We start from the raw sequence: 57671 nt of genomic DNA, 5'->3' as shown, positions 1-57671 counted from the left end.
GTGCACGGTGAATTTGAACGTAATGACATGGTAGAATTCTTCGGTGAAAAACTTCAAGGGTTCTTAGTGACTAAGTTTGGTTGGGTACAATCATACGGTTCACGTGCTGTTAAGCCACCAATCATCTATGGCGATGTTAAATGGACTGAACCATTAACGGTTAAAGAAACATTATATGCACAAAGTTTAACTGACAAACCTGTCAAAGGTATGTTGACTGGTCCAGTTACAATCTTAAACTGGTCATTCGAACGTGTAGATTTACTTCGTGAAGAAGTACAAGATCAAATCGCACTTGCTATCAATGAAGAAGTGCTTGCATTAGAAGAAGCTGGTATCCAAATCATCCAAGTCGATGAGCCAGCATTACGTGAAGGTTTACCATTACGTTCAGAATATCATGCAGATTACTTAGATAAAGCTGTACGTTCATTTAAACTTTCAACTTCTTCTGTAGCTGATGAAACACAAATTCATACGCATATGTGTTATTCTCAATTTGGACAAATCATTCATGCAATCTATGACTTAGATGCAGATGTAATCTCAATCGAGACTTCTCGAAGCCATGGCGATTTAATCCAAGACTTTGAAGACATTACTTATGACTTAGGTATTGGACTTGGCGTATATGATATTCATAGTCCACGTATCCCAACTGAAGAAGAAATCACGACAGCCATTGATCGTGCTTTACAAGAAATTGATCGTTCTTTATTCTGGGTTAATCCTGACTGTGGTCTAAAAACACGTAAAGAAGATGAAGTTGTCGAAGCATTAACTGTATTAGTTAATTCAGTTGATAAATTACGTAAAACAACAAATTCAGCAACAGTATAATAAAATTCATTGTAGGTGATCGTTATGAGTTATCCATTATGGAAACAGTTAGAACAACTAAAGACATTAACGTGGGTCGATTTGACCCACACCTTTGATGAAACCATCCCATGTTTCAGCGAATTTGAACGTGCTAAAGTATCTACACTCTTTAATGTACAGGACGATGGTTTTTACGTGCAGAACTGGGACATCGTTACGCAATACGGTACACATATTGATGCACCAATACATTTTGTCGAAAACACGAGATATTTGCATGAAATTGAACTCACTGAATTAGCCTTACCCTTGATTGTCTTAGATTTTTCAGATGAAGTTGCTAAAAATTCAGATTTCATTTTGACTCAAAATCACATCACACAATGGGAAGCTGAAAATGGTAAAATTGAACCTGGCACATTCGTTGCATTACGCAGTGATTGGTCGAAACATTGGCCAGATATTGAGCGTTTTGAAAATAGAGATAGCGAAGGTAATCTACACTTACCTGGTTGGGGTTTAGATGCTTTACAGTTTCTATTCGAAACACGTCATATCAAAGCGATAGGTCATGAAACCTTTGATACTGACGCTTCAGTAGATGTAGCCAAAAATGGTGATATCATCGGAGAGCGTTATGTTTTAGGACGAGACACCTATCAAGTTGAACTTTTAACAAACTTAGATCAATTACCAACACGTGGGTCTATTATTTATACCATTAGTCCCAAACCCAACAAAGCACCAGGTTTTCCTGTACGTGCTTTTGCAATTAAACCTTAATTCAAACTATTTTTAAAATTAAAACCTAGCCATTATAAATGCTAGTTATAAAAAATTGAGCCCTTTTTGTAACTAGTCATTTCCCTTTCATTAATATATAGTAACCCCAAATCAATTCTATTACTTGGAATGATTTGGGGTTAACTTGTATCATAAAAGATATAGAGTTGAATTTAAAATTTACCATTATATTGCAAGCTTTTATCATTCGCTAATATTGTAATATAACAAAATTCATTCCAAATAATTAATAAAACTATACAATAATGTTATAATTTTTATAAATTTCATATAAAAATATCATATGTATGAAATTTTTGTATTTTATATATTCAAGGACGAGGTGACATTTTTGCAACTCAATCAATCAAACACCCCTTTTGATTCTACTCAATTGGGTCTCATAAATCAGCTACTACCCATACTCTCATCTGAGCAGAAACATTGGCTTAGTGGCTATCTTATCAACACATCTGCAGAAGATTATACTGCTAAAGATGACGCTACAGCATCTTTAACTTCTACAACATCAACAGTTGAAGATGCAACCGAAGACACTCAAACAGTGACTGAACCTTTAGATATTCATATTCTATTTGGTACAGAAACAGGTAATGCCGAAGAGGTGTCTGAGCAATTTGAAACAACACTAAAATCTCATGACTTTAATGTCCATTTATGGGATATGGACGATTTTCCAAAAGATCAATTAACCACTGTAGATTATCTGTTTATTATCTGTTCTACTCAAGGTGTAGGTGAGCCACCAATTAACGCTATTGACTTCCATGAATATTTACATGGCGATTCGGCTCCCCACTTAGACTCATTAAACTTTTCAGTATTAGCTCTTGGAGACCAAGACTTCCCTGACTTTTGCCAAGCTGGTAAAGATTTTGATAATATACTTGAAAAATTAGGTGCAAATCGTATTGCAGATCGCGTGGATTGTGATTTTGACTTTGAAGAAACTTCCGAACAATGGATGTCAGATATGGTCGAACTGTTGTCTGCACGCTCACCTGGTAAATCACAAGAATCCGCTACAGAGGAAGAAGTAACACTAGAGACACCTGGGGAAGGCTATTCTAAATCCCATCCTTTTGAAGCTAAAGTCATTGAGAATACTATTTTAACTGCACCAGAGGCAACCAGAGAGGTAAGACATCTATCGTTATCTCTAACAGGTTATGGTGAAACCTATGAACCGGGTGATAGTTTAGTAATTATTCCTGAAAATGCCTCATCCTTAGTCAACAAACTGATACATGCTTTAGGATGGGAATCTGATACACCAGTCCAAATAGGAAAAGACGCTGAAACTGTAACCGTAAAAGACGCATTTACACACCATTTGGAGATTTCTAAACTAAGTCCATCACTCATTAAACAAGCCGCAGATGTATTTAAAAACCCTATGCTAAGAGCAAATGCGCAAAAAGATGCTTGGATAACTAACTATATATATGGCAGAGATTTAATTGATTTAATTACAGATTTTTCACCATATAGTATTGAGCCTCAAGCGTTGATTGATATTTTAAGAAAGTTACCACCAAGAGAATATTCTATTGCGAGTAGTAATAAAGTGAATACAGATAGCGTTCATCTTACAGTACGTGTCGTACGCTATGACGCCTATCATCGCGAACGTCTAGGTGTTTGTTCTGGCCAACTTGCTGAACGTACACCAATTGGAGATAGCTTACCTGTATATTTAAAGAAAAATCCAAACTTTAAATTCTCATATGATAACAGCACTGCAACAATTATGATTGGTGCCGGTACTGGTATCGCTCCTTACCGGGCTTATTTACAAGAACGTGAGTACTTAGGATTAGCAGGTAAACAGTGGTTAATCTTTGGTAACCAGAATTATAGTACAGACTACCTCTATCAAACAGATTTAGAGCGTTGGTTAAACGATGGTGTATTAAGTAAATTAGATTTAGCTTTTTCTAGAGATACAGAAAATAAAATTTACGTACAACATCGTATTGAAGAAAATGGTGCCGAATTTTATCGTTGGCTTGAAGAAGGTGCAACAATCTACCTCTGTGGTGATAAAGATGATATGGCCAAAGGCGTACATCAATCACTTGTTAATGTATTAATACAACATGGTGGTTATGATGAAACAGCAGCAGAACATTATTTAACAGAACTGATCAAAGCACAGCGCTACCAACGCGACGTATATTAATAAATATTAAAAGCAGTGTAAAATAACTTTCACACTGCTTTTTAATATGATTTCAATGGTTGTACTCATATCAAATATTTAATTGTGTTATCGAAACTTAACTACGCTTTCCTACATATTCAAATATACCAGCTGCGCCCATACCGACACCAATACACATTGTTACCATGCCATATTGTGTATCTGGACGTTTCTTCATTTCTGATAACAGTCTCCCCACTAACATTGCTCCAGTTGCACCTAACGGATGACCTAAAGCAATTGCCCCACCATTTACATTTGTCTTTTCAATATCTAATCCTACCTCTCGGATAGAAGCCAATGTTTGTGACGCAAATGCCTCATTCAACTCTACTAAATCAATGTCTCCCACTTCAAGGTTCGCTAACTTCAACACTTCCGGAATCGCATACGCTGGTCCAATACCCATCAATTTAGGATCGACACCAACTGCCTTAAATCCTACAAAGCGCGCAATAGGTTCGACACCCAATTCTTTTACTTTGTCACCTGACATTACAACGACAAATCCAGTTCCATCTGTCAATGGTGCAGATGACCCTGCCGTCACTGTGCCGTCCGCTTTAAATACAGTTGGTAATTGAGCTAATGATTCAGCATTTGTGTCTGGTCTAATCAATTCATCTGCTTTCAATATAGACTTTGAAACAACAGGTCCTGTAGCATCATACGTCACTTTATTTACTTCTATTGGAATAATTTCGTCTTCAAATTTCCCTTCATCTTGTGCTTGTTTAGCACGTTGATGACTTTGAACGGCATATGCATCTTGATCTTCTCGAGATACTTGATAAGTATCTGCTACTGTTTCTGCAGTTAATCCCATTGGATGAGATACGCCAGAATCCTGTTCTTGCAAAATAGGATTATTAGTAGGTTCGTTACCTCCCATTGGTACTGCGCTCATCAATTCGACACCACCCGCAACGATGACATCTGCTTGTTCAGCAATAATTTGATTAGCTGCATGCGCCACTGTTTGTAAACCTGAAGAACAATATCGATTGACTGTTTGTCCAGGCACCTCTTGAGGTAGTCCCGCTAACAGTGCAATGGTTCTGGCAATATTTTGTCCTTGTAATCCTTCTGGGAATGAATTACCTACAATCACATCTTCTACCATACTTGGTTCAAATTGACCTCCGACACGTTCTAACACACCTTTTAATACTTTTGCTGCCACTTCATCTGGTCTTTCATGTGCCATTGCGCCACCTAACTTTGCTTTGCCTGCTGCCGAACGTCCATATGCTACTATATATGCATCTCGCATTTAAGATCATCCTTTCTGTTATCTATAAAATTACGTTCCGATTAATTGCGTAATGGCTTCCCTTTTTTCAACATATGTGAAATACGATCATATGTTTTTTTGTTTTTTAATAATGTTAAGAAACGCTCTTTTTCCAATTTTTGTAGATAACGTTGGTTAATATACGTGTTTCTCGGAACATCTCCTCCAGCTAATACTTCTGCAACTTTAAGCGTAATTTCATAGTCATAATCACTGATAAAATGACCTAAACGTTGCGCATCTAGCTGTGCTTCTGCTAATGCCTTAAAGTCTCTGCCTAATGCAATATACTGACCTTTTGTCTTAGGTATATAATTTGTTTCCGCTTCATATTGCGCACGTTTCAAAGCAACATTAACGCGATTTTCTGTATTAAATATGACTGTATCTGTTTCTCTTAAATAACCATATCTAATTGCTTCATATGCATTCGTTGAAACTTTAGCCAAACCAACATTCATTAAGACTTTTGTAATAGCTTGTTGTTTGTCATCATGCTTATGATTTCCACGTAAGACTCTATCCGACAATTCTGCCAAACCTCCACCTGCTGGCAACAAACCTACACCTGTTTCTACTAACCCGATATATGACTCGCTTGCCGCTACCACAATCGGTGAATGGAGGACTAATTCACAACCACCACCTAAGGCTCTACCTTGAACAGCTGTGACAACAGGTTTTAACGCATGTTTTAATCGACTAAAACTATAGTGTAAATTATCGACACCTTTACCAATTTCACTGTCTACAGTACCCGTTTCATGTGCTTTCATCATTAATTTAAGATTCGCTCCAACACTAAAGTTTGCGCCATCTGCATAAATTACCATGCTTGAATAATCTTCACTCTCAAGCAAATCTACCGCAGCAACCAAATCATTCACAAAATCATCTGATACAACATTATTCGCACTCTGTAACTTTAGTAATAATTGGTTACTGTGTACCACAGATAATTTAGAGTCAGAGTGATCCCAAACCACTGTATCGACATATTCTGTTATAGACGTCGTACGTTGAATTGACTCCCCTTCAGCATAAAATGACTCATTACGTTGCTCAATCCAGTCTGGTAATTTACCTAACTCTTGTTTCATTCTAGATTTCACACGGTCAAATCCAATCATGTCCCACAATTGGAATGGTCCTTTTTTCCAATTAAATCCCCATACGATAGCGCGATCAATATCTTTATAATCTGTTGCAGCTTTCGGAACATTTAATGCAGAATAATAAAAATTATTTCTCAATGTTTCCCATAAAAACACGCCTGCATCATCTTGTGCATTGAATATAACATCCAAATTATGAGCTAATTCTTTATTAAACTCTCTTAAAATAGATTGTTGTGGTGGTGTAGGTTCAACATAAGTTCCACTTTCATAATCAAACACAAGTCTACGTTTACCTTCTTTTTTATAAAATCCTTGCTTAGTCTTATTACCTAGTGCACCATTTTCAAAAAGTGTTTCTGCAATTTTAGTATCATGGAAATAGGGTTGCTCTTCAGGCACCTTTTGCATACCACCAATCACTGCCTTAGCTATATCTAATCCCACCAAATCTGACAGACCATATGTCCCCATCTTAGGACGACCAATACTCTTGCCAGTCAATGCATCAACTTCCGTAATCGTCAAACCACTGGATTCTGCTCTATACATAATATCGTTCATCGTTTGTGTACCGACACGGTTTGCAACAAATCCTGGTACATCATTCGCAACTACTACCCCTTTACCTAACACATCTTCAGCAAATGCCTGTACTTGATCAATATATTGTTGTGCAGTATTCGCATTAGGTATAATCTCTACCAACTTCATAATACGTGGCGGATTGAAGAAATGCATTCCAAAGAAACGTTGCTTATCTTGTTCATCAAATGCTTGTGCGATAGCTTCAATTGGAATTCCAGAAGTATTCGTTGCAAAAAGCGCATCTGGACGAGCAACTGCTTTTACTTTTGTCCAGACTTGGTGCTTAATGTCCACTTCTTCTTTTACTGCTTCAATATAAATATCTCCATCTTCACCTTCAGTCAAATCATCATCAAAATTACCATATGATAAATTGGAAGCAAAATCTAAATCAAATAATAATGGACGTTTGGGATTTGTAATAAATTCATATGCCTTTTTAGAAATTTTATTAGGATCTTGTTCATCGATTACGATGTCCAATAATTTCACTTTTAATCCTGCATTTACAAGTAGTGCAGCGATTTGGCTTCCCATCGTTCCTGCACCTAATACGACTGCTTTTCTTATCGTCATACTAAACCCTCCAAATATATTAATTTTACATGTCAGTTATTGAACGCTATTTATATAAATGCCGAATCACCTGTAAGTGCACGTCCGATGACTAACGCATTGACTTCATGAGTACCCTCGTAAGTGTATATCGCTTCTGCATCGGCGAAGAAACGTGCAATATCATACTCACCAGCTAAGATACCATTACCGCCATGAACACCTCTGCCCATTGCCACTGTTTCTCGCAATCTCAATGAATTCATCATCTTAGCAGCAGAAGTGGCGACTTCGTCATATTCACCATTGGCTTGCATGCGCGCAAGTTGTGCACATGTTGCCATTGCTTGGGCTAAATTACCTTGCATCATCGCTAACTTTTCTTGAATCAATTGAAATTTACTAATTTCTTTACCAAACTGTTTACGCTTTGTTACATAATCTGTAGTTGCCTTCAACGCACCAGCCATTGCCCCTGTTGCCATGTATGCTACACCAGCACGTGTGGAATATAACACCTTTGCAATATCTTTAAATCCATTGATATTTTGCAAGCGATTTTCTTCTTTAACCACAACATTTTTAAAACGTATGCGCGCATTTGGAACGATACGTAACGCAATTTTATGTTCAAGTAATTCAATTTCAACACCATCTTGATTAGGTTCTATAATGAACCCTTTAGGTTTACCTGTATCAACATCGACAGCATATACCGGCATCACATCAGCTACATTAGCGCCTCCAATCCATTTTTTCTCACCATTAATAACCCATTCATCTCCTTGACATTTAGCAGTCGTTTCTAGTCCTCCCGCGACGTCTGAACCGTGCTCAGGTTCAGTGAGGGCAAAACAAGTGCGCAATTCATGAGATTGTAATTTAGGTAAGTAATAAGCTTGTTGCTCTTTGCTTCCACCAAACCAAAATGAATTATGACCTAAACCTTGATGTACACCTAACAATGTTGCTAATGACACATCAAATCTAGCGATTGTATACGACATAAAGAACTGGAATAATTGACTAGGGGTACGTGCCCCTTCACGTCCTTCAAATAATAGTGGATTATTAAAATAGTTTAATTTGCCTAATTCTTCAAAGTAACTTTCTGGTTCTGTCGCATTTAACCAATGCTCGTTTACTGAGTCACGATACTTTTCTTCTAACATGTCATTAAGTTGCTTTAATAATTTAACTTCCCCTTCAGTTAAATCTTTCGCCACGCTTAAAATATCTTCTGGATACAATGCTTTAATCACTTCTTCTTTTGTTGTCATAATGATGACCCCCATCCTTCACTTTTATATAATGATAACGCTTACATTAATGCACAAAATTTTTTATCCTATGTTGTTTGCATATATTTTGATGTTATACGTTTAATGAGATTGCGCTTTTTGATTCATTAATTTTTGTAGTTCCAATTTATCTGGTTTCGATGTTGAATTCAGTGGCATATGCGTCACTTTGAGATACATTCTCGGTACTTTATACCCAGCTAATTTTTCTCTCATATGTTCATTTAATTTCATTTCAAAATCTGGATCATCTTCAGTCAGTACAACTGCAGCCGCTACAGATTCTCCATATTTGGGACTATCAAAGCTTAACACGACGCCTTGTGCGACTAATGGATGTGTCGACAGAACAGCTTCAACTTCTGAAGGTAAGACATTTTCTCCACCTGTAATAATCATTTCTTTACGACGATCTACAATAAAGACATCGCCATCTTCATCTACTCTAGCTAAATCACCTGTTAAAAAGTAGCCATCAACAAATGATTTCTCTGTTTCTTCAGGCTTATTCCAATATCCAGGTGTCACATTTTTACCTCTTACTGCCAACTCACCAATTTCACCAACTAATACATTTTCATGATTATCATCCAATACACGTATATCCACAAACATAATTGGTTTGCCTATACTACCAGGTTTTTCCACACTATTTTCAGGTGTATTGACCATAACAAGTGGTGCTTCTGTTAAACCATAACCATTAATAATATGATGTCCCATACTCGTAAATTTCTGTTGCACACCTGCAAGAGGTGCTGAGCCACCTTGCAATAAAAATTCTATGTCTTTAAAACTTTCAAGTTTGAAATTATCTGCTACAAGCATCGCGTAATACATCGTTGGTATTAAAATTAAATAATTCGGTTCGAATTCCACCATCAAACGATTTAAATCTTCTCCATTAAAATAACGTTGGAGTACTGCCGTGCCACCTGCCATTAATAACGGTAGAATTAAATCATTAAAGCCTAACACATGAAACATTGGCGTTGAGATAATAGTCTTATATGTCGCATTAATCTTATACGTCAGAACTGTGCTGATTAAATTGTTAACCAACGAATCATATGAAAACATAACACCTTTTGGCAAACCAGTCGTTCCACTTGTATACATTAAAATGGCTAGTGTATCACCTTCAACCTCTACGGATTCAAATGGTTTATGATTGGTAGGATCGACGATTTGATCATATTCTGTAGAATCTACATCCATATATAGCAAATCATCTGCCATGCCTTGTAAACTTGATAAGTGCTTTGCTGCATAAAATATATGCTTTACGTTTGAATCGGTAATAACATTTTCAATTTCTTTTGGCTTAAGTCTCCAGTTAATTGGTAAATAAACGGCACCTAATTTAGTAGTAGCAAATAGTAAATCTAACAGTGAAACATCATTCGGTGCGAAAATACCGACTACATCTCCTTGACCTATGCCTTCATTTTTTAAATGACCTGCTAGATTTTCTGCCCTCTTATTCAAATCTTGATAAGACCACGATGTGCCTTTAAATGGATCTATAATCGCCGGTTTGACTTCATCATATGCTGCTCTTGTTTTAATCCAGTCGTAATTCATATTCTTCTCCCCCTTTTAAATACGCTTTCCCGACCTTATAATTTGAGCTAAACCTCCCCACTTGTCATGATAAATTGCCGGATTCGTCACCTTTATATCCTCTGCAATGATTGGTTTGAAATCCATGTGTGCTAAAACGTCACGTTCTACGTCTAGACCTGCTGCAACTTCAATTAATTTCAATCCATGTTCTGTGAGTTCAAATACACCTCTTTCAGTTACAAAGTACACCATTTGCCCAAGTTCTTGCGCATACTTTGCATTAAAATCTATATTGCCCACTTTCTTAACAAATTTATTGGCATGACCTTCTTTATGGATTTCAATTTTTCCATGTCCAAAATCAAGTTGACCCCCGGCAACCATTGTTCCTGAAAAGACAATACGCTTTACTGTTTGGCTAATATCAATAAAACCACCGCAACCATTCATTTTATCTCCAAACTTTGATACATTAACATTTCCGATTTCATCCACCTCTGCAAAACTTAAATAAGCGACGTCCAAACCACCGTTATAAATAAAATCCCAAGTTTGATCATGCCTCATTTGTGCACTTAGGTTATAATTCATCCCAAAGTTTTGACCACTGCTTACTATACCGCCAAATATGCCAGTATCAATATTCAATTGCACCAGTTTACCTGACTGTTCCTCTATCAATAAATTAGATAATTCATTATTTATGCCAAATCCTATACTCACTACATCATCTAGCCTTAAAAACTGAGCAGCACGACGTAATATCACTTTGCGAGCATTCAATTGTAAAAATGGTTCTCGAATTTGTGGTACACGATATCGTCCAGCAAGGGCAGGATCATAATAATTTTGCATTACTTGTCTATGATATTTAGGATTTTCATTAATAACGATGTAATCCACTAATTTTCCAGGAATAAAGACATCCCGCGGATTAAACCTACCATTCTGTATCACTTCTTTAACCTGTACAATGACTTTACCACCGTTATTATGCGCCTTTAACGCTACACTATAACCTTCTCCTAGATGAGCTTCATGCGTCATATAAATATTTCCGTCTTGATCTGCATAAGTACCTCTTAACAAAGCGATATCAATATTTGGAAAGTCATATTTCAAATATGGTTTTTGTTCAACTTCTACTAAGCTTACCAAGTCTTCTGTAGTACGTTGATTAACCTTACCTCCACGATATCTAGGATCGACATTCGTATTCAAACCAATTCGTGTTAAATAGCCAGGTGAAGCAGATGTATGATTACGGTAATGTGTTGTAAGTACACCTTGTGGTAAATAATATGCCTCAATTTCATTTTCCTTCATCGCACGAATTGTTGCTGGCGATGCCGTTATAATACTTGTAATTAACCTTTTCACCATATTTCTTGTTACAAATGAATCTAAATCAACTCCATCTCCCCGATAGTCGCTGATATCATTGGCTAACATAAATGTTAAATTCTTAGGTGTCCGAACTTCATCATAATAATCAACCAATACCTTTAACAATTCTACCGGTAAATTAGCTGATGACAATGCTGCCATAGCAATTGTATTATCGTCCTTTATAATGTCTGTTACTTCAGATAATGGAATAATCTTCATACCAATAAGCTCCTATCCTTCATTAAATGCAACACAACAATTTGACGCTAAACTTCACAATCATCTCCCTTTTGAATAATGTAAGCCCTTTCATGTAATATACCATTAATTTTGAGAAATATGCAAAAATTTAAAATTTTATAACTATTTTAGAAATGATACATTTATGTGACGATACGTAAATTTGTGTGTAAATAGAAACCACAAATACCTAGGTTCTCGCCTCAGAATACATTTGTTACTTTTGTGTTTTTTAACAGTTGTTCATTATATATTTATCCATTCGAACAAATAAGAGATTCCTTTTATAAAGAAATCTCTTTTAATATAACAACCAAAGCACAAATAAAATATGCTATCATATTAATTGTCTAAACATTATATATTTTTTACATATTATAATAATATATTCGTTACTTTAAAAAGATTCAAACACTTTTAAATATGATTACAAAATGGAAAATTCATCTCATCCAATAATTAGGGAGGTTTAATTTTGGAGAATCACAAATTATCATACGCCCAAACAGAAATTATTCAAGTACAAGAATACTATAAAGACGCTAGTATTAATAACTTGGCTGGACTTCTTTATATTAAAGATAAGGTTACAATATCCAAAATTGAACAAGCATTAAATTATTTAATAAAAATACATGCAAGTTATAGAATTAAAATCAAAAAAGAAAAGTCAGAATATAAGCAATATATTAGCAATCATAAAGATAAAAAGTTTGATTTTATTGATTTCAACAATGATCCAGAAGCATATCATCATTGGATTAATGTGGAAATTAAAAGAAATATATTTGATAATGATAGTGATTTATATAAATTTACAATTTTACGACTTCCTGAAGGCAATATGGCTGTACTTACGTTACAACATCATATCATCTCAGATGGTTGGAGCCTGACAATAGTTGGAAATGTATTAAGTGAATATTTAATAAATGAAAATAAGCAAGAAACTTTAGCATATACTTATTTAGATTATGTTAAAGAGGAATTAAAATATACGAATTCAAAAAGATACGAAAGAGATAAACAATTTTGGTTGAAAAAATTAGAAAATTTCGAAAGTAACCAATTATTTAAAAAGCACTCTACGCATTGTGCACAGGGAGATAGAAAAGGTTATAGCCTTTCCGATATAGATACACATAAAATAAAGGTATTTTGTGATAAAAATAAGATAAGTATAAACAACCTGTTTACTACTGCTATGATTATTTTAAAATATAAAAAAACTTATGCAGAAAAAATTTCAATTGGTTCAATAATGCATAATAGAACTAAACAAATTGAAAAGAGTATAACCGGTGTTTTTTCAAAAGCATTACCATTGATAGTAGATGTTTCTAGTAATAATTCTATCAGTGAATTATTAAGTAAGACAAAAATCGAAAGTTTTAATTTGTTAAAACATCGAAAATATCCCTATAGTCAAATTGAAGATGATAACAAGAATAAATATGGGATGTTAGATTGTACGATTTCTTTCCAAAATAAGCAATACAATTCCAAAGTCATAGAAAATGGTTATTCAGACGTATGGCTAGATAATGGATTATGTGATACACCATTAGCTATCAGTATAAGTAATAGAAATAGAAACAGTGTTTTAGATATTGACTATGATTATCAAATTGCTATTGTTAATGAAAAAGAAGTTAAATACTTACATAAAGCCATAGTGAAACTTGTAAAAGATATAATAGAACATCCAAATAAGGAAATTAAAGATATAAATTTAATTACTGACACCAAAAAATAAATTACTCGTTAGTTATGATTTAAACCTAATTAAGTAAATGCAATTTGAATATGTTATGAATATTAGAAATGCAATAGGATTAGTATTAATAATGGTGCTTATAATTAATATACTTCACTATAAATCCCCCTTACTACATCAAATAGTAAGGGGGATAGTGTATATGTTCACGGCTTTTTCTGTTAACTACATTATGACATTCATCATTAGAAACCTGTGGCAATAAATACAGCAACAATTGCTCCTATAACTATGCTTTCCATCAGATATAAAGATAGAATAAGTCATCGTCCTTTAGAATATTCAAGTCAATATAGCAGCTAATACGATACGTAATTTTGTAAAATCACTATTATAAAAATTCATTAAATATTAACTCTGTTTCCACTGGCGCTACAAGAATGTTAAGTAACGTGGTTACCGATGTATTTAAATGACATATCTCTAATGTAAAACACTTCATAATTTACATTTCATCTTTAATGTATGAAGTAGTATCTTTATCCTACTTTTACTTATCCTCATTTTGTTTGTTCTTATTTATAACTTTAAAAACTTTTTCAAGAATATAGTTCGTTATCATAAATATAACTATAGATATTATTAAAACAATAATGAGATTATACTTTTCGTAAAAACCACTGAACGATAATATCATAGAAATAATAAAGTATGAAAAAAAGCTTATTATAGTTTTCAATTTACAGCCTCCTTTTATCTGTTATTGTATGGTCATCGAACCTCTGAATCCTCAATAAACCACAACTGTTAGAAATTAATTAACTTTGATTCAAATTTACATTATTCAATCTTTATGATTTGCATAAATTTTTGTGAAAATCAAAAGTACAATACATAGAAAAATTAGAAATAATGTCATCCAAGTCCTCCTTTTAAATTATTTCAATCCTACTTTTTTATATGTATAAACCATAATAATGACAACAAGACTACCTGCAGTTAGAATTAATGAATACGTACTCGTCTCAACTGGTTTAAAATAATCCGTTGAAATCAAATGCTCTGACGACAAATAGATCAATATATAGGCGATAATGCCACCTAGCAATCTAGTGAGTGATAGTATGGCTAACTTTGTATACGTGCTTGCATAGACCAATGCTATTACTATCAGTAATAAAAAAGGTATATAACCCCACATTGTACTTGTATAGTAGTCGATTACGATTGCTAAGTATTCAATAGGTAAGAATGCTAAAATATACACATGCTCTTTCAATTTACTTTTATTTTTAGGTGCTAATTTCTCTATTATAGGACCAATAAAAATACTAAAAACTATGAAAGGTAAGACAATATAATAATTACCTTTTGATTCCAAATCGTTAGTAAGACAAAATACAAGAACTAAAGCCCATATGATATACCACAGTATAAATAAAGCTGTTCTTAATTTATTAATCTGCATATATACTCCCTGAATTTATATTTAAACCAAAAACTATGTTAACGCAATATTATTTTTATTGGTAGTCTATATTATTTTTATTTTTTATGCTTAATTATAATCTATACACATATTATTTCATATATACATCAATCTCATAACTTGTGAGATCATATTATTCAATTAACCCTCCCTTTTCAATCATTCAAATGTCTGTTCAAATAAATATTTCTTGACCTTGGCAACTGAAGTAGATAAACAATTGGATACAAAAATTCACGAAAACAAAGTAATAAATTCTCGTCTAATTGCATGTAGGCTTTAAATTTAATTTAAATTACCCAATTCATCATTTCTAGGATTAACCTAATAAAGTAGCGATTTAACAACTATAAATAAGCATTAAAAAAAGACGGCTACTAACCGTCTTTTTCTGTCTATGTATAAATAATATAGTTTTTATTACTACGTTACGTAAATACCATAATTACCATACCAATACCTGCCATAGCGTTGTTCAACATATGTACCATCATGCTATCTTTTAAGTTTTTACGTCTGTTATATACCATATAAAAAACCATTCCCAAAGTCATATACATCAAAAAGCTGATCCAGTTAGTTGAACCGTGGAGTGATGAAAATATAACAGATGAAACAATCAATGGTAATAAAAATGCAGATTTTCTAAATATAGTTTCTTTAAATATCCCTCTAAAAAGTAATTCTTCTAAATATGGTGCTACAAAAATAATCACAATTAAGAAAAAGATTAATCCTATAACTGATGAAACGCTTAAATTACTCAGTTGTTCCATTCGATTTAGCAATATTTTATCATTTTCAGATGTGTTGTCGTTATAAACAGATTGCATAATAAGACTAAAAACACCAATAGTAATACGCAAAGCAATAAACCACAAAATATTAATTAAAATATCTTTCAATTTAAATTGATGTTGCTGGGTTTCATAACTTCTTTTTTGATAATACCATCGGAATAGCCACATCATGAATATCGTCCAAATAATACCAATGATTGTTATCCCGATGATGATCCACAAATTCACATGATTAACGACAGAGTATATAATCGAGCTAGCAAAAATTGTCGGTGACGACACAAGAAACATTAAACCTATAAATATGACGATATTAACGATTCTATTACCTTTTGGTTTAACACTATTTGAGTGATTCATGTTCCACATCCTTTTCAACAAGTTTTATTATACACATTAGATAATAGCATAGTATCTTTGACTACTATATTAGTATATGAACTTTCAAAATGATAATTGAATTGTAATTTTCTCATTTCAACTACTTCCCTAGTTAATACATTTCCTATTCCCATTACCTATGTTGTTATAGTATATATCATAAATCGTGTACTGACATAATCATCATCGAACACATTAACCTATTACATATAGTGTTCAGAGGTTTTCCTATACTAACTATGAACTTCTAATAATCGAATAACTACGTTACTTGTGTGTAGTCGTCACTTTACCATTCTTATATTTCACATGTGCACCTTTTTGAATTGCATCGTAATCCTTTTTAGGTACGACAATTAAATGCTCTTTATCTCGTTTATCTTGAATCGTAATCGTATATAGCTTATCTTTTGCAGTCATATTATTTTGTAATATATGATGTTGCTGCTTGATGTTGAGATTATGATGTTGCATTACAATCCAAAAAAACAAAGTATTGTTGAAATACATTGATGCCAATTGTTGATCATTGTATGGTGCAGTAGGCGTAATAAAGGAATGATTAGGTCTTGATAAAGGTTTCGTACTACTTGCTTTAGTATTCGCTTTTTGTGAGGTCGCATTTCTTGAACTATTGATATTAGCAGACATATTACTTTGAGCAGCTCGTGATGCTACACTTGCGCGTGCACTTGAAGATGTACTTGTAGCACTACTCGTTGAAGAACTGCTTGAACTACTTGTACTACTTGTACTGCTAGTGCTACTACCAATAGCTTCTGTTATAGGTGAAAAAAATAAAACTAATATCGCAAGCGCACAAAACCAGACACTCACCTTATTAATCATCTTTACTTACCGCTCCTTTATCCTTTACCTCACCCTCGATTTCATTATTATCATACGTCATATAAGGTAAACGATATACGTGATATTTCTTACCATCTTTAATAACATAAGGTTTTTTCTTACTATCTTTCAAAATATGTTCATAAACATTTTTACTTTCAGTTGTATATGTATGCGTCTTTCCATTTTTACCTTTATAACCTATTTCCGCTCTTGGATAATCTTCATCCCCATTCGATAATTGCTCAAAATAGATTAATTCTTGCTTATGTTTATCTGATGCTTCCTGCTTTGGCTGTTTTTCTTTACCATCTTCACATCCTACAATTAAGACACTCATTATTAAAATGCCAATCAAACTTACAATACTTTTTATTTTCATATTTAATACCTCCTAAAATACATTTTAACAAATATAAAATAGCTTGTTATTAATTTTTATAATTTTTATGTTAATTATTTTTAAATCAGCGCTTTACTAATAGTGGTATTTTACATCTAAAATGTTTATTTTCTATCATTCGTGGAAAATGTAGTTATATATTCAATTCTAAAATTATTAAAATTTCGTTCGATTATTGTTTTGTACATATATATGACTAAATTATTAATAGTTTGATTTGAAATTCCAATGCAAAAGGTTGTTTTATACGCATTATATTAACCTGCTCAGTAATTTAGATACATCCGTTCCTACGCTTTGTATTCCACTCTGTTAGATATTCACTGTTTTAACAACGTTTTTCAAAGATTATAAATAGGCGGTGGTATGATGAAAATAGAACAATGTATAGAAGACTTTATGAATAGTATTGTTAAGAAAGATGCCGAACTTTTTTGTAGCTTATTGTGCCCTAAATCACTCTCTCGCATTAGAAAGAGAATGTATACTAATAAAAAATATAAAAGTATCAATCGCTTTGTAAAAGAACAATATTTAGATAAATTAACGCGTATTGTGACACCATTCTATCAATATGATTATTTTAAAAATGGAGATAAATATATTGTTAGTTATCAATTTCCCCAAAGTAATACTTATTTAAAAACTGTATTTATTATTTATGAGAATCATCCTACATTATTAATCAATTTAGATATTAATAAAGTCCAAGTAAAGGTGCATTATAATAACTAATGATAATCATTTACACGTTAATTTGTAGCAATGCATACTATAGATCATTTCGACATATAAAAAAGAGGTAATCGTAATCAACCATTATAATCCTTCAAGTACTAAATGGTTTTATTACTTTACCTCTTTATTTTTATATTTAAATAGCGATTACAACATTTTTAAACTACGCTTTCGTATGTTTAGGAATAATCAATTGCGTCATAATAACGCCTGTTGCCATAATACATAATGTAATTAGGAATGTTCCCATAGCAGCCATTTCTATTGAAGTATGTGTTTGTAGTATGGCATATACTGTAGTACTCAACGCAATACCAAATGCACCACCGAGTGTAGCACACATTTTATACAAACCTGTTGCTAGCCCTACCTTTTCATCTGGGACAGTCAATAAGGCTATTGTTAGACCTGGCGTTGCACATAGCCCATTACCAATTGCACAAATAACAAATCCAATTGTCGCAGCTACGATATACCACTGAGGTGGTAAAATGGTTAAACTAATCAATATGAGACCCATTGAAGGAAATAGTGGGCCCACTAATAACATTGGCTTACCACCATAACGTACTGATAAACGCTCTCCTATACGAACCATAAAGATTGCCATTAACACATATGGCACAGTAACCAATCCTGCTTGAAAGGCATTTAAGCCAATTGCCGTCTGAACATACATATTAAATACGGTCATCATACCAATACCTGAATTCATGATAACGTTACTCAAAGAAGAACCTACAAATGCACGATGTTTAAATAATGAAAAATCAATAAACGGCATTGCTTTCTTACGTTCAAATAATAGAAATACTACGCCTGAAATTATAAATATTATAAGGCAGCTTACTGAAAACACACTTAACCAGCCACGTTCGAAACCTTGCGTCATAAACAAAGTAATACTGCCTATCATAACAGCAAACAAACACATTCCGATATAATCAAAGGGTTGACGATCAATGATTTCCTTCTCGACTTCTTTAGTTCCTAACAATAATACAAATGCAATTAATGCAATTACGATTGAAATGACAAAGTTAACTTGCCAAGTCATATAAGTTGCTACAAAACCGCCGACCATCGATGCAAAGCCAACGCCTCCGACACTTGCAATCATTAAGTAACTAAAGGCTTTACGCAATGCTTGCCCCTTAAACTGGTCGTTTAATACACCAACCGTTGCTGGCAACAGTATCGCTGCTGATAGTCCCTGCAAAACCCTACCAATAATAAGAAATGCAGTAACGCTAGAAATGATAATTAATACTGAGCCAATCACACTTAAAATGATGCCGATATAAGTCATTTTCAACTTACCAATTTTATCTGCGACATCTCCTGCGCCTACCATAAATATACCCGTGGCAAAGGATGCGAGACTAACCGATAAATTCACTACGGCAGTCGTCGTGTGATATGTTGCTTGTACTTCCGTAGATATATTAATAAACGATTGCGCAAATAGCCAATACGTTAAAACACTAAATACAATAGCTAAAATCAACTTATTTCCAGATTTTTGCTTTTTAACCATGATGTGTTTGACCTCCTAATCTATATTGGTGCATAAATTCAAAATACAATACCTATCATCGAGTACTTTATGATTAGACTTCCCCACACATCAAGTCAATACATGACATACTTTTTTATCGAAAACACAATTTTATGTAATACATCATTGCGTTTATTATTTACTACTCGAATATCATAATTTGAGAAAAATACACACAAGTTAGATATTACCATATAATTATCGTATTGCGTGCTATTCATGACCTTATTCAATAAAACATAGTTAAATTGTCACTTTTAAATATTTTTCACTTCCATCGCACAATTGGCTACATAAAAAATAGCAGGTAACAAATGGCTGAAATTACACTAAGACTTAAAAAGTTGGAACGATACATTCTAACTTCAAGCCACTTCATGTAAGCGCCTGTTACCTGCTTTTAACCATAATAAATTAGCTAAATACTATTCATTTACTTCTGAAAACAAGCCACTATCATTAGGTTTATTTTCTAAATAGCTAATTTTATTATCACTATCTAATTTAGCAATATCTATACCTTCTTGTGTATAGACACCTGTTTCATATCTTTTACCACAAACCGCCCATCGTGTTTGGTAGCTACCGTCTTCATTTTCAATCCAACCGTCATACATATGTTTCAAATCTGAATTAATCTCAAACACTTTACGTACAAATTGCTTCCAAGCTTCAATACCATGATAAGCTTGACCATTCAACACAAAGGTAATATCTTCACTAAACAGTGCGACTAATCCATCAAAGCTTTCCTCACTCAAACGAGATTCATCAAATAGTTTAAAATAAGCATCCAATGTATGCATAACACTCACCTACAATTCTTATAATAATTTCAACTAACATTCTTTTATTTCCTGGGAATTAACATGCATCATTTCACTGATTTTGTACATTATCCTCACAACAAATATTTAAAATAGCAGTGAGATTAATGCGATTATTGGTAAGCCACCTTGTTTCAATATGATACTCTTATCACTAGATAAACCACCATAAATTGCTACGATAATAATATATATTAATATCACAGCAACCATTTCTTTTGGATGACTCGCAAATAAGACAGCATATAAGAGAACAAGGCCGATCACACCATTGTAAACTCCTTGATTCTTAAGCAGCACATTGACGTTTGAATCTTTCAATTTTTCTCGTGAAATATTGAAAACCCTACTTGTACTAGCAGATGTCGTAGCAAAGGTCTCTAAATACATGATATAAAAGCATTCTAAAGCTACTAATACTGTTAAAATGACTGAAACAATATTCATTAAGGTCATCTCCATTTAATAGATTTTGTCATTAGATTATTTAAAATGCTAATTACCTACAATTATTAGCATTTTAAATAAGTTGATTCCTACATTTTACTGTACTTAACTATGGACTACCAGAATTTCTTCTTGAATGATATAAAGTTTTACCACCTATCACCTATACTTACACGATTAACTTATTTTGTGGATTTTTGTTCTTTCGTCATTGCCTTTGCGACTGCATGATCTAAATGATCTTCGGAACTTGATAATGTATCGATAATATGATCTTTATCTGCAACACTGCGACTTTGGCTCAATTTATAGGCTGCATAAAGTTCAGTTACTTTTATTCTGAATCCGACTATTCCTTTCACCTGGCTCTTGGATTTTTCAGACATATTATCCCAAGTCGCACCATGTTCTCTGTGTGCTTCATATTTATTCAATAGCCTTGTCAAGTCAGTTATCAATTCATCTTCCTTCAATAATCTACTATTACCATATACTTGTATACTTTGATAATTCCACGTTGGAACATCATCATTTTCATACCACGTAGAAGAAATATAGGCATGAGGTCCTTGGAATATAACTAAGATATGCTCCCCCTTATCCAATGTTTTCCATTGTTGATTTCGTTTTGCAACATGCCCTGTAATATATAATGCATCCCCATCTTCCTGAACATTTACAGGGATATGTGTAGCTAACGGTCTACCTTCCACTGTCGAAATAATAGTAGCAAAGTTATATCGCTGTATAAAATCTTTAATTTCTTGATAATCTTCTTTACGATACTGTTTCGGAATGTACATTGCTATATGAATCCTCCTTTAAAGGACGAGACATTATAAAATCAACTTGTCTTTCATCCCCCATGTAAAATGCATGCTCATCAATTTTGCTAAACCCTAAACGTTCATAAAATTGTATAGCGTTATTATTTTTCTCCCACACACCAAGCCATATTTGATCGCAGCCTTTAGTTTCTGCTACAGTTACAGCACGATTAAATAGCTGTTTACCAAGTCCAAATTTTTGAAAATCTTTCAATATATAAATACGTTCAATCTCTAAATTATTTCCTGGATATTGTTCTGTTTGTGCATCCAAAATGTTTACCTTTAAGTAGCCAGCCAATTTTTGCTGATAATATATAATATAAAAGTATGAATGTGGATTTTCAATTTCATGTAATAATTTATTCGTTGTAAATGCATTTGCCAAATACTGTTCGATATTCTCTGTCTTATTTTGAGCTCTAAACGTTTCATCAAATGTTTGAATGCTTAAATCTTTTAATGCTTCTATATCTTTTTTGGTACATACTTGTATCAAATTTTCACCTTCTCTGTTAATAATCGCGTTTATTACCTTTTTTAACATACAGCCAATCATCTGAAATATTCTCTTTTACTCTTTGTAGCATCGAAGCCAATTCTGTAATTTCAGTTTCCGAAAAATGATTGAGTGCAACTTTATTTGAATGCTCATTTTCCCTAATAATCAAAGTGTATAACGATGCTCCTTTTTCAGTGGCATATAATAATTTGTTCTTTTTATTATCATCATCTGCTTTCTTTTCCACAAGTTCATTCTTAACCAAATTGGCAACTGCACGTGATGCGGTTGTTCTATCAATTTTCAGCATTTCAGCTAATTTTTCTTGAATAATACCTGGATTTTCACAAATTCTAACTAAATAAACAAATTGTCCTTTAGCTAAATTTAACTCTTTAAACTCAATATTACTGATTGAATCAAGCGCTCTCGCGATAACACCTATATCTCTTAATATATCTTTCATCTTTAAGCTCCTTTTTGTTGCATTTGCAACATAAATATAATATACCATATTTTTAAAAAATTAAAACCTTAACTCGATCTACATTTACAAATAAAAAAAGTTGCAACAGATGCTAAACATCCGTTACAACTTTATATTTTGATTAATTATTGTACTTTCTTTTCTTTAATTATGCTTTTCGTAACATAAAACAGGTAATAGGCAATACCTATGACAAACCACATTAATGTATAGAACTTAGCTTGACCACTTAGTCCCCAAAATACGGCAAATATACAAATAAATATCACTAATGGCATCACAGGATACAGCGGTAATTTAAATCCAGGTTCTGGTAAATCTTTACCCTCTCTACTACGCAGTCCATACATACCAATCGTTACAAACATAAATGCGACAAGCGTACCTGCAGATATTAACTGTGCTAGGAACGCAAATGGGAAGACCGAACCAACTAATACTGCTACAATCGTTAAGACAAGTAGCGCTCTATTCGGTAAATGTTTGTTGTTTAGACGTCCAATCCAAGCTGGTAAGATTCCATCTCTACCAAATGAATACAATAGTCGAGAACCAGCTAACATCATACCAATCAACGCTGTAAACATACCGATGACAGACACAGCTTGAACAATGATAGCCACCGTTTCATGACCACTTGTACGCAACGCCCAGCCTACAGGTTCAGCATTATCTTTATACTGTGAATAGTCAAACATACCCACAAGTACTAAAGATACAGCCACAAACAATGTCACTGCAATAACTAATGAACCAAGAATACCTCGTGGCATTGTCTTATGTGGATTGATAGCTTCTCCAGAATTCGCAGCAATAGAATCAAATCCAATATAGGAAATAAATATTACTGAACTCCCTGCATAGATACCTTGCCAACCACCAAATGCTCCGTCTGCAGTCATCTTATACTCAGGAATGAACGGTACATAATGTCCAATATCTACGACACTTATACCGACAATTAAGAATAAGATAATTGCCATAACCTTTAATACAACCAAAACATTTTGCACACGGGCCGTTTCAGACGCACCACGCGATAATAATAAAGCTGTTATAATAATAACGATTGCTGCAATAAGATCAATGATTCCGCCATTTGTTCCTAATGAGTTAGATAATGCATCAGGTAACGTCACATGGAAGGGTTCGAATAATCCTCTTAAATTCGCTGAAAACCCAGATGCAACAAACGCAACAGCAATAATATATTCTGCAATTAATGCCCATCCTACTAACCAGCCAAAAAATTCACCGTACAATATACTTATCCAAGTATATGCCGATCCCGCAACTGGCATGGCTGATGACATCTCTGCATATACAAATGCAACGAGCGCAGCTACTATAGCAGACACAAGGAATGACAAACTTACGGATGGTCCTGTGTGATCCGCCGCTACAACACCAGGTAAAGTGAAAATTGCAGTCGAAACAATCGTTCCTACACCTAATGCTAAAAAGTCTCTTACTCTTAGCGTACGCTCCAAATGCGCATCTTTATTTTGATAAAGTGAAAAATCCTCTTTTTTCAATATTCTTTTAATAAAATTCATACTCTATTACTCCTTGATGTATTAAAAACAAACACGTTTTTAAGTATAATCATTTTTGAATATAATGTATATATGAATTTTTGAGGAATTATTAACATTTTTGGATAATCTTTATATTTTCTGCTTATAATTTAATTCATTATAGAACTTAAAGTTATATAGTGCTAATGATTGCTAAGAATAAACTATTTTACCGAACTTACATTGTGTCGGTTACTTCTTTTAATAATTTAAGCGAATATTTTCTCGATTCAAAATCATAAATAGGACTCAACGTCATCACTTCATCTATATTTAACTTAGATTTCAATTCCTTCAATTGTTTAGCAACTGTCTGCTTAGAACCTATCAAATACGTATCTTTAATTGCCTGTACCTCTGCCCATTCCTTTTTAGTATGAACTTCACTTAACGCTTTATCAGGTGACACGAGCCTGGATAACACACCTCTGTGCAGATAAAAATTAGCATGCACGGCACTTTTAGCAAGTGCTTGCGCGTATTCATCTGTATCTGCCAAAATAGTCTTAATCGCTACAATCACCTTAGGATGGGAGAGGGTCGTTGATGGTTGAAACTGCGCTCGATACAGTGCTATAGCTTCATCCATCGCACCAGCTTCATAATTGATAAAATGTGCAAAGACATATGGTAAGCCCTGTTTAGCAGCTAATTTAGCAGAGTCATTACTCGTTCCCAATAACCATAATACTGCCGGTTGGTTTACTTTAGGTGTCGTCTGTAATCCCTTAACTACTGAATCTTCAGGAACTTTATTTCTAAAATAATGAGCAATTTCATCAAGTTTTTGTGGAAATTGATCCACATTTCTTTTAGCAATCACGCCACTTTGCAATGCAATATTGGATAGGTGATGTCCACCAGGCGCTCTGCCCACACCTAAATCTACTCTTCCAGGAGCTAATGCACTCATGACATTAAACATCTCTGATACCTTATAAGAACTGTAATGAGGAAGCATGACGCCACCAGAACCAACACGAATATTTTTCGTCTTAGCCAAAAGAAATGATGCCAATATCTCAGGAGCAGAGCCAGCTAATGCATCCGTACTATGATGTTCGGACAACCAATACCTTGTATATCCGAGTTCATCTAAATATTGAGCCAATGCGACAGTGTTATTAAATTCCGTTTCACTCGACTCCCCATCAATCAATTGTGTTTGATCTAAAATACTGACATCCATCTCTCTCACTCCTTAAATTATATTTAACCTCTAAATCCTGGTTGATATTGTGTTGGTACAATAGCTTCTTTAGCAATTTTTCTCAACTGCTCATTAGCAGTAAGCGGCCAATATGGATTGCGCAATAATCCTCTACCTACAGCTACCATGTCTGCTTCATTATTACCTATTACCGCATTAGCTAAAATAGGGTCATCTAATCGGCCAACAGCAATCACTGGTATATCTAATGCTTCTTTCACCTTTCTAGCATAAGGTAATTGATATGCAGCATGTGTACCTGGTTTACCGTGTGGTGATATAGGACCTTCACCACCAGCAGAAACATCTATCACATCGGCACCAGCTTCATAATAAGTACGTGCAATTTTTATACCTTCATCAATACCGTACCCATCATCTACAAATTCTGTCGCAGAAATACGCACGATGAGTGGCATTTCTGACGGCATTTCTTCTCTTGCTGCTGCAATCACTTTCTCACCAAATAACGTTAGTCTTTCACCAAATTCATCACTGCGGTGATTAGAGCGTGGTGAATGAAATTGATGAATTAAATATCCGTGTGCGCCATGTATTTCGATTGCATCAAATCCAGCTTCTACAGCAGCTCTTACAGAATAGCGATATTTCTCAATCATTTGATATACTTCAGCATTTTCCAATGCACGCGGTGTCTTAAATGTTTCATCAAAAGCAATCTCAGAAGGTCCAACTGGTGTTTCAGCATTTTCTGCTTTTCTACCTGCATGCCCTATTTGGATTGCAGCTTTAGCATCATATTGATGAATTCCTTCAACAATAGATTGTAACTTGTTTTTTTGTTCCTCATTCCATAATCCTAAGCAAAAATCTGAAATCCTACCGTCAGGTTCAATATTAGTCATTTCAACCATTACTAAACCAGAACCTCCAATTGCTCTACTTATATAATGATGATAGTGCCAATCTGTAGGTATCCCATTCTTTTCAACTACACTGTATTGGCACATCGGTGACATCATGATGCGATTTTTTATTGTTAAACTTTTTAAATTTACTGGTGTAAATAGATGATTATCTGTCATTTATAATTACCTCACTTTTATAATATATGCGCATGCATATAATCACATATTATATGCCTACAGTCAAATTTTTTTATTTTTATAGTTACTTAAAAGTGCGTACTTTCATTTTTGAAATTAAGTGTTTAAAATGAGTCTCATGAATCTTATATATGCACAGACATATAATTAAAAGGAGCGTTATTATGCAAAATATTAAATTTTATAATGGTAATACAATGCCACAATTAGGTTTAGGCGTATTTAGAGTCGAAAATGATACTACTGCTAAAGATGCCGTTAAACATGCCATCGTTAATGGTTATCGCAGCATTGATGCAGCATTAATTTATGGCAATGAAGAAAATGTTGGTTTAGGTATTAAAGAAGGTATTGCAGAAGCCGGTATCACTAGAGCAGATTTATTCATAACTTCAAAATTATGGTTATCTGACTATGGTAAAGACAATGTTGCTGTAGGTTATCAAAAATCTTTAGATAATCTTGGTTTAGACTATTTAGACTTATATTTAGTCCATTGGCCAGGTACTGACGAAGCAGTCATTATTGATACTTGGAAAGGTATGGAAGAATTATACGAAGCTGGTAAAGTTAAAAATATTGGTGTAAGTAACTTTACAGTAGAGAACTTGGAAACATTAAAAGCACACACTTCAATTAAACCAGTAATCAACCAAGTTGAATTCCACCCATATTTAACTCAAAATAATTTGAGAAACTATTTAGTTAAAGAAGAGATTCAAGCAGAATCTTGGTCACCACTGATGAATGCCGAAATTTTATCAGATGAGACAGTAAATGCTATTGCAAACGAACTAGGTAAATCACCAGCTCAAGTTGTAATCAGATGGAATATCGATCACGGTGTTGTCACTATACCTAAATCAATTACGCCTCATAGAATAGATGAAAACTTAAATGTCTTTGATTTCTCATTATCAACAGAACAAATTGAACGTATTGATGCATTAAATCAAGATAGAAGAATTGGTCCAAACCCAGAAGAATTTAACGGTTAATCATGACGCAATTTATTATATAAAAGAACATTCTATACAGAATATCGGCTAAAGTTATCCCTTGTGAAAGCAATAGCTATATGATCTATAAAAGCCCCTAAATGAAATCTACTTTTCATTTAGGGGCTTTCTTAATATAAACACTCTATGCTTTATTAACTTACGATATAATCTCAACTATTCTGAAATGCGAATAACAATCTTACCAAAATTCTCACCATGAGTTAATGCTTTTAATGCTTCTGGTGTTTCCTCTAAATTGTAACGGGAACCAATAACTGGTTTAATTTGATGTTGTTCAACAAGATCAATCATATTTTTAAAATCATTCGGGCTACCCATCGTTGAACCTAGTAAGGTGATTTCTTTCAGTGTCATTGTTGGTAATAATAGATTGGGTACTGGACCGCGTGTTGCACCAAAGCTAACAATACGACTACCCAATTTACCAATATTAATAAAGGATTTAAACGACTCTCCACCAACACTATCTATAGTTAAATCCATGCCTTGTGATTGGTCTAACAATTTAGTTTCCCAATCTGCATCTTTATAGTTCACACCGGATTGTGCTCCAAGTTTAAGTGCACAATCAATCTTCTCTTGTTGGCTAGACGATACATATACATTTGCATTTAATGCTTTGGCAAATTGAATTAAGTACGTTGCAACGCCCCCACCAGCACCTGGGATAAATACATTTTCATTCGCTTGTACATTGCCTTTAGTAATAAGTGCACGATATCCCGTCAAACCTGACAACGGTAGTGCAGCCGCTTCTTCCCATGATAAATGTTGTGGTTTAGGATACACATTTTCTGCTGGAATTTTGATAAACTCAGCAAACGTACCATCGACAGGCATCCCTAAAATAGTAAACGCTGCACTTTTAACATTGGGATTATTCCCCCAGTTCAACCCAGGGTTAATAATCACTTTAGCTCCAACAGATACATCTGTAACGTCATTACCTATAGAAACAACCTCTCCAGCGCCATCAGAACCGATAATCTTCGGCACCTCAGTCCCTGGATAATTACCGCTTGCAATCATCACATCACGTCTATTTAAGGCAGCAGCCTTTAGCTTAACGACAACCTCACCTGCATTTGCCACGGGTTTTTGTACATCTTGTATAGATAAATTGTAATTATCTTCAACATTATTTAGTACGATTGCTTTCATAGTTTCTTTTTCTCTCCTTTAAAAAGCTTCAATTAGTCATGTATCTTCCAGTTATTAAACATTTCTGTTGTCTCAACAGTCTGTCGATCAATATATAAACTTTTCCCTTGATCCAATGTTTTAATCTGTTTCATTTCATCTTCTGTCAACTCAAAGTCCCATATATCTATATTTTCTTCCATTCTATTTCTATGTGTAGATTTTGGAATGACTGAAACTCCACGTTGAATGTGCCAACGTAACATAATTTGAGGGACAGTCTTTTGATGCGCCTCAGCAATTCCACTTAATATATTATTGTTTAGAACTTCTTCAGTAGTTTTCGCTAATGGCGCCCATGCTTGTGGTTGAATATCATATGTGTTCATAATATCTATTGCATCTTGTTGTTGGAAGAAAGGATGCATTTCAATTTGTAATACCGATGGGACCACTTTACTATTCATAATCAAATCTACCAATTGTGGATTATCAAAGTTACTTAAGCCTATTGCTCTAATTTTACCTTCTTTATGTAATTCTTCCATTGCGCGCCATGAACCATAGTAATCATTAAATGGTTGATGAATTAAATATAAATCAATATAGTCTAATCCTAATTTTTCAAGTGATGTCTCAAAAGCTTGTTTTGCTGTTTCATACCCTGCATCTTGCACCCACAATTTTGTTGTGATAAATAACTCTTCTCTTGGAACGCCTGACTTTCGAATCGCTGCTCCGACTGCTTCTTCATTCATATAAGCAGATGCTGTATCAATCAATCTATAACCAGATTTTAATGCATCTAATACTGCTTGTTCACAGATATCTAAATCTTCTATTGTAAATACCCCAAATCCTTCAGTTGGCATTTCCACACCATTATTTAATATTACGTATTCCATAATTGCAATTCCTCCTAATCATTATATTCAAAGAGACTTTCTACAGACATTGTTAACACGACGCTTTCACCTAGTATCCGTTAATCAATATCCTTTAATTTTGCTATATCTTCATCTGTACGATTACCATAAACCTTTATCTTCGATAGTTCATTTTCTAAAGCAGTATATTCTTCTTCACTTATGTGAACATCTGCTGCTCCTAAATTTTCATTGACTCTACTCTCTTTTCTCATGCCTGGAATAGGCACAATAAACGGTTCTTTATATAACATCCATGCAAGTGAAATTTGTGCAGCTGTCGCTTGTTTTTCATTAGCATATTTTTGAATCAAATCAATTAGAGGTTGATTTTTATTCACATTCTCTTCATTAAATCGTGTAATCACACGTCTTACATCATCGCCTTGATATTGATCTTTATTACTATACTTTCCAGATAAAAATCCACTCGCTAAAAGTGAAAATGGTACAAAACCAATGTTCAATTCTTTACATGTAGGAATAACATCTTGTTCAAATTGACGCTCCATCATTGAATATTCACTTTGTACTGCCGTTAAAGGTGTAACCTCATGTGCACTTCTGATTTGCTCTGCAGTTGGTTGCGATTGACCCCAACCACGAATCTTTCCTTCGACAATTAATTTTCCCATTACACGCGCAACATCCTCAACTGGAATATCATCATTCACACGATGCTGATAATAAATATCTAAATAATCTGTGCGTAGTTTCTCAAGTGATGCATCCAAATGAGCTCGGATATGTGTTTCTAGTTCTTCAAAAGAGCCTCCGACAGCATTGCTGTCGATATATAGTTTCGATGCTAAGATAATATTTTCTCTAAATGGTTCAATTGCTTTACCTACTAACCTTTCATTATGTCCATCTCCGTATACTTCTGCTGTATCAAAGAATGTACATCCTTTTTCATAAGCTAAGCGTATTAATCTAATAGCTTCATCTTCACTTGGTATTTCACCGTATCCATGGCTAAATCCCATACATCCATATCCAATACTAGAAACTTCAATATTTCTCAGTTTTCTATAATTCATTCTCATACCTCCATTTTTAAGTAGCTTTGCGTTTTTGATATTTAATATAGTTAAAGTATAAAAAAAGAACACCTTCTATAGAAGATGTTCTTTAGACTAACGTTATAACCAAAAGGTTATAACCTCTCAATTTATGTTATTAATTCTTTTTGTAACAGCTAGATAACTTCCACAACATGTGAAGGTAAAAGATCAGAATAAAAGACACCAAAAATAAATTCACAATCCCAATCCACTTTGTGCAACTGAACTAATGGATGCACATTATCCCATTCATCTGCCATCAATACCAAGCTATCTTTTCTAACAGCATCATTAAATGTATGGGTATTATAAATTTTAGTGTCTTCAATTTGAATTTCAGGAACTTGTTTCAATTGATTTCGCACTGCATCAAATACATCACTAATCCCTTCCTCTAACAATATTATTTTTTGTTGTTTCAAATCATTAAAAGTCAATGACTCTCTATGATTAAATAATTTGTTTTGAGATGGTACACCAATTCGAATCGGTAAACGATACAGTTCTATACCTTCACAATGAAAATAATCCAATAGTGATTGATCCAAGAAACCAATCACGATATCAATAGATTCACCTATATTTTGTAATATATGATTAATTTTATCTTCTGAATTTTCAAAAGGAACAATATTCAATTGAATATTATCTTTACTTGCTTTGATATCTGGCCAATGTTGTATTAATAATTCGCCTGGCGTCATTGGTGAAACCCCTAAATTAATCACTTGTTGGTTTTGTTCTTCTATTTTTTTCGCTTTCGCAAGTGCATCGTCAGCATAATTAATTAAATTTTTGCTAGCTTCATAAATAATTTTTCCAGATTCAGTCAATGTTACACCTTGTGCATTTCTATTTAGCAATGTCAGCCCCAAATTTTTTTCTAATGCATTGATTTGTTTAATGACAGCAGAGGCAGAAATATATAACTCTATGGAAGCTTTATTAAAACTGCCTAAATCAACTACCTTTAAAAATGTTTTAATCTGTAAATTATACATTTTTACTCCTTAACTGTTCTATAAAAAATAGTCTGTTTTTCATTTTATTTATAAATGTTTCGAACTTATGTTATTTTAATTTTAGTATATCAAACTCTACAATGAAAATTGATGATTTAAACTAAAGAAACATTCAACAAGTTCTATATTATAGAATGTTTCTTTATTATTTATTCAGCAGCTTATTTTTCAGTTCTTTTCTTTCATAATCTAAAGAATACGGATCATTAAACCAATATGTTTCAGCCTTCACATGAATCACATGATTATTTTTTACTGCTGGAATATTTTTCCACATTTCTGTTTTTTCAAATTCTGGTTTAGCTTTACCTTCACTCATTGTAATAATATAGTCTCCAGAATATTGTGGTAATTTTTCCTGTGATAGTTCTTTCCATCCTTCCTTTTTCACAGTTTTTTGTAGTGCTTTAGGCATGTCTAAACCAAATGCTTGATAGACCACTTCACCACCACGTCCCCATGACTCGCCAAATGCATAAATCGTTTTACTAAAATCATCAAATATAGAAATTGTTGACTCTTCTCCAATATATTGTTTGATTTTTTCTCCATCTTTTTTCGTCTGTGATTTCCAATTTCTTACCCATTTTTTTGCTTCAGATTCTTTTCCTAAAATTTTCCCTAATTCTATTTGTGTCTCTAAATAATCTTTTTTACCATATGTTATTGGTACTGTTGTTGCTATTTTATTATATTTCTTAACATTTTTATCAGTAGAGTCTACAATAATGAGATCCGGTTTCAATTTTGCTACCTTTTCTACATCATTTTCACTTAATTTTTGAGTGTTTTTAAATTTTTCTTTTAAAACATCACTTTTATCTATATCTTTTGTGACTCCAACAATATTGCCGCCTAAATATTTTAATCCACCTGCATATGTATTAGCGACAACTACAATTCTTTTAGGATCTTTGGGAACTTTTATTTTTTTCCCAGTATCTAAAGTATAATCTCTGGTTGCTTCATCTTGTTTAGACTTTGACTGTGCACTACAAGAGGCTAATAAAAACATTGCCACTAGTATTAATATCATATATTTTTTCATCATTGCACTCCCTTTAATTGAAAGCGATTATCATTTTCAATTTTATGAGTTTTACAATGATTTAGCAATCATTTTTAAATATTTTTTATAAAATTTATTAGTTAAAATATTAGGTTGTATTTACCATTTAATTATCATTTACATAACTTTGAAAGTAAAAAAACTGCTATGTATAAGGATAACCATTATACATAACAGTCTTAAAAGCTATGAGATAGCCATTCATTCCATATATTGTTATTCTAATCTGTGCAACAATTCAGCTTTAATAACCTTTATTGCGTCGTTGTAATCTTTATCTTTACTTACTTGAGCATTAACAATCAATAAATCAATTAAAAATTCATCTGTTTTTTCACTAACCTCATGTTCAAATTGATGCAAATGGGCCTCAGATGTTTGTGTATTTTCTTTTATAATTTGATAATATTGATCAGCACCTAATCCGCCTTCACCAATCATGACAGAAATGTCATCAGAGCGTGTTTCGTTTATACGTTTGACTTTGATTCGTTTGTTTTCACGTACTACCATTTGAATCCCTCCTCAATACACATAAGTGTACTTGTATATATTAGATTCATAGCGATTTAAACGATGTACTTTCTATGCTATCTTAACTATCTTAGCTATGTAACATTACTTTCAGGATTAAACTTCCAACTGTTCTTCATTTACTACAGTGTAATATTACATCTAAAAATTTACAACCCTATTGCTCAATTTCCAAATCATTTTGGTAATTATTTTATAAAAAATTTAACCCTAACAATTTTCTATGTTATATACAAATCTATTTAACGGAATATTCACAATTATCATTAAAATCGCCTACATCTTCTTTAAATATAATTGTATAATTGATAACGATTATTATTTGTATTTAAGAAAGAGTGATTAATATGGTGAATATTAAGACTGGATGCTTAAACAAATGTTACACAGTAAAGTACATGAATATTGAGAATGACAACTTAGTACAACGTTTAAATGCCCTAGGTTTAAACATTGGCACTAACTTAAAAATTAAACAACGTTGTCTATTCAAAGGACCTTGTATTTTAGAAGTTAACGGACAGAATTTAAGTATTAGAGGTTATGATGCATGTCAGATTTTGCTAGAGGACACACATGGCTAATAGTTATTGTATATTGGGAAATCCCAACGTAGGAAAGACATCTTTGTTTAACGCACTTACTGGGACATACGAATATGTAGGAAACTGGAGCGGTGTTACCGTTGAAAAAAAGATTGGTCGTCTCAAAAATAACCTAGGCAACCTCGTTGATTTACCTGGTATTTATGAAGTTTCACCAATCTCTAAAGACGAAACCGTTGTTACGGAGTATTTATTGAATGATAACTATTCTGGCATACTCAACATTATTGATGCAAGTCAGTTAAAACGTAATTTACAATTAACAGTACAACTAATGGAACTCGGTGCACCTCTGATTATCGGTCTCAATATGGTAGATGTAGCTGCTAAACGTGGCATACATATCGACCATCAAGCGTTGATGCGCAAGTTAAAGATACCGCTTATGCCTATTATCGCACGTAATGGTAAAGGTACACAGAAAGTATTAGATGCACTTAATGATAATTGTCTAACACGTCGCTCACCTTTAAAAATAAATTATGGTAACCACGTAGAAACAACCATTACTAAAATACAACAAATCATCGGGCAACATTCTGATATTAATCAACATCATTTACGTTTTATCGCAATACAATTTTTACTCAATAATCCAAAGATATACGATCAATTGACTGACACAGTGATTAGTCAAATCGAACCATTAAAAACGACATTAGCTAATAACTTACCACAATCAATTCATACATGTATTCACGATGCACGTGCTGCATACATAGATGTATTATTAGATGGTATCATCGAATATCCTAATGAAGAAAAACAGTATTTTTCGAATCGCTTAGACAAATTATTAACACATCGTATACTTGGCATTCCAATATTTTTAGGAATTATGTGGTTAATCTTTCAAATTACTTTTACTTGGGTTGGCACACCGATATCTGATCAACTCGATGAATTTTTCGGTGGTGCACTTACCGATTCCGTAAAAGCAACTATGGATTTTTTGCATATTTTTCCATTTTTACAAGATCTGGTTACTGACGGTATTATTGCGGGTGTCGGAGCAGTATTGGTATTTGTACCACAAATTATCGTACTCTTCTTCTTTATCTCGTTATTAGAAGACTCGGGTTATATGGCGCGTATCGCTATTTTAATGGACAGAATTATGGAAGTCTTTGGATTAAGTGGTAAATCTTTTATTCCTATGATTATTGGTTTTGGCTGTAACGTACCAAGTATTATGGCCGCACGTAGTATAGAGAGTGAAAAAGAACGACTTACTACTATATTAATTGCACCATTTATGTCGTGTTCTGCTAGATTACCTGTCTATGCACTATTTGTAGGTATATTTTTCAAGTCACATCAAGCGCTTATTGTACTCAGCCTATATATTCTCGGCATTGTCGTAGCATTATTGACGAGCGTGTTACTAACTAAAACTGTATTAAAAAATGACGATTCTGTATTTATTATTGAATTGCCAACCTATAGACTCCCTTCTTTTAAAACACTATGGAGAAGTACTTGGGAAAAGGCAAAAGGTTTCGTTAAAAAAGCTGGGACATTTATCTTTGGTGGTTCAGTAGTCATTTGGCTATTAAACTATACAGGTCCAAATGGATTTAACGTTGATATCAACGAAAGTTTCTTACATATGATTGGAAGTGTTTTTGCTTTATTGGTTGCACCATTAGGATTTGGCACTTGGCAAGCTGGTGCTACTTTGATACCTGGATTCTTAGCCAAAGAAGTCATTGTCAGTTCAATGGCGATTATTTATGCGTCTGATGAAGCAGGATTAGTTAATATAGTTCAAAGCCATTTTACACCTCTAACAGCATACTCATTTATGGTGTTTATACTTTTATATATACCATGTTTATCTACCGTTGCGACAATTCGTAAAGAAACTTATTCGGTAAAATGGACAATTTTGGCAGTAGCTTATCCTATTCTTGTAGCTTATGTATTATCTTTAGTCCTATATCAAGTAGGTCAATTATTTATATAAGGGAGTAAAATTATGACAATTGTTATTAATTTAGTATTGTTTTTAGCGATATTTGGATACGCCACATATACATTAATAAAGTTTATTAAAAAATCTAAAGTAGGCAAGTGTTCATCTTGCGGTTCTAACCAAAAATGCAGTACACCTATTCAAAAAAGTCATATTTTTACATCAAATGACCAACATTCCAATTAAAGTACAGCTATTTTAAAATTAAAGCTAAATCATGTAAATACATCCTTCAAAATATCGACAAATCGTGTCACTTTGAAGGATGTATTTATTTTTAACATTATAAGTTACTATAGTACTCAAACTCATTTACAATCTTCTGAGCTAATATATATTGCGATTTCTTACTATCCTCTTCTGCTTATAATCTAAATATCCTAAAATAATTTTTACTTATTAAATTTTCCTCACCGATAATACAAACAATAATATATAAAATTTAAATAAATTTTTATATTATATAACCAACTAATGTGTTATCATAAAAATCTGATAATTATTAATTATTTTTATTAAATTAATTTTTTTACAGAACTATATACACTAATTATCAATTGACTTCTAGAATATACACTCAAATTAAATCATATTCTGTTACTACAGATACTAATTCATGATCGTTTCGACATTAAACGAATGGAAGGATGACCAATACATGACTAACAATGTTTTAGACATTAGCTATTTAGAAATGGATTATGCAGAAGTGGGCGACACAAAAATTTATATTATACCCGTCGTTGCACCTAATTTAATCTTAGGAAAATCTAAAGGAGAAGCCGTTGATAATTTCAAGCAAATTTTATGTTCATCTAAGCTCGTTCAGTCATTTGACGTGACCATTAATCCTAAAGATGATAAAGAACCGTTTAAAATCTTTGCTGACCACGAATATTGTGTTACCGATTTCGCTTCACTTCAAAATATTCAAGAACAAAAATATGATGAATGCAATTTCGGCTTAAGACTATATATTCCTTCAGAAAATGCATATCAGTTAAAAGTCATTAATAACGATATATTAAATGCCTCAAGCATGCCTGATTTTGGTACAGCTAACATGAGTAAAGACTTAAATTACGATACACTCATTCCTTTAAAGGATGCAATCATCGAGCAAATTCAACAGAAAAATCACAACGATACACCTGTTGACGATGAAAATGTAGAAGCAACAACAATTACTCATAACGTCGAACATTCAGATATTAAATTATTGAAAAATAATTTATACAATACATTGGATTCATTGATAGATAAAGTCTATTTGGATGATGATAAATTAACATTTAAAAGTATTATTAAAGATAAAGATTACGATGAAAAGGTTCTACCTACATACCAAAAATTAGAACAACTAACTGAAGATGACTTTTATCAAGCTAAAAATGATAAATTATATACTTTGCAGAAAAAGCGCGAAGATATCATCAACAGTATTTATAATCAGCTGATTGCAGATTTATGGAGTAAAAACATTGAGGCTGACACACTAAAAAATTATAAGTCTGCTGATTCTACATACCATAACGACTATAAAATAATTGAACAAAAATTAGAAGAGGCTTTAAGTGTTATACCAAATAAAGTAAAGACTCATTCGGAACAGTTAGAAACGCAATTTGAACAAGATAAACAAACGCGTGCCGATAAAGCGCGTAGAGATATGGCAGATAAGATTGAACGTGAGGAACGACCAATATTAACTCATAAGATTCATGAACTAGAAGAGACCCTTACAACTAAAGCAAATCAATCTTATAATAATCAAATCAAAGTACTCCATGCCGAAGTGCAAAACAATTATGAATTACAAATCTCTAAAATTGTTGATGACGTTATAAAAAATCATCAACAGACAATAGATGATAAAAAGTCAGAGCTACAACAGTTAATGGATCATGATGTAGCAAGTCTAATTCAAAAACGCAGTGATGATATCGATAGCTTACGTCAGGAAATCAGTAAATTAGAGCAAGATTTAATTCATAATGAAACTACGTTTAATGAACGTCTAGAACTTGCTGTTGAGAAAAGAATGAATGACTATGAACTGAAAGATGCTCAAATGACAGATGAAATCAATTTTTTACGTGTGGAAATAGAAAAGATCAAACGCGAAAATTCAGATAAAAACGAAGCAATTCGTTCAAAAGAAATGGAACTAAAACATAACCGTGCGCAATTAGATAGATTAAGTCAACAACTTGAACAAAGTAATCAAACAAGTTTGAGTATCTCGGCACAAGCCTTAGAAATCAAACAGCAAGCCTTGAGCTTTGCTCAACAAGAAGATAATCAACCTACCCTTAGCAGAGTTGTTTCTACACAGAATGGTGATTTAAATCATATATTAGGTGATGACGCCGAATTAGCAAAGCGTTATGAACGCAGTAAAAAACCGTCCTTTTTCACTTGGCTAGGTGGTTTATTCTTATGTGCCGTCCTAGGTACTGGCGCACTCTTTGGCAGTCACGTAGCAAACGCTAAAGATAGCACTCATCAAGAACAGCCAAAAGTTGAACAGTCTCATAAAAAAGCTACAGATAAAAAGTAATAATGCATCATAGAATGACCTATTATAGGGTATCAATACTATTTAGGTTATAGCAGACAACTACCTTAATTTGATTCTAATTATCCTTATACAAACAATATGGGAGTGAGCACATGAACCAAAATAAACTAGACGAAATCAATCGACTTGCACGAGGTACAGTTAAAGAAAAAAAGATTGCATTAACTTATGGTTATCAACCTATTATCGACAAATTAAAAAAAGACAGAAGTAAAGAGGTTGCTCACTTTGCCGGCGCCATAGACGCCAATGTAGATTTAAAATTACATCAAAACAATGTGTATTATGACCAACAAAAAGCATCATTTCAAAAAGTATTAAAACAAGCGATGCAATATATGTATGCAACATTAATTACCATCGCTATCGCAGTTATATCAATCATTATCGCAGTCATCACTTTCTTTATAGATTCTACCGCAATGATTGCACCCTACATTATTATTACAATTATAGCTGTTATCGGTTCAATTATTCTATTTATATTATCAAAGCAAACAGAAGCAACATACTATAGGTATAAGCAATCACTATCTAAAGCCAAATATTTACTCAATGTCGCGCAAGCTAATTCTCAATCCTTGCAAGCCCAAATTAACAATGAACACATGTAATACAAAAGATAATTGCTATATTCGAAACATCAATTAAAAATAGGCGAAGACATCAGATATGTCTTCGCCTATTTTTATAATTTATCACTGTTGATGATCAAACCTTATACTAACACTTGTTTTAATGCCGCTATAGATGCATCCACACCTGCTTCAGGAGACATGGTTAAATCTTCCATTTCAAGGGATACAAAATCTTCGTAACCAACCATGCGTATCACTGAAAAGAACGTCTTCCACCATTGTAAGTCTTGTCCATAACCAACAGCCACATAGTTCCAAGCACGCTGTTTCACATCATCTATCTCTCTTGTTTCAAGCAACGTTGTAACATCAGCAATACCATCCTCGATGCGAACATCTTTACCATGAACATGATGAATTGCACCTTCCAAACGACGTGCACACTGTATAGGATCTGCACCCATCCATAATAAATGACTTGGATCTAAATTCATGCCAATTATTGGATCAACTGCATTTCTCAACTGCAATAATGTTTCCGGATTATATACAAGTTGAGAACTAAAATTTTCGAGTGCAATCTTCTCAATACCGTGAGACTTAGCTACCTCTACCAATTGCTTCCAATATGGAATTGCTACATCATTCCATTGATAAGCAAGCGCATCTTTTAATTCTGGAGGCCAACTCACTGTCGTAGTTATCCAATTGGGCATGGTATCTTTAGGTGATGCAGCAGGTAATCCACTCATCATAACAATTTTCTTAACACCTAACTTTTCAGCTAATTTGAAAGTATCCATTGTTACCTTACGATGTTCCCTGCCAAGTTCACCAGGGGCAAGTGGATTGCCTGAACAATTCAATGCAACAATCTCGACTTGATAACGTTCCAATAACTGTTTGAAATCAATTAAACTTTGCGTATCATTTAATAATTGACTTAAATTAACATGTGGTGCTGGGGACCAACCTCCTGTAGCAAGTTCAATATGATATACATCTTGTTTTGTTATATAGGCTAATACTTCCTCTAATGATAAATGTGCTAAACTATCCGTTACGTATGATAACTTCACTGTCTCTCACTCCGCTTCTTATTGATATAGGCGTGGCTTCTCATCAAATTTAATATCTACTTTATAACCATTATCTCTTGATTCAGAACATGCGTTGGTTGTTACAGATGCCATATAGCCATCCCAAGCAGAAGGGCCAGTTATCTCGTCGTTTTTAATACCATCTACCCATAATTGCAATTCTTTATCATATGCCGATATAAAACGTTCTTTCCAGTCACTCGGAACACGTGTGTAGTCTTTTTGCTCTGTTTTCACATTGAAATATGTCGGGTTCGTCAAACCAATTTCTCCCTTTTCACAAACTACCTTACAGTTAATATCATAACCAAACTGACAGTTTACAAATACTTCTAAATCAATACAGACACCAGATTCTGTTTGTAATAAAATCAATTGTGGGTCATGTAACTTAGGATGTGTATATTGCGTTTGTTTTTTAGGTAAAATAACTTGTGCTGATACAAAATCCTCTTGCAATAACCATCTTAAAGCATCTACTTCGTGTACTGCTGTATTTTCAACAGCCATTGGTGTATCGTATTTGGAATCAACCGTTTCATTTCTATGTGTACAGTGTAGTAACAATGGTTCACCCAATACACCAGTATCCAACTCACGCTTCATTTCTTCGTAACCTCTATCATAACGGCGCATGAAACCAACTTGTACTAAGCGTTTATTCTTCGCTGTTTCTGCATTTACAATATTAGTACAACCAGATGATTCTAGAGCTAAAGGTTTTTCACAAAAGACATATTTATTATTTTTAATCGCTTCTAACACATAACCTTCATGGGTAGGGTCCCAAGATGTAACGACAATGCCATCTATTTCATCGGAAGCAATCAACGCCTCAGCATCTTCGTAAAATGCCGCTCCAATTTCTTTAGCATATGCAGTTGCCGCTTCAACATTAATATCACTAATTGCTGAAACTTTTGCACCATTGACTCTATTGTTGATTCTATCTACATGATCTCTACCCATTGCACCAATTCCGATTACACCAATTCTTAATTCCATATCTTCTTCATCTCCGATCATCTGTTTTGAATAAATGCTTTATTTTTGTTTTCCGAACCACATGTTTGAATTATTTTTTCAGCTACTTTGATAATAGCTTGAATACTCGGTTTCAATATTTCTTGTGGATTGAATAATTCCTCTGATTCATTGAGTGTCTTTCTTAATTGATTTGACCACGAAATATTAATTTCCGTATTAAAATTAATTTTGGCATGTCCCAAGTTAATCGCACGTTGCAAATCATGGTTGGATATACCTGACGCTCCATGCAATACGAGTGGCACATCCACTTTAGAGCCAATTTCCTCCATTTCCTTAAACCCTAAATTTGGTTCACCTTTGTACTTACCATGTACAGAGCCCAATGCAGGTGCTAATGTATCTAAATTGGTCTGTTGTACTAATGCCACACATTCATCTATATCAGCATATTTCACTTGACCTGCCAAGCCATCTTCGACACCACCAACAGCACCGACTTCACCTTCAACGATAACGCCATGTGCATGCGCATATTCAACGACTTCCTTGGTTTGCTTGATATTATCTTCAATTGCTAACTTCGAACCATCAAACATAACAGAGTCATATCCTGCATCAACCGCTTGTTTACAACCCTCTACCGTCAAACCATGATCTAAATGCACTGATACAGGTACTGATATACCCATCGCTGTAATTTTGTTTTTTATCGTTTGTAAAATGAATTCATAACCACCTAGATAAGCAATATTTTTATCCGTCGTGCCAATAATAATTGGAGATTGCATATTTTCAGCAGCTTGCAAGACACCTTCTATCCAAATCAATCCATTAATATTCATCTGTGGAATTGCAAATCCTTCTGATTTTGCGTAACGAATCATATGATTTTCCAAAGAATTCCCCCTTTACGAAATATATTTTTCTTTTTGCTTATGTTGAATCTTATTCAAATAGTCTTTCGCATTTTTAGCATAAAGAAAAGGGTTCGCTTTAGCAGGATCCTGTTCCGCCTCCACAACAATCCACCCTTTATAATTAGCAGCTTCTATTGCTTTTAGTATCGGTTGAAAGTCGATATAACCATCACCTGGTACTGTAAAGATGCCTTGTTTAATACTGTCAAGAAAGCTACTATCTTTTGACTGCGCAATTTGTTGCACATCTGGACGAATATCCTTGAAATGAATATGATGAATTCTTGATTTATATTGTTCAAAAATGTCTAAAGGCGCTTCCCCTGATAATGCTAGATGACCCGTGTCAAATAGCAATGACACTGTATCAGGATTGGTTTTGTCCATTAATCGTTGAACTTCAGCGGTTGTTTGAATACCTGTACCCATATGGTGGTGATAGACAATCCTCATATCTTTCTCACGTGCTAATTTGCCAAGTTTTTCCAAACCTTGTATTAGTAGAGACCATTCTTCGTCTGTAAAGATTGGTTTTTCCGTGAAAACTGACATATCTTCTCGTTTTTGAATGCTTTTGCCCTGTTCACATACGACGATGACCTTTGCTCCTAAGTCATATAAAAAGTCTCTGTGTTTGATAAATGCAATTTCCGTTTCTTCATATGGTTCTGTCGTTAAAAATAAACTCAACCATGCACTCGCAACACTCAAATTTCTCGGCTTTAAATACTCAAGTAACTTAGAAGCCTCTTTCGGATATTTATTGCCAATTTCCGTTCCTTCATATCCAGCTAACGCCATTTCGCTAATACATTGTTCAAAAGTATTCTCTTTACCTAATTCTGGTAAGTCATCATTTGTCCATGCAATCGGTGCACATCCAAAACGTATATTTTCAGTCATAAGATCATCCGCCTTTTAAGAAATCGCTTACATTAATTGCTAAATTGTTTGATTTTCTTGTTCTTCGATAAAGGTCTCTAACTTATTACTCGTTGGCATCGCTTCTGATGAACTATGGCTACTCACCACGATAGCAGCAGAAGCAGCGCCATATTTTAAAGCTTCATCGATTGCTTTACCCTTAACCAATGCATATAGGAATGCTGCAGCATATGAATCGCCTGCACCAAATGTTTTGATGACTTTGGCTTTAAACGCCTTACCTTCATAATATTCACCAGATTTGGTATAAGCTTTGGAACCTTGAACACCGTGTTTGATAATGACCAGTTCGGGCTGATATCCAAACAAAATACGGCTAATTGCTTCGTCTGTTTCTTCCACATAACGCTGAATCATATCATATTCATCTCTAGTGCCAATGACAATATCAGCTTGTTGCGCAACTAATTCATAGTAAATAGAAGTTTCTTCTAAACTTTGCCAAGTATATGGACGATAATCTATTTCAAAGACAACTTTTACATCATTGGCTTTAGCAATCGACAATGCTTTTAACACTGCTTCTCTTGATGGAGATTGTGCCAATGCCGTGCCAGAAATCAATAGATATTTACTCTCTTTAATGTAATTTTCGTCAACATGCTCCGGCGCTAAGTATAAATCGGCTACCTCTTCACGATACATCAAAATATTAGATTCCGTAGGGCTTTTAATTTCTGTAAAAGTAAGACCAGTCTTGTGTCCATTTTCATCTATATGAATTTGCGATGTATCCACACCTAATTGATTTAAATAATCTGTGATATAACGACCATGTTGATCATCTGAAACATTGGCGATTAACCCCACATTTAAACCTAATTTAGATGCTCCAATACTAATATTCACAGGAGATCCTCCGACATATTTGCGGAAAGTTTCCGTTTCTTCCATCGGTCTATTTATCTCAACTGCATTTAAATCAATTGCTGCTCTACCAATCGCTACGATATCTTTTTGGTTTGTCATTCCTACCCCTACTTTCTGTCTATAATCCATTCATGATCTTTTTGATTATGGAACTTCCATACTTTCTGAGGACCCGCCATTACATTCAAATAATAGCCATTATAACCATCTGGAACCGCAACTGGATGATAACCTTTCGGAACAATAACAACGTCACTATGCTCGACAGCCATCGTTTCATCTAAAGATTTATCGTCCGTATAAACACGTTGAAAGACAAAACCTTGCGGTGGATCCATTTCATGGTAATAGATCTCTTCAAGAAATGACTCATGTGGTAGATTATCTACATCATGCTTATGCGGTGGATAACTTGACCAATTTCCTTGATCTGTATAAACCTCTACGACTAATAACTTCTCACTAGCAGTATGGGAATCTGGTAAAATATTATGCACATGTCGCTTATTAGAATACTTACCTCTATCTTCGACAGAATTTTCACCTGCTGGAATTAGCTGTGTAGCACGTTCTTTATCACATGGTGAATAACAAATAATGACACGCGCATCTCTTTGTGCAGTAATCTCAATTTCATGTGCTTTAGAAATATAAATACTATCTGTTGGAACTTTTTCAAACACTGAATCTCTCGTACCTAAACCTTCATATTTATCATTGCCGTCTGAAACATCAATCTGGCCCGTCAAGGCTACCACACATGCTTCAAAGTCATTTGTCGACTCACTATATATTGCTGTAGCTTTAAGATCAATAACTTTAATACCTGTATATTCTAAATCCACATCTGATGGTTTAAAATCTTGTACTATCTGTACATCATCTTTCAACGGATGGTGTACTGGTTTCTTTAATAATTCAGCCATATCTCTATACACTCCTTAATATTGAGGTTCGCCGTGACGTGCAGTTACTACTTTACGATGAGTAAAGAAATCAATACTGTCTTTACCGTTCGCATGTAGTGAACCAAAGAACGATGATTTCCATCCAGAGAATGGGAATACTGCCATTGGCGCCGGCACACCAAGGTTAATACCTAACATACCTGCATCAATAAATTCTCTGAAGTATCGTATAGAGGAAGCACTATCAGTGAATAAACAAGCACCATTAGCAAATTCTGATTTATTAGCTAATGCAATACCTTCTTTAAGGTCTTTCACTTTTGCTAACGATAATACTGGCGCAAAAATTTCATCCTGCCATAACTTCATATCCGTAGTGACATCTTCAAAAATACTTGGTTTAACAAAGTAACCTTCGTCCTTATTACCTTCACGACCATCTAATACAAGCGTTGCACCTTCTTCAACACCTTGATCTACATAATTCAATGTGCGTGCTTTATTCTCTTCTCTAATAACTGGTCCTAAGAACACGTTGTCTTCTAAGCCATTACCAATGACAATATCTTTAGCTGCTTGAACCAATTTCTCTTTAAACTCATCATATACACCTTCTTGAACCGCAACTACTGCAGCTGCCATGCAACGTTCACCGGCTGAACCAAACGCTGCACCGATTACATCTTTTACAGCAGAGTCAATATCAGCATCATTTAAGATAATTGTATGATTTTTAGCACCTGTTAAACATTGTGCTCTTTTTAAGTTTTCAGTAGCTTTTTTATACACATATTCACCAACAGGTTTAGAACCTACAAATGAAACCGCTTTTATTTTTTCGTTTTCACAAATACCATTCACAATGTCATGTGCACCATGCACAACATTGAATACACCTTTAGGGAATCCAGCTTGTTCTATATATTCTGCAAGCTTATTAACAAGCAATGGCGTCTTCTCAGATGGTTTAATAATAAATGTATTGCCTAATGCAATTGCCATTGGGAACATCCAACAAGGAACCATCATTGGGAAGTTGAATGGCGTAATACCACCGACAACGCCAACAGGATATCTATAGCTTGTCCCTTCAATATTTGTAGCAATACTTGATAAGGAATCTCCCATCATTAGTGATGGAGCTCCTGCTGCAAATTCAACGTTCTCAATACCACGTTGAACTTCTCCCAATGCCTCACCAACACTTTTACCATTTTCTTTCGTGATAATTTCTGCTAACTCTTGTTTATTTTCTTGTAAAATTTGTTGTAAGTTGAATAATAAGCGTGCTCTTTTTGGAACTGCAACCTGACTCCATTCTTCAAATGCTTTTTGAGCAATTGCTGCTACTTCATCTAATTCTGCTCTTGTAGACAATGGTACTTCTGCGATAACTTCCTTCGTTGCCGGATTATATACTTCGATTGTTTCCTTCGATTTCGAATCTACCCATTCACCATTAATATAATTTTTTAAAATTTCTGCCATTTCTTGTTCCTCCTCCTTGGAAAACGCTTCCATTTTTTAGTATAATTTTGGTTAAATATTGATTACTTATTGGTTATTTTATAAAAAGGGGTGGTTTTTGTCAACTTTTTGTCATTTTTTAATTAAGTGTTGAGTAATATAGAAACATTGTATATTATATAATTATTGGGGGTAACTAATATGAAAACAAAAAGGATACACGCAATTGAATCTTATATAAATGAGAATCAAGCTGCATCTATTGATGAACTAAGTGATTATTTTAACGTTTCAATTAATACGATTCGTCGAGATATCACTATCCTATCCGATATGAATAAAGTAAAAAAAGTCTACGGTGGCGTAAAAGCAGTTGATAGTTCAATCACACAGGCGGTCGACTATTCCAAACGAAACATTGAACATTATGATGAGAAGATACACATTGCAAAGACTGCAGCAAAGCACATTAAGGCGCATGATGTCGTTTATTTAGATACAGGTACAACAACTGTTCACATCCTTGATTACGTAGATACTGAACTGCCTTTCACAATTATTTCAAACAGTTTAGATATCATTAATAAAGCATCCGTATTCAAAAATGGGTCATTGTTTGTGATTGGTGAACAGTTCAAGTTTAGAACACGTTCGTTTATCGGTATTGAATCAAATAATCTCATTGAAAAATTCAATATCGATAAGGCATTTATGGCTGCAACCGGTGTTGATATCAAAAATGGGTTATCCAATGCAGAATTAGAAGAAAACATAATCAAAAAGTTAATCGTCTCACGTTCTAAATATGTCTATGCGCTCACAGATCATACAAAAATAGGACGATCTACTTTACTGACATTTATGGAATGTGAAGAACTCGATACACTTATTACCGACCAGACACCAAACAATGCATTTATTGAATTTCTAAATTCAAAAAATGTCACGATAGAAACATAGCATTCACTAAACCGTTCATCATTTACAAAACAGAGGTAACACCTATTAAGTTAGGTGTTACCTCTGTTTTGTCATATATTGACAGTTTCTTTACTGTGTCATATCCGTTTCAAATTTTATGATGTACATTCCCTCTAACAAATTCAGAGACAAGTTTACAACTAAGTTGAATATTTAAATACAAAAAATTGAATGTAACAGGAACCTAATTTTCCTAAATGCGTTTTATCGCTTCACCTATAAACTTCACCCAATAGTATATTGAAAAAGTTTAAATTTAAAATTTTTCAATGATTTCAACTTCTGGCCAAACAATATTACAGACCGAGACATTTAATGTCCCAGCCTGTTTTTCTCATATATTAAATAGGATAGTACGGATGTACACTTTCCCTAACTGTTGTTTTAGATTTTACAATGACATCTTCAGCCGGCAATTGATAATATTCCGGACGGAAGAGTTCAATAGAAATAAACTCACCTTGAAAATCTATTTCTCGTAGTGCATTAAATATACCTTTAATATCAATGACACCATGTCCTGGGAAACATCTATCCTCATCCGTTAAAATACCGATTGGATAGTCGTCTACATCATTGATATGTAATAAAAATATGCTTTCTGGTTTTGCTTTACGTAAATCTGACAAATTAGATCCCATTGCATGAAAATGGAAAAAATCTAATACCAAACCAACATTTGCTTTTGCTACATCTTCAACAATTTCATAGGCTTGCTCGAAAGTGTTCACCGTTGCAAACGGCGCTCCTAAAAACTCTAGCGCAATTTTAATATGGTATGGTTCTGCCAACTCAGCAAATTCAGTCATCACGCTTACACAACTATCATGGATATCTTGATTTAATATTTTAGTCTCTGTCACTAGCGGTACTAATACGATATATTTCGCACCTAAATAATCCGCAATTTCTAACCATTCTTTAAATTCGTCTAACACCTTACGATAATCTTCATCTGTTCTATTATTAAAAAATTGTAAGGCATTTAAACTTAACGGTTTGATGTTATGTGTGTCAAAGAATGCTTTCATATCTTCTAATGTATGTTCTTGCAAATATTCTGGCATCTTATCCATCTGTATTTCAATAAAATCATAACCATGCTTATCGCATAATTCCAATTCTTGTTGAAGTGTTGCGTTTTCTTTTGTCGTCGCCACATTATATCCTAATTTCATAGCATATACCTCACCTATTATATAGATTTAAAATAATTCTTTCTTTAATCGCTCCAACATAAACTGTGCCGATTCATCTGCTCTATCAACCCATGCAAACACTGAATTTGTAGCAATTCCATCAAATTTCATTTCTTTTAACTTCCTAAAAATCGTATCAAAATCGACTTCACCTTCGCCGATATTCAAATGTTGATGGACTGTTACTTCAGCTCCTGGAGGATTTACGATATAACGCAAGCCGTTTGCTGCTGTATGATTAAATGTATCAGAAAATAACACATGCTGTAATTTGTCACCAGCATCATCAAACATCGTTGCTATATCCCCAATACCGTCATCGTGGAAGAATGTATGTGATGTAGAGTACACTAAATTAATCCATTCTTTATCTAAACCACGAATCATACGTAATGCTTCATCATTACGCTCAATAAAGTCATATGGATGTGCTTGTAGATTCAATTTCATGCCTTCCTTTTCAAAAATAGGCAATAACTCATCCATCGATTTTATAAACTTCTCTTCACATCTTTGTTGTTCATACTTACTGCCATTAAATTCTGTATTCATTACATCTACATTCAAGTCACTTGCAATTTCAATCGCACGCTTCCAATTTCGAACTGCACCTTGGCGTTGCTCTTCATCAGGTCCAGACCATGCCATTACAGGTAAAATTGAAGACAATTGCACACCTGCATCACTACACCATTTTTTTACGTTTTTAATCATCGCTTTATCCACTTTTGGATATTTATAGAATGGAATAAAATCTTCTCTAGGAGATAACTCGATATAATCATAACCGAGTCTCGCCGCTCTATCGATTACTTCTTTCATTGATAAATCTGTATACATTGCTGGATCTAATGCTAATTTCATATTATTACACGCCCTTTAATTAATATTGTTTACCTTGTGCTAGCTTTCCCACTTTCAAATCGAAAGCAGCCTGCGTCTTTTCAGAATTAGAAACTTCAGGAACACCAACATGCCACCAACTTTCATAACCATCAGTCATTGTTTTTGGTAACACTTTTATTTCGATTAACGTACTAATTTCTTGTCGTTCAGCATCTTTAATCGCCGCTTCTAACTCCTCTAGTGAATACACTTTATAAACTTTTGCCCCATAGCCCTCAGCTACTTTAGCATAATCAATATTCAATATTTCATTATTAGCTGTTCGGAACTCGGTATGATAACTATTCACACCATTTTCCATTTGTAAATTGTTGATACAACCATATCCAGAATTATCAAATAATAGCACATTGATTTTTTTGTTATATTGTAATGAAGTTATAAATTCAGAGTGTAGCATTAAGAAGCTGCCGTCTCCCACGAATGAATACACTTCATGATTAGGATCCGCTAATCTGACACCTAAAGCACCTGAAACTTCATATCCCATACATGAATAGCCATATTCAACATGATAAGTGTTAGCTACAGAAGCATCCCACAATCTTTGTAAATCTCCAGGAAGCGAACCTGCAGAAGTTATGACATTGCTATTCGGAGATACAGTCTCATTCAATTTCAAGACAACTGAACTTTGCGTTAGCTCCGTACCTAGTGCATCTGAATATTCATTTAAGATATTTTGATCAAATTGTTCCTTAATCTCTGGATCAAATTGATTACGATCAAACTTAATTTGGCTTAATCTTGTTCTTTCAGTTTGCCATTCATCCTTTACTTCACCTATTGCTTCACCATAGCTCGTTTGATATTCCGCACTAAGGCGTCCCAATAAACTTTGCAATGTAACTTTAGCATCAGCAACAATTTGAACCGCATCTAATTTATATGCTTGCATACGATTCACATTAATGTTCAAAAACTTTGTTTTATCAAAATCAAAAGCTGTCTTAGAAGATGTGGCAAAATCTGTGTACCGCGTTCCAATACCAATCACTAAATCAGCATCTGAAGCAATTTTGTTCGCAGCCAATGTTCCTGTAATACCCATGCCGCCTAAATTATTCTTGAACGTTGCTTCTACAGTAGATTTACCTGCCTGTGTTTCTACTAAAGGTATATTATATTTTTCTGAAATTTCAATCAATTCATCGCGTGCACCTGAATACTTAGCACCACCGCCAACGAGAATAACTGGTTTCTTGCTATTTTGAATCGTTTCCGTCATTAATGCTATTTCTCTTTCTACTGGTTCAGGACGATCAATATAATGTACACGCTTCTCAAAGAAAGACTCATCAAAGTCGAAGGCTTCACCTTGAACATCTTGTGAAATACAAACCGTTGCTGGTCCCGCTTGTGCCGGATTAGTCAATACTTCAAATGCTCTAATCAAAGTAGACATCAACTGCTCTGGTCGTGTAACCCTGTCCCAATAACGTGATACTGCTTTCAACGCATCATTAGTAGTTGTAGTTAAATTGGATTCATGCTCTACTTGTTGTAATACAGGGTCAGGTTGTCTCGTTGCAAACGTATCGCTAGGTAATAATAACACCGGAATATTATTTGCAAGTGCTGTACCAGCTGCTGCTGTTAAATTAGCAGAACCTGGTCCCACTGAAGTGGTTACAGCGTATATATTGCGTCTCAATCGCTGTTTAGCAAACGCTATTGCAGCATGAGCCATGCCTTGTTCATTCTTACCTTGTATAATTTTCAAGTCTCCTGGACTTTCTTCGAGTGCTTGACCAATACCTACCACATTACCATGCCCAAATATATCCATAACGCCTTCAACAAATGGCATTTCTTTACCATCAACGCTAATATATTGTTGCTTTATAAACTTTACTACAGCCTGTCCTGTCGTTAATCTTATTTTATTTGCCATAAAACCATCCTCTCTAACCTACTCAATAATTCCAAAACTTAATCAACTTATGACCATCATATATTTGTTACCGCTTTCAGTCAATCATTATAACTCCATCTATAAACTTTATTTTGCTTCTTCAACCACGTTCTTCCCGATAACCTCGCCCTTTTTTGTTGTAGACTTAAAATATTCTTCAATTTCTTCAAGCGACTTATCTTTTGTTTCTGGCAAGAATTTTTTAACAAAAAATACCGCAATCAAGTTTAAGACAACAAAAATCGTAAATGTTGAGGCTAAACCTAAACTACCCAACAACATTGGAAACAGTAGACTTACTAAGAAGTTCGTCATCCAACAAAAGAATACACTTGCCCCCATACCTAGACCTCTTACTTTTAAGGGGAATATTTCAGATAACATCAGCCAAGTTACTGGTGAAACACAGCCTTGTTGAAATGCTAAGAATGTCACCGTCAATAACAAGATTACAAAAGGTAACACGACCGTTCCTTTTAAAAATAATGGGACAATGCTCAACAATATTAATGTTGCAACTATACCCAATTGACCAGTAATTAACATTGTTCGTCTACCAATCTTACCTAACAACCAAATACCAACAAACGTAGCAGCAACCGAAATAACACCATTTGCAATATTTCCAACTAAAGCTGCTTTCGTACCAAACCCAGCATTACGAAGTATTTCCGTACCATAGTACATAATAGAATTAACACCTGTAATTTGTTGGACTACCCCTAATCCAATACCTATGAGTAAAATTTTACGTATCCATGGTTTAGTAAATTCATTTTTCGACTTTTCTTTTATTAACTTTTCTTTATCTATTACTGTTTTAATTTCTTTAATTTCTTCTGCAGCTGTCTTTTCATCTCTTAGCGTTCTTAAAATCGTATAAGCAGGCCAATATTTACTCTTACTCGCATGCCATCTTGGACTTTCAGGAACACGTAACATCCCAAACCATAAGATAACGGCTGGCAACGTAGCTACCAACAACATCACACGCCAAATTCCTGGATTCTCAACCAAATTTCCTAATACACCATTAATTACATAAGCCATTAATTGACCAGAAACAATCATCAGTTCATTTTGTGTGACCATCCGTCCACGATCTTCTTTAGATGACATTTCAGAAAGGAACGTCGGTACGATAACAGATGCACCACCAACCGCTAATCCTAATATCAATCTAAATATAACCATAGAAAATACATTTGGTGATAAACCACAGCCTAATGTTGCGAAGAAGAAAATAATTGCTAACACCATAATCATTTTCTTTCTTCCTAATGAATCCGATAGCCTACCACCTGTAATAGCACCAAAAGCTGCTCCAAACACAAGCGAGCTTGATACTAAACCTTCAGTTGCTGGCGTTAAATCCAATTGATTCGATAAAGACATATATGGTAAAGCACCATTAATAACGCCAGTATCAAATCCAAAAAGTAATCCACCAAACGTAGCAATCAATGTAATCCTTTTCATTTTGCTTCGTTTTATGTCACATTCTGATTTTTTCATAAATACACCCCTTGTTTTTGGTGATAAAATCCAAAACTACACTAAAATATAACCAATATTTAATAATTATAGTAATACTGTTAGCGCTTACAGTCAATTATTTTTATACTTTTTACACTTCAAATCTAAGCTTTCTATAATAAAAAATGCGTCTAACAAGTAGTAATTACTTAGTTAGACGCATTTTTAAATTTTGTTGTGCTTTTTGATATTACTTAACTATGATTCAATCTTTCCACTGCGGTTTATCTGAACCTCGAAACATCAACACAGTATCATACTCTCCCGGTGTTTCAGACATATACACCTGATCCGTTACACCTTTATAAGTACCTAATGATGTTTCCGCTTCAAATTGCTCTGGCGCAACAATTTGATGTTCCTCATTACTGTTAGACATTGTTTCTGCATAGGCTTTGTCAAATATACCTAACGACATTAAATAAGCAGATACTTTACTTAATGACACACTCACGCTATAGCTACCACCTTCTGTAGCACGTCGTTCTAGCGCCTTAATCACACCAAGTTCCAATAGCCATGAAATCACATAATCATTAACCACTACAATGGGTGGCAATTTCGGTTTTTCAGTTGTTCCTTCCAGTGTCATGACTCCCGTCACACTGCCGGCAGTTTGATCAAATCCATTGCGATCTGACCAAGGACCTGTGTGACCATGTAAATTAACTGATGCATGAATGATGCCCGGTCTTTGTGCCGCTAATTCGTTTGGTGTTAAACCATATTTTTCCATAAAGCCATATCTTTTATTGATGAAAAAGATATCTGCATCTTGCAATAATGTGTCAAAACGATTTCTATGTTCTTTATTATTATCAATATCAAGATACGTTGAACGCATACCAACATTAGAAGTGAGATACATCGTTTCGACTTCTAATTCTGATGGACGCCATACATTTAACACATCTGCCCCATGTAATGCTAATCCTCTACCTAATCCAGCACCCGCAATGACATGACCCATACCAAGTGCCCTCACACCACTTAACGGCTGTTTAGGATTATCTGAAAATCCTTCAGGTTCAGATTCACCAATTTTTTTAATTTCTATCAATTCCGTTTCTGCAACATGTTGAAATTGTTCCTCTTCCACAAATTCTTCTAACGAACGCACCATCGGCATGACGACGCCATTTTTAGAACCCTCAATTTCTAAGTCCTTACCATTCCATCCTTTAATTGCTTCTGCAACAGCATCTTTGGTTGAACGACAATTTAATAAATCCAATACATGTGCCTTTGCATTTGGATAAGGATTCAATGGCATTACCCAGCGATTATCTTTTGTTTGGTAAAAATCAAATCTAAACGGTGTGTGAGGATCCTCTTGTCCTTTTGCTGGAAAGCCATTCAAAGTTTCCCACTTTCTTTCATAAAAAGGTGATAGACGTTTCACCGCTTTACGAATATCTATGTGAATATCTTGACCTTTACCACCTCTTACTTGCCATAAATGTGCTAATGCAACCGACTTAGCTGCCAACCCTAATCCAGCTAACGATGCTAATCTTAAAGTACTTGGCATCACCGGATCCTTACCATAAAACGTAACCTTGCCACCACTATCAGCAGTTGAATAACCAACTGAATTTAAAATGTCTTCCAACGCAGCATGCATATCAAATTCATCACTTTGCAATCTATTTTCGTTTTGCATTAATAGATGCGACTTTAAGGCTTTAGCATTATTTATCATTGTCGATTCCTCCATATATGAACTTATTCATTCAATTCATTTTTACAAATACTTTATTATTAAGATACACAACACAAAAATAAAATTTAATTTAAAATAATTTACAAAATACTATCATATAAATTACTGTATAAATACATTATAAAAACGATACGCTAATCAAAACAATCATGCACAAAACAAAAAAGCAACACATATAAATAATGTGTTGCAATAAAGGGTGAGAAAACCTATGACATCAAAAAACAAGAAATCACAAATTAAAATCCAAAATGCATTTATCGAATTACTCGAATACTTACCTTTAGCTAAAATTACTGTCCGTGCGTTATGCAACCATGCAGAAATAAACCGATCCACCTTTTACAGACACTTTCGCTCCATATCTCAATTAACGACAGCAACAATTGATCACCACTTTAACCTACTATTTGGAGAAACTTATAAATTCTATCTTAAACACCAAAGTATAGAGGAATCACAATTTTATATTGCTAATAATATTTTTAGCCACATCAAGCATGATTACGATTTCTACCATATCATGTTTCAACGTTATCCCAATTTTTATATCACTTTAAAAGATTTTATTACTGTGCGTTATATTCAACTTTTTGAAGATACAGGAGCCGACAACGATATGGCACTTGATAAGCATGTCGTCGCCGAATATATTGCCTCCGCCTACACAGGTATGATACAAGGATGGATCAAACGTGAATTACAAGAATCTCCCAATACAATGGCCAAACGATTAATCACCCTAAATTCTAACGGTCCCATACGATTACTAACAGAAGCAGAAAAGAGAATGAAATGAGTAAAATAAACGACCTGTATGAACAGTGTCAAAAGCACGAAATGAGGGAGCTATCCACATAAATGAAAATTATTCATTGTTAAATTATTTTAATCTAGTATTTCAACGATGTCTCATACTGAAACCATTAAAAATTATAATTAACATTAAGATAATGAAAATAATTATAGAGGTGACAAATATTGACGAAAATACTTGTAACAGGTGCAACGGGTTTAATAGGCATGAAATTAACGAAACGTTTACTAGACAAAGGTTATGATGTAGCAGGACTCACAACCTCACAACATGGCAAAGAAAAATTAAATCGAATTGGTATCAAAGCATATATAGGTAATGTACTAGAAATTGAGACATTAGATCAGACAATTGATGATTTTAGACCAGACATTATCATGCATGAAATTACTGACTTAAAACAAGTTGATATGTCTGCTAATACAAAAGTAAGAATAGAAGGAACCAAAAATCTTGTAGATATTGCCATAAAATATAATGTGAGACAAATACAGTCACAAAGTATTGCGTTTGCCTATGAGGCTGGTAATGATTTAGCAACTGAAGAAACGCCACTAGACTATCAATCAACTGGCGACCGCAAAATTACAGTTAATGGCGTAGAAGGATTAGAACAGGAAACAAAACGCATCGATAATCATGTCATTTTACGCTATGGCTTACTTTATGGTCCAGGAACTTGGTATGGCAAAGAAGGCATGATATATAATCAATTTATAAATGGTCAAGTGACGATTACAGACGGTATTCAATCATTTATACACATAGATGATGCTGTAGAAGTTGCAATTCAAGCCTTAAATTTTGAAGCAGGAACTTATAATGTATCTGATGATGAACCAACATCTGGAAGTGCATGGGCTCAATGGTATGCTGATTTACTGAAGGTAGATCCAAATATCAAGGTTCAAACCGCTGCACCTTTTGAACGTGGTGTAAATAATTTCAAATTCAAACAACAAGGCGGAACATTACAATATACAACCTGGAAAGGTGGTATGAATCCGATAAAATAATATAAATTAACAAAAAGTCCTTAAATTATTATTTAAGGACTTTTTAATATAGTATAATCTTAAATATTATACTATTTTCAATTCTGTTCCAACTTCAATATTTGGAACATCTGCTGCTTCTAAATATAACGTTCCAGACTGTTCTGCTTTAGTGCTGCCATCAAATTTTAAAGTGATATGACCTAAATCTGCTAAATTCTTTTGAACAGAAGCACCAACTTTAGTAATTTCAAATGTTTTATCACCAATTAATACTTTTTGAGATTCTGTGATTTCTCCTTCAATGCTATTAATCTCAATGATATAACAGTAATCAATTAACTCATCAGGTGCATTATCACCAAATAGTATGATCATATTCTCTTCGCTAAATGCACTCGCCTCACTACCCACATCTTTCACAATAGTTTTATACATAGTAAATCTCCTCTATTTTTTTATTTGTATAATCCAAAACTGGCAAGCCATGCTACAAATACACGGGGGACACCATTTAAAAATCTAGAGTACAATACAGAAGGAACTCCAACTTCAATTGTTTTTGTTTCAGCCTCTGCTAATCCCAAACCAACAGGAATAAAGTCTGCAGCATTTTGTGTATTAATTGCAAATAGTGCTGGTAATGCTAAATGAGGTGGTATATTTCCTTTACCAATTTCCACTCCAATTAAAGTACCTAACACTTGTCCAATAACCCCACCAGGTCCTAATAACGGGCTTAAAAATGGAAGTGAGCATATGAGTCCTATTGCCATTAGCCCCCAAATATTACCAGCTAATGGAGACATTATATTAGCAAATGCTTTACCAATACCAGAACCCTGAATAATACCTATAAGTAACGCAACAAATCCCATAAATGGAATAATCGTGTGTAACATTGTTTCTACCGCATCTCTAGCTGCTTGATAAAATGTATTAATCACCTTACCTGCACCTAAACCAATCTTAGTTAAAATTGATTTGTGCTCTTGTTCAGCTCGTGTTTCCATAATTTTTTTATTCTTAGAATACTGATTATCGTTTTGTTCAGTAGCAACTGCTTCATCCTGCTTATCATTCACTTCCGAATGAATGCTTTCATCAAGTTCAACCACTTGATTAACATC

General features: G+C 34.0%; 52 protein-coding genes (2 of these 52 running past the window's edge). 14 read left to right on the top strand and 38 right to left on the bottom strand.

Going from position 1 to position 57671, the window contains the following annotated elements; genetic code table 11:
* From metE to MHZ36_RS01080, 3 genes are all read left to right on the top strand, one after another.
* Positions 1–840, top strand: the 3' end of a protein-coding gene (gene metE, locus MHZ36_RS01090; RefSeq protein ID WP_239229219.1) for a 5-methyltetrahydropteroyltriglutamate--homocysteine S-methyltransferase. The gene continues 1407 nt to the left of window position 1, outside the view; 840 of the gene's 2247 nt are visible here — the last part of the coding sequence; the start codon falls outside the window, past its left edge; it ends in the stop codon at positions 838–840.
* Positions 841–864: 24 nt separating this feature from the next.
* Positions 865–1605 carry a cyclase family protein gene (locus MHZ36_RS01085; protein ID WP_239229053.1) on the top strand — a complete coding sequence of 247 codons (741 nt, stop codon included), beginning with the start codon at positions 865–867 and terminating at the stop codon, positions 1603–1605.
* A 352-nt stretch (positions 1606–1957) separates the two neighbouring features.
* On the top strand, positions 1958–3808 hold the full coding sequence (locus MHZ36_RS01080) for an assimilatory sulfite reductase (NADPH) flavoprotein subunit (protein WP_239229051.1): 1851 nt from the start codon (positions 1958–1960) through the stop codon (positions 3806–3808).
* 97 nt (positions 3809–3905) lie between these two features.
* Here the strand turns inward: MHZ36_RS01080 and MHZ36_RS01075 are convergent, their stop codons facing one another.
* From MHZ36_RS01075 to fadX, 5 genes are all read right to left on the bottom strand, one after another.
* Positions 3906–5102 carry a thiolase family protein gene (locus tag MHZ36_RS01075; RefSeq protein ID WP_239229049.1) on the bottom strand — a complete coding sequence of 399 codons (1197 nt, stop codon included), beginning with the start codon at positions 5100–5102 and terminating at the stop codon, positions 3906–3908.
* Positions 5103–5143: 41 nt separating this feature from the next.
* Positions 5144–7402, bottom strand: coding sequence for a 3-hydroxyacyl-CoA dehydrogenase/crotonase FadB (gene fadB, locus MHZ36_RS01070; protein ID WP_239229048.1), 2259 nt, complete (start codon positions 7400–7402; stop codon positions 5144–5146).
* A gap of 50 nt (positions 7403–7452) precedes the next feature.
* Positions 7453–8661 (bottom strand): acyl-CoA dehydrogenase FadE, encoded by a 1209-nt coding sequence (gene fadE, locus MHZ36_RS01065; protein ID WP_239229047.1) that lies wholly within the window; start codon positions 8659–8661, stop codon positions 7453–7455.
* Between the two features lie 102 nt (positions 8662–8763).
* Positions 8764–10266, bottom strand: a complete 1503-nt coding sequence (gene fadD, locus MHZ36_RS01060) for a long-chain-fatty-acid--CoA ligase FadD (protein WP_239229046.1) — start codon at positions 10264–10266, stop codon at positions 8764–8766.
* Between the two features lie 15 nt (positions 10267–10281).
* On the bottom strand, positions 10282–11856 hold the full coding sequence (fadX, locus tag MHZ36_RS01055; protein WP_239229045.1) for a fatty acid degradation protein FadX: 1575 nt from the start codon (positions 11854–11856) through the stop codon (positions 10282–10284).
* Between the two features lie 496 nt (positions 11857–12352).
* Between fadX and MHZ36_RS01050 the strand changes: the two genes are divergently transcribed.
* Entirely contained in the window at positions 12353–13633 is a 1281-nt protein-coding gene (locus tag MHZ36_RS01050) for a condensation domain-containing protein (RefSeq protein ID WP_239229044.1), read from the top strand.
* 898 nt (positions 13634–14531) lie between these two features.
* Here the strand turns inward: MHZ36_RS01050 and MHZ36_RS01045 are convergent.
* From MHZ36_RS01045 to MHZ36_RS01030, 4 genes are all read right to left on the bottom strand, one after another.
* Positions 14532–15062 (bottom strand): hypothetical protein, encoded by a 531-nt coding sequence (locus tag MHZ36_RS01045; protein ID WP_239229043.1) that lies wholly within the window; start codon positions 15060–15062, stop codon positions 14532–14534.
* Positions 15063–15511: 449 nt separating this feature from the next.
* Positions 15512–16243: a CPBP family intramembrane glutamic endopeptidase gene (locus MHZ36_RS01040; RefSeq protein WP_239229042.1), complete on the bottom strand. Its 732-nt coding sequence runs from the start codon at positions 16241–16243 to the stop codon at positions 15512–15514.
* A 288-nt stretch (positions 16244–16531) separates the two neighbouring features.
* On the bottom strand, positions 16532–17113 hold the full coding sequence (locus MHZ36_RS01035; RefSeq protein ID WP_239229041.1) for a hypothetical protein: 582 nt from the start codon (positions 17111–17113) through the stop codon (positions 16532–16534).
* Positions 17106–17495: a hypothetical protein gene (locus MHZ36_RS01030; RefSeq protein WP_239229040.1), complete on the bottom strand. Its 390-nt coding sequence runs from the start codon at positions 17493–17495 to the stop codon at positions 17106–17108. The genes MHZ36_RS01035 and MHZ36_RS01030 overlap by 8 nt, the downstream gene beginning before the upstream one ends.
* 390 nt (positions 17496–17885) lie before the next feature.
* Here MHZ36_RS01030 and MHZ36_RS01025 point away from each other — a divergent pair, with 390 nt between their 5' ends.
* Positions 17886–18251 (top strand): hypothetical protein, encoded by a 366-nt coding sequence (locus tag MHZ36_RS01025; protein ID WP_239229039.1) that lies wholly within the window; start codon positions 17886–17888, stop codon positions 18249–18251.
* 166 nt (positions 18252–18417) lie between these two features.
* Here the strand turns inward: MHZ36_RS01025 and MHZ36_RS01020 are convergent, their stop codons facing one another.
* The 9 genes from MHZ36_RS01020 to MHZ36_RS00980 all read right to left on the bottom strand — a co-directional run bounded on the left by MHZ36_RS01020 (position 18418) and on the right by MHZ36_RS00980 (position 26735).
* A complete protein-coding gene (locus MHZ36_RS01020; protein ID WP_239229038.1) occupies positions 18418–19791 on the bottom strand; it encodes an MFS transporter in 1374 nt (457 codons plus the stop codon).
* Positions 19792–20237: 446 nt separating this feature from the next.
* A complete protein-coding gene (locus MHZ36_RS01015; protein WP_239229037.1) occupies positions 20238–20618 on the bottom strand; it encodes a nuclear transport factor 2 family protein in 381 nt (126 codons plus the stop codon).
* 108 nt (positions 20619–20726) lie between these two features.
* The gene (locus MHZ36_RS01010; RefSeq protein WP_239229036.1) at positions 20727–21086 is read right to left on the bottom strand and encodes a DUF1304 domain-containing protein; all 360 of its coding nucleotides are present in this window, start codon (positions 21084–21086) and stop codon (positions 20727–20729) included.
* A gap of 182 nt (positions 21087–21268) precedes the next feature.
* Complete coding sequence (locus MHZ36_RS01005) at positions 21269–21889, bottom strand: FMN-binding negative transcriptional regulator (protein WP_239229035.1); 621 nt, start codon at positions 21887–21889, stop codon at positions 21269–21271.
* Positions 21864–22412 carry a GNAT family N-acetyltransferase gene (locus tag MHZ36_RS01000; protein WP_275432117.1) on the bottom strand — a complete coding sequence of 183 codons (549 nt, stop codon included), beginning with the start codon at positions 22410–22412 and terminating at the stop codon, positions 21864–21866. Before MHZ36_RS01000 ends, MHZ36_RS01005 begins: the two co-directional genes overlap by 26 nt.
* Before the next feature lie 16 nt (positions 22413–22428).
* On the bottom strand, positions 22429–22881 hold the full coding sequence (locus tag MHZ36_RS00995) for a MarR family winged helix-turn-helix transcriptional regulator (protein ID WP_239229033.1): 453 nt from the start codon (positions 22879–22881) through the stop codon (positions 22429–22431).
* A 146-nt stretch (positions 22882–23027) separates the two neighbouring features.
* On the bottom strand, positions 23028–24458 hold the full coding sequence (locus tag MHZ36_RS00990) for an APC family permease (RefSeq protein WP_239229032.1): 1431 nt from the start codon (positions 24456–24458) through the stop codon (positions 23028–23030).
* 199 nt (positions 24459–24657) lie between these two features.
* Complete coding sequence (locus MHZ36_RS00985; RefSeq protein WP_239229031.1) at positions 24658–25668, bottom strand: LLM class flavin-dependent oxidoreductase; 1011 nt, start codon at positions 25666–25668, stop codon at positions 24658–24660.
* A 23-nt stretch (positions 25669–25691) separates the two neighbouring features.
* Complete coding sequence (locus MHZ36_RS00980; protein WP_239229029.1) at positions 25692–26735, bottom strand: NADH:flavin oxidoreductase/NADH oxidase; 1044 nt, start codon at positions 26733–26735, stop codon at positions 25692–25694.
* 185 nt (positions 26736–26920) lie between these two features.
* Here MHZ36_RS00980 and MHZ36_RS00975 point away from each other — a divergent pair, with 185 nt between their 5' ends.
* The gene (locus MHZ36_RS00975) at positions 26921–27754 is read left to right on the top strand and encodes an aldo/keto reductase (RefSeq protein ID WP_239229027.1); all 834 of its coding nucleotides are present in this window, start codon (positions 26921–26923) and stop codon (positions 27752–27754) included.
* 177 nt (positions 27755–27931) lie between these two features.
* On the opposite strand, the gene MHZ36_RS00970 is transcribed toward MHZ36_RS00975, so the two are convergent.
* From MHZ36_RS00970 to MHZ36_RS00945, 6 genes are all read right to left on the bottom strand, one after another.
* On the bottom strand, positions 27932–28939 hold the full coding sequence (locus MHZ36_RS00970; RefSeq protein ID WP_239229025.1) for a quinone oxidoreductase family protein: 1008 nt from the start codon (positions 28937–28939) through the stop codon (positions 27932–27934).
* Between the two features lie 32 nt (positions 28940–28971).
* A complete protein-coding gene (locus MHZ36_RS00965; protein WP_239229024.1) occupies positions 28972–29823 on the bottom strand; it encodes an aldo/keto reductase in 852 nt (283 codons plus the stop codon).
* An 80-nt stretch (positions 29824–29903) separates the two neighbouring features.
* Complete coding sequence (locus MHZ36_RS00960; protein WP_239229022.1) at positions 29904–30884, bottom strand: aldo/keto reductase; 981 nt, start codon at positions 30882–30884, stop codon at positions 29904–29906.
* A 158-nt stretch (positions 30885–31042) separates the two neighbouring features.
* The gene (locus tag MHZ36_RS00955) at positions 31043–31909 is read right to left on the bottom strand and encodes a LysR family transcriptional regulator (RefSeq protein WP_239229020.1); all 867 of its coding nucleotides are present in this window, start codon (positions 31907–31909) and stop codon (positions 31043–31045) included.
* 166 nt (positions 31910–32075) lie between these two features.
* Positions 32076–32978 carry an iron-hydroxamate ABC transporter substrate-binding protein gene (locus MHZ36_RS00950; protein ID WP_239229019.1) on the bottom strand — a complete coding sequence of 301 codons (903 nt, stop codon included), beginning with the start codon at positions 32976–32978 and terminating at the stop codon, positions 32076–32078.
* A gap of 237 nt (positions 32979–33215) precedes the next feature.
* Positions 33216–33512, bottom strand: a complete 297-nt coding sequence (locus MHZ36_RS00945; protein ID WP_239229018.1) for a hypothetical protein — start codon at positions 33510–33512, stop codon at positions 33216–33218.
* A 368-nt stretch (positions 33513–33880) separates the two neighbouring features.
* Between MHZ36_RS00945 and MHZ36_RS00940 the strand changes: the two genes are divergently transcribed.
* The 5 genes from MHZ36_RS00940 to MHZ36_RS00920 all read left to right on the top strand — a co-directional run bounded on the left by MHZ36_RS00940 (position 33881) and on the right by MHZ36_RS00920 (position 39308).
* The gene (locus tag MHZ36_RS00940; RefSeq protein WP_239229017.1) at positions 33881–34117 is read left to right on the top strand and encodes a FeoA family protein; all 237 of its coding nucleotides are present in this window, start codon (positions 33881–33883) and stop codon (positions 34115–34117) included.
* Positions 34110–36104, top strand: a complete 1995-nt coding sequence (gene feoB, locus MHZ36_RS00935; protein ID WP_239229016.1) for a ferrous iron transport protein B — start codon at positions 34110–34112, stop codon at positions 36102–36104. Before MHZ36_RS00940 ends, feoB begins: the two co-directional genes overlap by 8 nt.
* Before the next feature lie 12 nt (positions 36105–36116).
* Complete coding sequence (locus tag MHZ36_RS00930; protein ID WP_239229015.1) at positions 36117–36299, top strand: FeoB-associated Cys-rich membrane protein; 183 nt, start codon at positions 36117–36119, stop codon at positions 36297–36299.
* Positions 36300–36771: 472 nt separating this feature from the next.
* A complete protein-coding gene (locus tag MHZ36_RS00925; RefSeq protein ID WP_239229014.1) occupies positions 36772–38673 on the top strand; it encodes a hypothetical protein in 1902 nt (633 codons plus the stop codon).
* Between the two features lie 113 nt (positions 38674–38786).
* Complete coding sequence (locus tag MHZ36_RS00920; protein WP_239229013.1) at positions 38787–39308, top strand: hypothetical protein; 522 nt, start codon at positions 38787–38789, stop codon at positions 39306–39308.
* Positions 39309–39412: 104 nt separating this feature from the next.
* Here MHZ36_RS00920 and MHZ36_RS00915 read toward each other — a convergent pair whose 3' ends face one another.
* The 7 genes from MHZ36_RS00915 to MHZ36_RS00885 are packed head-to-tail and all read right to left on the bottom strand — an operon-like array spanning position 39413 to position 46490.
* Positions 39413–40351 carry a sugar phosphate isomerase/epimerase family protein gene (locus MHZ36_RS00915; RefSeq protein WP_239229012.1) on the bottom strand — a complete coding sequence of 313 codons (939 nt, stop codon included), beginning with the start codon at positions 40349–40351 and terminating at the stop codon, positions 39413–39415.
* An 18-nt stretch (positions 40352–40369) separates the two neighbouring features.
* Complete coding sequence (locus MHZ36_RS00910) at positions 40370–41377, bottom strand: Gfo/Idh/MocA family protein (RefSeq protein ID WP_239229010.1); 1008 nt, start codon at positions 41375–41377, stop codon at positions 40370–40372.
* A 17-nt stretch (positions 41378–41394) separates the two neighbouring features.
* Entirely contained in the window at positions 41395–42246 is an 852-nt protein-coding gene (locus MHZ36_RS00905) for a class II fructose-bisphosphate aldolase (RefSeq protein WP_481867119.1), read from the bottom strand.
* A 24-nt stretch (positions 42247–42270) separates the two neighbouring features.
* Entirely contained in the window at positions 42271–43182 is a 912-nt protein-coding gene (gene iolE / locus MHZ36_RS00900; RefSeq protein ID WP_239229006.1) for a myo-inosose-2 dehydratase, read from the bottom strand.
* Positions 43183–43221: 39 nt separating this feature from the next.
* Positions 43222–44193, bottom strand: coding sequence for a 5-dehydro-2-deoxygluconokinase (gene iolC / locus MHZ36_RS00895; RefSeq protein WP_239229005.1), 972 nt, complete (start codon positions 44191–44193; stop codon positions 43222–43224).
* Positions 44194–44201: 8 nt separating this feature from the next.
* Positions 44202–45020, bottom strand: a complete 819-nt coding sequence (iolB, locus tag MHZ36_RS00890; protein WP_239229004.1) for a 5-deoxy-glucuronate isomerase — start codon at positions 45018–45020, stop codon at positions 44202–44204.
* 15 nt (positions 45021–45035) lie between these two features.
* Positions 45036–46490: a CoA-acylating methylmalonate-semialdehyde dehydrogenase gene (locus MHZ36_RS00885; RefSeq protein ID WP_239229003.1), complete on the bottom strand. Its 1455-nt coding sequence runs from the start codon at positions 46488–46490 to the stop codon at positions 45036–45038.
* A 180-nt stretch (positions 46491–46670) separates the two neighbouring features.
* On the opposite strand from MHZ36_RS00885, the gene MHZ36_RS00880 reads away from it, so the two are divergent.
* Positions 46671–47429 (top strand): DeoR/GlpR family DNA-binding transcription regulator, encoded by a 759-nt coding sequence (locus tag MHZ36_RS00880; protein ID WP_239229002.1) that lies wholly within the window; start codon positions 46671–46673, stop codon positions 47427–47429.
* A gap of 362 nt (positions 47430–47791) precedes the next feature.
* On the opposite strand, the gene MHZ36_RS00875 is transcribed toward MHZ36_RS00880, so the two are convergent.
* The 5 genes from MHZ36_RS00875 to MHZ36_RS00855 all read right to left on the bottom strand — a co-directional run bounded on the left by MHZ36_RS00875 (position 47792) and on the right by MHZ36_RS00855 (position 54708).
* Positions 47792–48628 carry a sugar phosphate isomerase/epimerase family protein gene (locus tag MHZ36_RS00875; protein ID WP_239229001.1) on the bottom strand — a complete coding sequence of 279 codons (837 nt, stop codon included), beginning with the start codon at positions 48626–48628 and terminating at the stop codon, positions 47792–47794.
* A 27-nt stretch (positions 48629–48655) separates the two neighbouring features.
* Complete coding sequence (locus MHZ36_RS00870; RefSeq protein ID WP_239229000.1) at positions 48656–49513, bottom strand: sugar phosphate isomerase/epimerase family protein; 858 nt, start codon at positions 49511–49513, stop codon at positions 48656–48658.
* Between the two features lie 19 nt (positions 49514–49532).
* Positions 49533–51449, bottom strand: coding sequence for a 3D-(3,5/4)-trihydroxycyclohexane-1,2-dione acylhydrolase (decyclizing) (iolD, locus tag MHZ36_RS00865; RefSeq protein ID WP_239228999.1), 1917 nt, complete (start codon positions 51447–51449; stop codon positions 49533–49535).
* 108 nt (positions 51450–51557) lie between these two features.
* The gene (locus MHZ36_RS00860; protein ID WP_239228997.1) at positions 51558–52985 is read right to left on the bottom strand and encodes a sugar porter family MFS transporter; all 1428 of its coding nucleotides are present in this window, start codon (positions 52983–52985) and stop codon (positions 51558–51560) included.
* Positions 52986–53211: 226 nt separating this feature from the next.
* Positions 53212–54708: a CoA transferase gene (locus MHZ36_RS00855; protein ID WP_239228996.1), complete on the bottom strand. Its 1497-nt coding sequence runs from the start codon at positions 54706–54708 to the stop codon at positions 53212–53214.
* A gap of 232 nt (positions 54709–54940) precedes the next feature.
* Here MHZ36_RS00855 and MHZ36_RS00850 point away from each other — a divergent pair, with 232 nt between their 5' ends.
* A complete protein-coding gene (locus tag MHZ36_RS00850) occupies positions 54941–55528 on the top strand; it encodes a TetR/AcrR family transcriptional regulator (RefSeq protein ID WP_239228995.1) in 588 nt (195 codons plus the stop codon).
* Positions 55529–55710: 182 nt separating this feature from the next.
* Positions 55711–56562 (top strand): NAD-dependent epimerase/dehydratase family protein, encoded by an 852-nt coding sequence (locus MHZ36_RS00845; RefSeq protein ID WP_239228994.1) that lies wholly within the window; start codon positions 55711–55713, stop codon positions 56560–56562.
* Between the two features lie 66 nt (positions 56563–56628).
* Here the strand turns inward: MHZ36_RS00845 and MHZ36_RS00840 are convergent, their stop codons facing one another.
* Together MHZ36_RS00840 and srlE are read right to left on the bottom strand one after the other, a co-directional pair.
* Positions 56629–56979 (bottom strand): PTS glucitol/sorbitol transporter subunit IIA, encoded by a 351-nt coding sequence (locus MHZ36_RS00840; protein WP_239228993.1) that lies wholly within the window; start codon positions 56977–56979, stop codon positions 56629–56631.
* A gap of 20 nt (positions 56980–56999) precedes the next feature.
* Positions 57000–57671: the 3' portion of a PTS glucitol/sorbitol transporter subunit IIB gene (gene srlE, locus MHZ36_RS00835; RefSeq protein WP_239228992.1), read on the bottom strand. The gene runs 336 nt beyond the window's last position; 672 of the gene's 1008 nt are visible here — the last part of the coding sequence; the start codon falls outside the window, past its right edge; the stop codon is at positions 57000–57002.

The sequence above is a fragment of the Staphylococcus sp. ACRSN genome (assembly GCF_022346615.1).
GTDB lineage: Bacteria > Bacillota > Bacilli > Staphylococcales > Staphylococcaceae > Staphylococcus.
The sequence above is the reverse complement of the archived record's forward strand: the minus strand, read 5'-3'. Positions and strand labels throughout refer to the sequence as shown.

Coding starts and splice junctions, on each gene's coding strand:
- MHZ36_RS01085 (WP_239229053.1), top strand. CDS start 865: ATGAGTTATCCATTATGGAAACAGTTAGAACAACTAAAGACATTAACG.
- MHZ36_RS01075 (WP_239229049.1), bottom strand. CDS start 5,102: ATGCGAGATGCATATATAGTAGCATATGGACGTTCGGCAGCAGGCAAA.
- fadB (WP_239229048.1), bottom strand. CDS start 7,402: ATGACGATAAGAAAAGCAGTCGTATTAGGTGCAGGAACGATGGGAAGC.
- fadE (WP_239229047.1), bottom strand. CDS start 8,661: ATGACAACAAAAGAAGAAGTGATTAAAGCATTGTATCCAGAAGATATT.
- fadD (WP_239229046.1), bottom strand. CDS start 10,266: ATGAATTACGACTGGATTAAAACAAGAGCAGCATATGATGAAGTCAAA.
- fadX (WP_239229045.1), bottom strand. CDS start 11,856: ATGAAGATTATTCCATTATCTGAAGTAACAGACATTATAAAGGACGAT.
- MHZ36_RS01045 (WP_239229043.1), bottom strand. CDS start 15,062: ATGCAGATTAATAAATTAAGAACAGCTTTATTTATACTGTGGTATATC.
- MHZ36_RS01040 (WP_239229042.1), bottom strand. CDS start 16,243: ATGAATCACTCAAATAGTGTTAAACCAAAAGGTAATAGAATCGTTAAT.
- MHZ36_RS01035 (WP_239229041.1), bottom strand. CDS start 17,113: ATGATTAATAAGGTGAGTGTCTGGTTTTGTGCGCTTGCGATATTAGTT.
- MHZ36_RS01030 (WP_239229040.1), bottom strand. CDS start 17,495: ATGAAAATAAAAAGTATTGTAAGTTTGATTGGCATTTTAATAATGAGT.
- MHZ36_RS01025 (WP_239229039.1), top strand. CDS start 17,886: ATGAAAATAGAACAATGTATAGAAGACTTTATGAATAGTATTGTTAAG.
- MHZ36_RS01020 (WP_239229038.1), bottom strand. CDS start 19,791: ATGGTTAAAAAGCAAAAATCTGGAAATAAGTTGATTTTAGCTATTGTA.
- MHZ36_RS01015 (WP_239229037.1), bottom strand. CDS start 20,618: ATGCATACATTGGATGCTTATTTTAAACTATTTGATGAATCTCGTTTG.
- MHZ36_RS01010 (WP_239229036.1), bottom strand. CDS start 21,086: ATGAATATTGTTTCAGTCATTTTAACAGTATTAGTAGCTTTAGAATGC.
- MHZ36_RS01005 (WP_239229035.1), bottom strand. CDS start 21,889: ATGTACATTCCGAAACAGTATCGTAAAGAAGATTATCAAGAAATTAAA.
- MHZ36_RS00995 (WP_239229033.1), bottom strand. CDS start 22,881: ATGAAAGATATATTAAGAGATATAGGTGTTATCGCGAGAGCGCTTGAT.
- MHZ36_RS00990 (WP_239229032.1), bottom strand. CDS start 24,458: ATGAATTTTATTAAAAGAATATTGAAAAAAGAGGATTTTTCACTTTAT.
- MHZ36_RS00985 (WP_239229031.1), bottom strand. CDS start 25,668: ATGGATGTCAGTATTTTAGATCAAACACAATTGATTGATGGGGAGTCG.
- MHZ36_RS00980 (WP_239229029.1), bottom strand. CDS start 26,735: ATGACAGATAATCATCTATTTACACCAGTAAATTTAAAAAGTTTAACA.
- MHZ36_RS00975 (WP_239229027.1), top strand. CDS start 26,921: ATGCAAAATATTAAATTTTATAATGGTAATACAATGCCACAATTAGGT.
- MHZ36_RS00970 (WP_239229025.1), bottom strand. CDS start 28,939: ATGAAAGCAATCGTACTAAATAATGTTGAAGATAATTACAATTTATCT.
- MHZ36_RS00965 (WP_239229024.1), bottom strand. CDS start 29,823: ATGGAATACGTAATATTAAATAATGGTGTGGAAATGCCAACTGAAGGA.
- MHZ36_RS00960 (WP_239229022.1), bottom strand. CDS start 30,884: ATGAATTATAGAAAACTGAGAAATATTGAAGTTTCTAGTATTGGATAT.
- MHZ36_RS00955 (WP_239229020.1), bottom strand. CDS start 31,909: ATGTATAATTTACAGATTAAAACATTTTTAAAGGTAGTTGATTTAGGC.
- MHZ36_RS00950 (WP_239229019.1), bottom strand. CDS start 32,978: ATGAAAAAATATATGATATTAATACTAGTGGCAATGTTTTTATTAGCC.
- MHZ36_RS00945 (WP_239229018.1), bottom strand. CDS start 33,512: ATGGTAGTACGTGAAAACAAACGAATCAAAGTCAAACGTATAAACGAA.
- MHZ36_RS00940 (WP_239229017.1), top strand. CDS start 33,881: ATGGTGAATATTAAGACTGGATGCTTAAACAAATGTTACACAGTAAAG.
- feoB (WP_239229016.1), top strand. CDS start 34,110: ATGGCTAATAGTTATTGTATATTGGGAAATCCCAACGTAGGAAAGACA.
- MHZ36_RS00930 (WP_239229015.1), top strand. CDS start 36,117: ATGACAATTGTTATTAATTTAGTATTGTTTTTAGCGATATTTGGATAC.
- MHZ36_RS00925 (WP_239229014.1), top strand. CDS start 36,772: ATGACTAACAATGTTTTAGACATTAGCTATTTAGAAATGGATTATGCA.
- MHZ36_RS00920 (WP_239229013.1), top strand. CDS start 38,787: ATGAACCAAAATAAACTAGACGAAATCAATCGACTTGCACGAGGTACA.
- MHZ36_RS00910 (WP_239229010.1), bottom strand. CDS start 41,377: ATGGAATTAAGAATTGGTGTAATCGGAATTGGTGCAATGGGTAGAGAT.
- MHZ36_RS00905 (WP_481867119.1), bottom strand. CDS start 42,246: ATGATTCGTTACGCAAAATCAGAAGGATTTGCAATTCCACAGATGAAT.
- iolE (WP_239229006.1), bottom strand. CDS start 43,182: ATGACTGAAAATATACGTTTTGGATGTGCACCGATTGCATGGACAAAT.
- iolC (WP_239229005.1), bottom strand. CDS start 44,193: ATGACAAACCAAAAAGATATCGTAGCGATTGGTAGAGCAGCAATTGAT.
- iolB (WP_239229004.1), bottom strand. CDS start 45,020: ATGGCTGAATTATTAAAGAAACCAGTACACCATCCGTTGAAAGATGAT.
- MHZ36_RS00885 (WP_239229003.1), bottom strand. CDS start 46,490: ATGGCAGAAATTTTAAAAAATTATATTAATGGTGAATGGGTAGATTCG.
- MHZ36_RS00880 (WP_239229002.1), top strand. CDS start 46,671: ATGAAAACAAAAAGGATACACGCAATTGAATCTTATATAAATGAGAAT.
- MHZ36_RS00875 (WP_239229001.1), bottom strand. CDS start 48,628: ATGAAATTAGGATATAATGTGGCGACGACAAAAGAAAACGCAACACTT.
- MHZ36_RS00870 (WP_239229000.1), bottom strand. CDS start 49,513: ATGAAATTAGCATTAGATCCAGCAATGTATACAGATTTATCAATGAAA.
- iolD (WP_239228999.1), bottom strand. CDS start 51,449: ATGGCAAATAAAATAAGATTAACGACAGGACAGGCTGTAGTAAAGTTT.
- MHZ36_RS00860 (WP_239228997.1), bottom strand. CDS start 52,985: ATGAAAAAATCAGAATGTGACATAAAACGAAGCAAAATGAAAAGGATT.
- MHZ36_RS00855 (WP_239228996.1), bottom strand. CDS start 54,708: ATGATAAATAATGCTAAAGCCTTAAAGTCGCATCTATTAATGCAAAAC.
- MHZ36_RS00850 (WP_239228995.1), top strand. CDS start 54,941: ATGACATCAAAAAACAAGAAATCACAAATTAAAATCCAAAATGCATTT.
- MHZ36_RS00840 (WP_239228993.1), bottom strand. CDS start 56,979: ATGTATAAAACTATTGTGAAAGATGTGGGTAGTGAGGCGAGTGCATTT.